Annotated in this window: 52 protein-coding genes and 1 riboswitch (2 of these 53 only partly in view); of the genes, 27 read left to right on the plus strand and 25 right to left on the minus strand. The window is 69.6% G+C overall.

Features of this window, described 5'->3' with window-relative positions; all coding sequences use genetic code 11:
- From ABZ412_RS23375 to ABZ412_RS23390, 4 genes are all read right to left on the minus strand, one after another.
- Positions 1-582 carry the 5' end (the start) of a VWA domain-containing protein gene (locus ABZ412_RS23375; protein ID WP_357283490.1) on the minus strand. Its footprint begins 588 nt before the window's first position, so 582 of the gene's 1,170 nt are visible here — the first part of the coding sequence; the start codon lies at positions 580-582; the stop codon falls past the left edge of the window.
- A 142-nt stretch (positions 583-724) separates the two neighbouring features.
- A complete protein-coding gene (locus ABZ412_RS23380; RefSeq protein WP_357283493.1) occupies positions 725-3,079 on the minus strand; it encodes a DUF5682 family protein in 2,355 nt (784 codons plus the stop codon).
- Entirely contained in the window at positions 3,076-4,188 is a 1,113-nt protein-coding gene (locus ABZ412_RS23385) for an AAA family ATPase (protein WP_357283715.1), read from the minus strand. The genes ABZ412_RS23380 and ABZ412_RS23385 overlap by 4 nt, the downstream gene beginning before the upstream one ends.
- Positions 4,189-4,190: 2 nt before the next feature.
- Positions 4,191-7,238, minus strand: a complete 3,048-nt coding sequence (locus ABZ412_RS23390; protein ID WP_357283495.1) for a DUF5691 domain-containing protein — start codon at positions 7,236-7,238, stop codon at positions 4,191-4,193.
- A 187-nt stretch (positions 7,239-7,425) separates the two neighbouring features.
- Between ABZ412_RS23390 and ABZ412_RS23395 the strand changes: the two genes are divergently transcribed.
- A complete protein-coding gene (locus tag ABZ412_RS23395) occupies positions 7,426-7,725 on the plus strand; it encodes a SelT/SelW/SelH family protein (protein WP_357283498.1) in 300 nt (99 codons plus the stop codon).
- Here ABZ412_RS23395 and ABZ412_RS23400 read toward each other — a convergent pair.
- Positions 7,722-7,943, minus strand: coding sequence for a zinc ribbon domain-containing protein (locus ABZ412_RS23400; protein WP_357283501.1), 222 nt, complete (start codon positions 7,941-7,943; stop codon positions 7,722-7,724). The two genes, ABZ412_RS23395 and ABZ412_RS23400, sit on opposite strands and share 4 nt — an antisense overlap.
- 110 nt (positions 7,944-8,053) lie before the next feature.
- On the opposite strand from ABZ412_RS23400, the gene ABZ412_RS23405 reads away from it, so the two are divergent.
- Positions 8,054-9,613 carry a carboxylesterase/lipase family protein gene (locus tag ABZ412_RS23405; RefSeq protein WP_357283503.1) on the plus strand — a complete coding sequence of 520 codons (1,560 nt, stop codon included), beginning with the start codon at positions 8,054-8,056 and terminating at the stop codon, positions 9,611-9,613.
- A 28-nt stretch (positions 9,614-9,641) separates the two neighbouring features.
- Here the strand turns inward: ABZ412_RS23405 and ABZ412_RS23410 are convergent, their stop codons facing one another.
- The 3 genes from ABZ412_RS23410 to ABZ412_RS23420 form a co-directional block, all read right to left on the minus strand.
- Positions 9,642-10,937, minus strand: a complete 1,296-nt coding sequence (locus ABZ412_RS23410; protein WP_357283717.1) for a cytochrome P450 — start codon at positions 10,935-10,937, stop codon at positions 9,642-9,644.
- A gap of 383 nt (positions 10,938-11,320) precedes the next feature.
- On the minus strand, positions 11,321-12,037 hold the full coding sequence (locus ABZ412_RS23415; RefSeq protein ID WP_357283506.1) for a TIGR03089 family protein: 717 nt from the start codon (positions 12,035-12,037) through the stop codon (positions 11,321-11,323).
- Positions 12,025-13,485 carry an LCP family protein gene (locus ABZ412_RS23420; protein WP_357283509.1) on the minus strand — a complete coding sequence of 487 codons (1,461 nt, stop codon included), beginning with the start codon at positions 13,483-13,485 and terminating at the stop codon, positions 12,025-12,027. The genes ABZ412_RS23415 and ABZ412_RS23420 overlap by 13 nt, the downstream gene beginning before the upstream one ends.
- 276 nt (positions 13,486-13,761) lie before the next feature.
- Between ABZ412_RS23420 and rfbD the strand changes: the two genes are divergently transcribed.
- From rfbD to ABZ412_RS23435, 3 genes are read left to right on the plus strand one after another with little or no spacing between them, the layout of a single operon-like run.
- Positions 13,762-14,676, plus strand: a complete 915-nt coding sequence (gene rfbD, locus ABZ412_RS23425; RefSeq protein ID WP_357283720.1) for a dTDP-4-dehydrorhamnose reductase — start codon at positions 13,762-13,764, stop codon at positions 14,674-14,676.
- Positions 14,673-15,593 (plus strand): glycosyltransferase family 2 protein, encoded by a 921-nt coding sequence (locus ABZ412_RS23430; protein ID WP_357283512.1) that lies wholly within the window; start codon positions 14,673-14,675, stop codon positions 15,591-15,593. The genes rfbD and ABZ412_RS23430 overlap by 4 nt, the downstream gene beginning before the upstream one ends.
- 60 nt (positions 15,594-15,653) lie before the next feature.
- Positions 15,654-16,745, plus strand: a complete 1,092-nt coding sequence (locus tag ABZ412_RS23435) for an NDP-sugar synthase (RefSeq protein ID WP_213559707.1) — start codon at positions 15,654-15,656, stop codon at positions 16,743-16,745.
- Between the two features lie 76 nt (positions 16,746-16,821).
- Here the strand turns inward: ABZ412_RS23435 and ABZ412_RS23440 are convergent, their stop codons facing one another.
- Entirely contained in the window at positions 16,822-17,040 is a 219-nt protein-coding gene (locus ABZ412_RS23440; RefSeq protein ID WP_357283514.1) for a DUF4287 domain-containing protein, read from the minus strand.
- A gap of 160 nt (positions 17,041-17,200) precedes the next feature.
- Between ABZ412_RS23440 and ABZ412_RS23445 the strand changes: the two genes are divergently transcribed.
- From ABZ412_RS23445 to ABZ412_RS23455, 3 genes are read left to right on the plus strand one after another with little or no spacing between them, the layout of a single operon-like run.
- A complete protein-coding gene (locus tag ABZ412_RS23445; RefSeq protein WP_357283517.1) occupies positions 17,201-17,788 on the plus strand; it encodes a TetR/AcrR family transcriptional regulator in 588 nt (195 codons plus the stop codon).
- Between the two features lie 38 nt (positions 17,789-17,826).
- Positions 17,827-19,308: an NAD(P)/FAD-dependent oxidoreductase gene (locus ABZ412_RS23450; RefSeq protein WP_357283520.1), complete on the plus strand. Its 1,482-nt coding sequence runs from the start codon at positions 17,827-17,829 to the stop codon at positions 19,306-19,308.
- 16 nt (positions 19,309-19,324) lie between these two features.
- Complete coding sequence (locus tag ABZ412_RS23455) at positions 19,325-19,726, plus strand: hypothetical protein (protein ID WP_357283522.1); 402 nt, start codon at positions 19,325-19,327, stop codon at positions 19,724-19,726.
- On the opposite strand, the gene ABZ412_RS23460 is transcribed toward ABZ412_RS23455, so the two are convergent.
- The 5 genes from ABZ412_RS23460 to ABZ412_RS23480 all read right to left on the minus strand — a co-directional run bounded on the left by ABZ412_RS23460 (position 19,727) and on the right by ABZ412_RS23480 (position 25,101).
- A complete protein-coding gene (locus ABZ412_RS23460; protein WP_357283525.1) occupies positions 19,727-20,653 on the minus strand; it encodes a cation diffusion facilitator family transporter in 927 nt (308 codons plus the stop codon).
- Between the two features lie 72 nt (positions 20,654-20,725).
- Entirely contained in the window at positions 20,726-21,949 is a 1,224-nt protein-coding gene (manA, locus tag ABZ412_RS23465; protein ID WP_357283528.1) for a mannose-6-phosphate isomerase, class I, read from the minus strand.
- A complete protein-coding gene (locus ABZ412_RS23470) occupies positions 21,949-23,130 on the minus strand; it encodes a tobH protein (RefSeq protein ID WP_357283531.1) in 1,182 nt (393 codons plus the stop codon). The genes manA and ABZ412_RS23470 overlap by 1 nt, the downstream gene beginning before the upstream one ends.
- A gap of 73 nt (positions 23,131-23,203) precedes the next feature.
- On the minus strand, positions 23,204-24,580 hold the full coding sequence (locus ABZ412_RS23475; RefSeq protein ID WP_357283533.1) for a phosphomannomutase/phosphoglucomutase: 1,377 nt from the start codon (positions 24,578-24,580) through the stop codon (positions 23,204-23,206).
- 122 nt (positions 24,581-24,702) lie between these two features.
- On the minus strand, positions 24,703-25,101 hold the full coding sequence (locus tag ABZ412_RS23480; RefSeq protein WP_357283535.1) for a DUF3499 domain-containing protein: 399 nt from the start codon (positions 25,099-25,101) through the stop codon (positions 24,703-24,705).
- Positions 25,102-25,330: 229 nt separating this feature from the next.
- On the opposite strand from ABZ412_RS23480, the gene ABZ412_RS23485 reads away from it, so the two are divergent.
- Positions 25,331-25,810 carry a metallopeptidase family protein gene (locus ABZ412_RS23485; protein WP_357087107.1) on the plus strand — a complete coding sequence of 160 codons (480 nt, stop codon included), beginning with the start codon at positions 25,331-25,333 and terminating at the stop codon, positions 25,808-25,810.
- 152 nt (positions 25,811-25,962) lie between these two features.
- On the opposite strand, the gene ABZ412_RS23490 is transcribed toward ABZ412_RS23485, so the two are convergent.
- Positions 25,963-26,223: a WhiB family transcriptional regulator gene (locus tag ABZ412_RS23490; protein ID WP_213560898.1), complete on the minus strand. Its 261-nt coding sequence runs from the start codon at positions 26,221-26,223 to the stop codon at positions 25,963-25,965.
- 595 nt (positions 26,224-26,818) lie between these two features.
- Here ABZ412_RS23490 and cofD point away from each other — a divergent pair.
- The 4 genes from cofD (at position 26,819) to ABZ412_RS23510 (ending at position 30,390) form a co-directional block, all read left to right on the plus strand.
- Positions 26,819-27,778, plus strand: coding sequence for a 2-phospho-L-lactate transferase (cofD, locus tag ABZ412_RS23495; RefSeq protein WP_357283722.1), 960 nt, complete (start codon positions 26,819-26,821; stop codon positions 27,776-27,778).
- The gene (locus ABZ412_RS23500; protein WP_357283538.1) at positions 27,775-29,139 is read left to right on the plus strand and encodes a coenzyme F420-0:L-glutamate ligase; all 1,365 of its coding nucleotides are present in this window, start codon (positions 27,775-27,777) and stop codon (positions 29,137-29,139) included. Before cofD ends, ABZ412_RS23500 begins: the two co-directional genes overlap by 4 nt.
- Complete coding sequence (locus ABZ412_RS23505; protein ID WP_357283541.1) at positions 29,136-29,654, plus strand: NUDIX domain-containing protein; 519 nt, start codon at positions 29,136-29,138, stop codon at positions 29,652-29,654. Before ABZ412_RS23500 ends, ABZ412_RS23505 begins: the two co-directional genes overlap by 4 nt.
- 51 nt (positions 29,655-29,705) lie before the next feature.
- Positions 29,706-29,868: riboswitch (FMN riboswitch) on the plus strand.
- 75 nt (positions 29,869-29,943) lie between these two features.
- Positions 29,944-30,390, plus strand: a complete 447-nt coding sequence (locus ABZ412_RS23510) for a 6,7-dimethyl-8-ribityllumazine synthase (RefSeq protein ID WP_357283543.1) — start codon at positions 29,944-29,946, stop codon at positions 30,388-30,390.
- 127 nt (positions 30,391-30,517) lie between these two features.
- Here the strand turns inward: ABZ412_RS23510 and ABZ412_RS23515 are convergent, their stop codons facing one another.
- Positions 30,518-31,861 (minus strand): cation:dicarboxylase symporter family transporter, encoded by a 1,344-nt coding sequence (locus tag ABZ412_RS23515; RefSeq protein WP_357283546.1) that lies wholly within the window; start codon positions 31,859-31,861, stop codon positions 30,518-30,520.
- 77 nt (positions 31,862-31,938) lie between these two features.
- On the opposite strand from ABZ412_RS23515, the gene ABZ412_RS23520 reads away from it, so the two are divergent.
- From ABZ412_RS23520 to ahcY, 4 genes are all read left to right on the plus strand, one after another.
- Entirely contained in the window at positions 31,939-33,489 is a 1,551-nt protein-coding gene (locus ABZ412_RS23520) for an ATP-binding protein (RefSeq protein WP_357283549.1), read from the plus strand.
- Positions 33,486-34,199, plus strand: a complete 714-nt coding sequence (locus tag ABZ412_RS23525) for a response regulator (RefSeq protein ID WP_357283552.1) — start codon at positions 33,486-33,488, stop codon at positions 34,197-34,199. Before ABZ412_RS23520 ends, ABZ412_RS23525 begins: the two co-directional genes overlap by 4 nt.
- A 211-nt stretch (positions 34,200-34,410) precedes the next feature.
- Complete coding sequence (locus ABZ412_RS23530; protein WP_357283554.1) at positions 34,411-35,568, plus strand: alkane 1-monooxygenase; 1,158 nt, start codon at positions 34,411-34,413, stop codon at positions 35,566-35,568.
- Between the two features lie 33 nt (positions 35,569-35,601).
- Entirely contained in the window at positions 35,602-37,077 is a 1,476-nt protein-coding gene (gene ahcY / locus ABZ412_RS23535; protein ID WP_357283557.1) for an adenosylhomocysteinase, read from the plus strand.
- 76 nt (positions 37,078-37,153) lie between these two features.
- Here the strand turns inward: ahcY and ABZ412_RS23540 are convergent, their stop codons facing one another.
- The 3 genes from ABZ412_RS23540 to ABZ412_RS23550 all read right to left on the minus strand — a co-directional run bounded on the left by ABZ412_RS23540 (position 37,154) and on the right by ABZ412_RS23550 (position 38,647).
- Positions 37,154-37,666, minus strand: a complete 513-nt coding sequence (locus ABZ412_RS23540) for a hypothetical protein (protein WP_357283560.1) — start codon at positions 37,664-37,666, stop codon at positions 37,154-37,156.
- A 53-nt stretch (positions 37,667-37,719) separates the two neighbouring features.
- Positions 37,720-38,214, minus strand: coding sequence for a hypothetical protein (locus tag ABZ412_RS23545; RefSeq protein ID WP_357283562.1), 495 nt, complete (start codon positions 38,212-38,214; stop codon positions 37,720-37,722).
- A gap of 157 nt (positions 38,215-38,371) precedes the next feature.
- Positions 38,372-38,647 carry a hypothetical protein gene (locus ABZ412_RS23550; RefSeq protein WP_357283565.1) on the minus strand — a complete coding sequence of 92 codons (276 nt, stop codon included), beginning with the start codon at positions 38,645-38,647 and terminating at the stop codon, positions 38,372-38,374.
- Between the two features lie 165 nt (positions 38,648-38,812).
- Here ABZ412_RS23550 and ABZ412_RS23555 point away from each other — a divergent pair, with 165 nt between their 5' ends.
- From ABZ412_RS23555 to ABZ412_RS23595, 9 genes are all read left to right on the plus strand, one after another.
- The gene (locus tag ABZ412_RS23555) at positions 38,813-39,460 is read left to right on the plus strand and encodes a dTMP kinase (RefSeq protein WP_357283567.1); all 648 of its coding nucleotides are present in this window, start codon (positions 38,813-38,815) and stop codon (positions 39,458-39,460) included.
- A 78-nt stretch (positions 39,461-39,538) separates the two neighbouring features.
- Positions 39,539-40,216, plus strand: coding sequence for an MtrAB system response regulator MtrA (gene mtrA / locus ABZ412_RS23560; protein WP_033090495.1), 678 nt, complete (start codon positions 39,539-39,541; stop codon positions 40,214-40,216).
- Positions 40,217-40,260: 44 nt separating this feature from the next.
- On the plus strand, positions 40,261-42,294 hold the full coding sequence (mtrB, locus tag ABZ412_RS23565) for an MtrAB system histidine kinase MtrB (RefSeq protein ID WP_357283724.1): 2,034 nt from the start codon (positions 40,261-40,263) through the stop codon (positions 42,292-42,294).
- Positions 42,291-44,090 carry an MtrAB system accessory lipoprotein LpqB gene (lpqB, locus tag ABZ412_RS23570; RefSeq protein ID WP_357283570.1) on the plus strand — a complete coding sequence of 600 codons (1,800 nt, stop codon included), beginning with the start codon at positions 42,291-42,293 and terminating at the stop codon, positions 44,088-44,090. The genes mtrB and lpqB overlap by 4 nt, the downstream gene beginning before the upstream one ends.
- A gap of 16 nt (positions 44,091-44,106) precedes the next feature.
- Positions 44,107-44,751 carry a ComF family protein gene (locus ABZ412_RS23575; RefSeq protein WP_357283571.1) on the plus strand — a complete coding sequence of 215 codons (645 nt, stop codon included), beginning with the start codon at positions 44,107-44,109 and terminating at the stop codon, positions 44,749-44,751.
- Between the two features lie 233 nt (positions 44,752-44,984).
- The gene (raiA, locus tag ABZ412_RS23580; RefSeq protein ID WP_357087356.1) at positions 44,985-45,650 is read left to right on the plus strand and encodes a ribosome-associated translation inhibitor RaiA; all 666 of its coding nucleotides are present in this window, start codon (positions 44,985-44,987) and stop codon (positions 45,648-45,650) included.
- 112 nt (positions 45,651-45,762) lie between these two features.
- Positions 45,763-47,055 (plus strand): acetyl-CoA C-acyltransferase, encoded by a 1,293-nt coding sequence (locus ABZ412_RS23585; RefSeq protein WP_357283574.1) that lies wholly within the window; start codon positions 45,763-45,765, stop codon positions 47,053-47,055.
- A gap of 174 nt (positions 47,056-47,229) precedes the next feature.
- Positions 47,230-47,655 carry a hypothetical protein gene (locus ABZ412_RS23590; protein ID WP_357283577.1) on the plus strand — a complete coding sequence of 142 codons (426 nt, stop codon included), beginning with the start codon at positions 47,230-47,232 and terminating at the stop codon, positions 47,653-47,655.
- A gap of 65 nt (positions 47,656-47,720) precedes the next feature.
- Positions 47,721-48,089, plus strand: a complete 369-nt coding sequence (locus ABZ412_RS23595) for a hypothetical protein (protein WP_357283579.1) — start codon at positions 47,721-47,723, stop codon at positions 48,087-48,089.
- A gap of 62 nt (positions 48,090-48,151) precedes the next feature.
- Here ABZ412_RS23595 and bluB read toward each other — a convergent pair whose 3' ends face one another.
- The 6 genes from bluB to ABZ412_RS23625 all read right to left on the minus strand — a co-directional run bounded on the left by bluB (position 48,152) and on the right by ABZ412_RS23625 (position 55,244).
- Positions 48,152-48,784, minus strand: a complete 633-nt coding sequence (gene bluB, locus ABZ412_RS23600; protein WP_357283582.1) for a 5,6-dimethylbenzimidazole synthase — start codon at positions 48,782-48,784, stop codon at positions 48,152-48,154.
- Positions 48,785-48,925: 141 nt separating this feature from the next.
- The gene (locus ABZ412_RS23605) at positions 48,926-50,176 is read right to left on the minus strand and encodes an acyl-CoA desaturase (protein ID WP_357283585.1); all 1,251 of its coding nucleotides are present in this window, start codon (positions 50,174-50,176) and stop codon (positions 48,926-48,928) included.
- Between the two features lie 94 nt (positions 50,177-50,270).
- The gene (locus ABZ412_RS23610; protein ID WP_357283588.1) at positions 50,271-51,746 is read right to left on the minus strand and encodes a fatty acid desaturase; all 1,476 of its coding nucleotides are present in this window, start codon (positions 51,744-51,746) and stop codon (positions 50,271-50,273) included.
- A 179-nt stretch (positions 51,747-51,925) separates the two neighbouring features.
- On the minus strand, positions 51,926-53,089 hold the full coding sequence (locus tag ABZ412_RS23615) for a ferredoxin reductase (RefSeq protein WP_357283590.1): 1,164 nt from the start codon (positions 53,087-53,089) through the stop codon (positions 51,926-51,928).
- A 159-nt stretch (positions 53,090-53,248) separates the two neighbouring features.
- Positions 53,249-53,770: a hypothetical protein gene (locus tag ABZ412_RS23620; RefSeq protein WP_357283726.1), complete on the minus strand. Its 522-nt coding sequence runs from the start codon at positions 53,768-53,770 to the stop codon at positions 53,249-53,251.
- Between the two features lie 52 nt (positions 53,771-53,822).
- Entirely contained in the window at positions 53,823-55,244 is a 1,422-nt protein-coding gene (locus ABZ412_RS23625; protein ID WP_357283592.1) for a wax ester/triacylglycerol synthase family O-acyltransferase, read from the minus strand.
- A 458-nt stretch (positions 55,245-55,702) separates the two neighbouring features.
- Between ABZ412_RS23625 and secA the strand changes: the two genes are divergently transcribed.
- Positions 55,703-56,841: the 5' end (the start) of a preprotein translocase subunit SecA gene (gene secA, locus ABZ412_RS23630; RefSeq protein ID WP_357283595.1), read on the plus strand. 1,687 nt of this gene lie beyond the right edge of the window; 1,139 of the gene's 2,826 nt are visible here — the first part of the coding sequence; its start codon is at positions 55,703-55,705; its stop codon lies beyond the right edge, outside the window.

A 56,841-nucleotide genomic window follows, 5' to 3' on the forward strand; every position in this document is an offset into this window, starting at 1 on the left:
CACGGTTCGGTGATCGGGCAGATAGTTCGCCAGGTTCTTGCGAATCGTGCGGTCCCAGTCGATGTCCCGCAGTTTGGGGCGCGACACCCGGGCCGCCCGGTTCAGCGCGCCGCCCACGGCGGCCACGGTCTGCGCCGCGATCCGCCGCTCGATCTCCTTGACCACCTTCTCCACCACCATGCGCGCGGTGGCCTTGGTGGTCTCCGGCATCACCCGGTTCAGGCTCAGCAGCGTTCCGACCAGGTGCACATCCGGTTCGACCGCTTCCAGAAGCTCGGGCTCCAGCAGCAATTCGGTGAGGTTGAGCCGATCCACGGCGTCCCGTTGCATCACCTCCACCACGGTCGAGGGGAAATAGCGGCGAATATCGCCCAGCCACCGCGACACCTGCGGCGCGGACCCGCCGAGCCCGCCCGAGCGCCGTCCGCTTCCGCCCTGCCCGGAGTCGTAGAGCGACCCCAGCGCGCGGTCCATCGCCTGATCGTCGGTGCTGCGCAGGCCGCCGCACCCGAGCCCGGCCTCCCCGGGGCTGCCGAGTACCAGGCGCCACCGCCGCAGCTGCGCTTCGTCGATCTCTTTCATGCCATTCCCCACGATGAGTAAGACTGGTAACTGCTTGTGCCCCAAGCGGAGTCGTGCTCCGTGTGGGGTCGGCTCAGGCGCCCGGCCCGCGGCTGCGGCCGGAGGCTCCGCAGCCTGCTCCGGCCACCGCCGCGCGGGCTCATCAGGCCACTCCGAGGATCTCGGCCGCCGCCCGCATGGCCAGCGTTCCGCGGGGCGCGTCGTACTCGGTGCCGCCGGTGGCCGTAATCGTCGGCGCGCCGTGGCGGACGGCCTGGCCGATCGCCTGCCGCTCCCCGGCCTCGAACGCGCCGAAGGTCCGGCGCAGCAGGGGCAGGGTGGCCACGAACTGGTCCTCGTCGAGTCCACCCAGCCAGCCGTCGATGAGCGACAACAGGTTTCGGTCGTGCACCAGCAGCAGGCCGCGGCCGCCGAGGAAACCGTCGATCCAGGCCGCCTTGTCCGGCGCGGTGCGGCCGACCGACAGCGCCGCGGATAGTCGGCGGCCGGACTCCTCGCCGCCGATGCGCTCGGCGTCGCAGAGCAGCCGCACGGCGCGGCCGACGATGCCGCCGTTGACGTCGTCGCGATCGGCCAGCGTCTCGAGGGTGGACAGCCAAGTCCCCGAAGCCCATTCGTCGTCGCGGTTCGACAGCGCCAGGTGCACCGCGTCGATCCGGCTGCGCAGCGCGGCGGCCGCGTCGGAGTCGAGTCCGGTCACCGCGCCCGGCAGGCCGGCGCAACTGCGGACCAGCAGGCTGTCCGCCACCCGGGTCAACGCCGCGCCGTCGGTGCCGCGCACGTCGCCGTAGCGGGCGATGCGCAGCAGGCCGGGCAGCGCCGACATCAGGTGGGTGACATCGTGATCCAGGGCCGCAACGGTTTCCAGCCGGGCGATCAGTCCGTCGGTGGCCCCGCCGAGATCGGCCAGCAAGGCCTCCTCCAGCGCGGACGCCACCTTCCCGACCGTGGCGTCCGGATCCCGGGCGGCGTCGAGGATCTTCGCCTCCGCGGCCGACCGCAGGGTGGTGCCCCAGCGTGACGCCTCCACGATCGCGATCGCCAGTTCCGGCCGCCAGCGCAGGGTCCAGGTCTCGCGGAAGGTGCCCGCGTTGCGGACCTGGCTGTCGGTCAGCCGGCCCCACCCGATGCCCAGCAGCCGGAGCCGGTGCAGCAGACGCGATCTCGCGAGCCCGCCGTCGGTGCGCAGATCCAGGTCGACGGTGCGCTCCAGGGCCTGCTGCTTGAGCCGCAGCGTCTTGATCTGGGCCCGCAGGTCCGCCTCCAGCGGCACCGTCGGCGTGCCCTCGGGCACCGTCCCCAGCGCCTCGCCCACCACCAGTTCGGTGCTGACCAGCCGCAACAGGGTCTCGTCGCCGTCGCACAGCACCGACCGGGTGGCCTCGGTGACCTCCGACAGTCCGGCCAGCGGCCGCTCCCGCAGGGTCGCGAGAGTCTCGGCCAGCCGGATGGATTCGATGATGTGCGCGCTCGACACCGGCAGATCGTGGGCGCGCAGGGTGCCCGCTACCTTGGTGAGCCAGCGGGCGATCGGCTGGTCGGTCTCGGTGAACAGGTGGTGGTACCACCCCGGGGAGGTGATGCCCGCGCCGTAGCCGGACGAGCTCGCCAGCCGCGAATGCGTCCACGGCACCCAGGTCAGCATGGCCTTGCCCTTGGGCAGGCCCTTGAGCAGCCGGGCATCGGCCGCGGCCGGGCCCAGCTTGCCCTCCAGCGCGGGCGCGTGCCACGCGCCGCACACCACGACCAGCCGTTTCGCCCCGTCCTTCAAGGCTTTTCGCATGATCTGCCGCATGTGCGCCTCACGCCGCAGCGTATGCGCGTCCACCGTGATCCGCGCCGTGGCGGCCGAGAACGGCTCCTCCTCCGTTGTCCCGGACCCCTCGGCCGGGACGACGGAATCGGATTCCTCCGAGATCTCCGCACGATCCTCCGCGTGCTCGCGCAGGGCGCCCATGGCCTCGTTGACCGCCGGGAAGATATCGGCGTCCGAGGCGGATTCGACGATGGCGTCCCACCAACGTTCGGCGTCGTCGTATCCGGCGGCCGAGGCCAGGATGCCGAGCGGGTCGGTCCGATCGCCCGGCTCGTCCTCCACGGCCAGGCAGATCGAGGCCGGAAGATCGCAGAAGCCCGCGGACACACCGTGTTCTGCCGCGTACCGCAGCGCCACCCACTCCGGGGAGAAGGTCGCGAAGGGCCAGAACGCGGCCTTGGCGGGACTGTCGGGCTGATAGGCGAGCAGGGCCACCGGCGGTGACATGCCCTCGGCCGCAACGTATCCGACCAGCGGATCGGCGTCCGATGGGCCCTCGATGAGGATGGCGTCGGGACGGAACCGCGCCAGCGCCAGCGCCAGCGAGCGCGCCGACCCGGGGCCGTGATGGCGGATGCCGAACACCCGCGTCTCCGCCGGGCCCGTGGCCTCGGTGGAGGCCGCGGTCTCGCTCGGCAGGGCGGTGTCGGCGGTGTCGGCCGGGATCGTGGCGGCCGTCATACGTGCACCTCGCGGCAGGCGCGGTAGAAGTCCGCCCAGTCCGGGCGCTGCCGCACAACGGCTTCCAGGTACTCGGTCCACACCACCTGGTCGGCCACCGGATCCTTGATGACCGCGCCCAGCACCGCGCCCGCGATATCGGCGGGCCGCAGCACACCATCGCCGAAGTGCGCCGCCAGCGCGATGCCATTGGTGATCACCGAGATCGCCTCGGCCGTGGACAGCGTGCCGGTCGGCGACTTGAGCTTGGTGCGGCCGTCCTCGGTCATGCCCGAGCGCAGTTCGCGGAACACCCGCACCACGCGGCGGATCTCCTCGGCGGCCGCGGGCACGGCGGGCAGTTCCAGTGCGACACCGAGCTGTTCGACGCGGCGGGTGACGATGGAGACCTCCTCGTCCTCCCCGGCCGGCAGCGGCAGCACCACGGTGTTGAACCGGCGGCGCAGCGCGGAGGACAGCTCGTTGACGCCGCGGTCGCGGTCGTTGGCGGTGGCGATCACATTGAAGCCCTTGGCCGCCTGTACCTCCGTGCCCAGCTCCGGCACCGGCAGCGTCTTCTCCGACAGCACCGTGATCAGCGCGTCCTGCACATCCGACGGGATGCGGGTGAGCTCCTCGAGCCGGGCGATGGAGCCCGCGCGCATGGCGGTCATGATCGGCGAGGGCACCAGCGCCGCCTCGCTCGGACCTTCGGCCAGCAGCCGGGCGTAGTTCCAGCCGTAGCGGATGGCCTCCTCCGCGGTACCGGAGGTGCCCTGCACCAGCAGCGTCGAATGTCCGGCGATGGCGGCCGAGAGATGTTCCGACACCCAGGTTTTCGCGGTGCCGGGGACGCCGATCAGCAGCAGCGCGCGGTCGGTGGCCAGGGTGGCGACCGCGACCTCCATGATCCGGCGCGGGCCCACGTACTTGGGCGTGATCACGGTGCCGTCGGACAGCGTGCCACCCAGCAGATAGGTGACCACCGCCCACGGCGACAGGTTCCAGGAGGGCGGACGCGGGCGGTCGTCGGCCGCGGCCAGGGCCTTCAGCTCGTCGGCGAAGGCCTGTTCGGCGTGCGGGCGCAGCAGGGCGTCCGGTTCCTGAGCGATGGTGACTTCCTGAGCAATGGTCACTGCAACTCCTCGAGCATCGTCTTGCGTTCAATGAGGTCTTGGGCGAGCTGGTCGAAATGCTGCTCCCAGTACGGATCCGCGCAGCGGCGGGCCAGACCGGACACCATCCCGGCCAGCCCCACCGGGAAATGGGCGGACGCCGCGCGGAACAGCGTCCGATACGAGCCGGGTGCCAGGCCGGGCGCACCTGGCCGGTCGGCGCACAGCTGAGCGCGTTCGGTGAGCAGCCGCAGCACGTGCTCGGCCATGGGGCCGGGCCACTGCCGGGGCATGGCATGCAACAGTGCTTCGATCTCGGCGAGCGAGCTGGAATCCAGCCCGCGCAGGTACCGCACCTGATCGGCTTCGGGCTGGAGCGCGAACAGGGCGCGCAGCCTGCCGGAATCCGCGTCGCGGGCGGCCGGGCCGGAGATCGCCCCGAACAGGGCCCACGCCCACGCCGGATCACCCTGTGCCAGTGCGGCATCGGTCCAGCCGGCCAGCAGGGGTCCGCGCACACCGTCGGCCATGGACACCCGGACCGCCTCCTCGGGCGACCCGAGGAGGCGTTCCCAGTGCCGCAACGGCGTGGCGGCCACCACCCGGTGCAGCCATTCGGCGGCCAGATCGAGTGCCCCGTCGGCCCGGTAGGCGGTGTAGCCGAAGGAATCCCCGACTCCGTCGCGGCGGGCCGCGGCGTCGAGCACGCCGGGTCCGGTGGTGACCAGCCGCGGCGCGACCGGGTGCGCTCCGAAACTCAGCCAGGCCGCCGCCCGCTGTGACATCCGTTGCGCGAACGCCGAATCCGGCAGTCGTCCCAGCAGATCCGCGGCCAGCCGCCGCACCTCCGCGCGCCGATCGTCGAGCGCGGCTTCGAGCAGCGGCTCGTCGGCGAGTGAGAGCCCATCGGCGAGCACCGCGAGCAGATCGGCCTTGCCCGGCCCGGACTCGGTACCCCACGATCCGGCCAAGGCGGCGCTCGCGGCCGCCGGGTCGCGCTGCCGCAACTGGGTCAGCCAGCTGCGCCGTTCAGTCGCCCGGCCGTGAGACCACACGCTCTCGTCCTCGGCGGCCGCCCGCACCAGCGACTTCCAGCCCGGGTGCTGCCCGGCCAGCCACCGGCCTCGCGCCCCGGCCAGCCGCAACAGCGACTCCCGATGCGGCGCGAGCGCTTTGGCGCGATCGAGCAGGACGCTCACCAAGCCGTCCGGCGCGCGGAAATCCCGCGGCGCGGCCAGGGCGAACCACTCCTCGAGGAACGGCGAGTTGTCCGACAGCATGTCGATCAGCCGCGCCCCCGCCGCGGCGGGCAGCAACCGCCGCTCGTCATCGGACGCGGCGCCCCCGCGCTCGCCGGAACCGGCGGTGACGCCGCCGCGAGCAAAACAGTCCTGCAGCGCAATGGATTCCAGCAGCACGACCGCCGGATCCCCGCTCAGCGCGGTCGCCGCCGGGCTGACGGGCGCGGCCAACCCCGACAGGTCCGCCTGTCGTCGTGCCGTGCCGACCAGAGCCGCCGACACCAGCTCGGCGCTGCCGGCGTCCTCGATCCCGCCGCGGACCGGGTTCGGAGTCCCCGGTGCCACACCGACATCCATCATCACACCGTCGGCGAGCGCCGCGACGGGGACCACGCCGTCCACGGTCCACTCGGCCAGCAGCGTGACCGCGTGCCCGCCGGACAGGCCGAGCAGCCGCCACGGCTCACCCTCGGCCGTCGACACCGGCAGCGCGTCGCCCCCGGATTCCACGATTTCCCAACCCTTTTCGCCGCGAACCGGCACGACATCGACCAGCAGTACCGGCCACGATCGCAGGAACGGATCGGCTCCCAGCGCCCGCGCCTGCTCGTCCAGCGCGGCCGCGATACTGCCGGGCCGCCGGTCCGGCTCCGCGCCCGTGGGCGTGGCTGCGATCGAGTCGCTGCTCCCGCCGGCGATCGCCGGATCGAATGCAGCACGGGAATCTACTGCCACCGAGTCGGATTCGAGCGGATCGCCGGTGGATCCGGTTGCCGCTCCTACGTGATCACCGCGGTTCTTCGCGCCGGCGAATCCCGGCTGCGGGATCGTGGTGAAGGGCTCGGGGATGTCCTCGTGGCGGTCGCCCCAGACCGCGCGCAGCGGAGCGGCCGCGGGGTAGAAGTGCAGGTTCGCGTCCACCTGGAAGCCCGGGGCCGGGGTGTCGTTGGGGAACGCGGGGCTGCCGTGGTGGTAGTCCAGGATCAGGGCCCAGCGGCCCGAGGCCCGTCCACGCAGCCAGACCCGGCGGGTGTAGAGGCCGTCCTCGGCGGTGGTGCGGACGCCCAGGACCTGCCAGCGGTCGCGGATCGCGGGTTCGGTGCGGACCGATTCGGCCGGAGTCTGGTAGCCGATGTGGGTGCGCACGCTGGCGCGCAGGCCGGGGGAGAGCTCGTCGAGGCGGGTGTGCGCGGCCGCCAGCAGGTGCAGCCGGGCGTATTCGCGCAACAGTAGCCGGGGCCAGTCGGAATGGCTTGTGGCGAGCGGTAATTGGCGCAGCGTGGCGGCCACGCCGGGGGCCTGCGCGTCGACCATGCGCGCCGCCACGGTCTCGAAGGCGCGCATCGAACGGTCGGACTGGGCCAGGCCGGTGCGGACCTGGTCGGTGAGCCAGGTGTCCAGGTCGGCCAGGCCCGCGGTGACCCGGGCGCGGCGCTGATCGGCGGTGGCCCCGGAGGCCGCCGCGGGCTTGGCCTCGGGCGCGGCCTTCTTGGCGGCGCGGGCGGCCCGGCCGCCCAGCCAGTCGGCCGCGAAGTCGCCCACGGCGTCCGCGGCGGGAACCTCGCCGGCGCTCCACGACAGCAGCAGCGACAGCGCGTGCTTGCACGGGAACTTGCGGCTCGGGCACGTGCACTTGTAGGCGGGTCCGGCCAGGTCGACGATGGTTTGGTACGGGCGGCTGCCGCTGCCCTTGCACAGCCCCCACAGCGCCGTGTCGTGAATCCCGGTGCCGCTCCACTTGCCGCGCAATTTGCGGGCGGCGGTCAGCGACGCGGCGTCCGGTGCGAGCGAGCCGATGTGATCGGCGGTCCAAGCGGTGGTCATCCATCCCCCTTCCTCGGTTGACATATTTCTATCCGAGGGCACCGACAGATCCGGGCGTCACGCCGTGGCCGGGCCGGCTGCGGAAGTCGTTCCGCCGCCACCGATTCGGACGATGCGGGCGGTGCGTACCGCGGGCAGCGGACGGGTGCGGGCGGCGCTGTCGGTGGAGCGGGATAGGGTCGCGGACATGCCTCGCGTAGCGATCGAATACTGCACACAGTGCCGCTGGCTGCTCCGCGCGAGCTGGATGGCCCAGGAGTTGCTGACCACTTTCGCCACCGACCTGTCGGAGGTCGCCCTGGTCCCGGGCGAGGGCGGCGTCTTTCGCATCACCGTCGACGGCGAGCAGATCTGGGAACGCAAGGCCGACGGCGGTTTTCCCGATATCGCCCTGCTGAAACAACGCGTCCGCGACCGTGTGGCCCCGGATCGCGCACTGGGCCACACGGACAAGAAGACGGACGAGAACGCCGGACCGGCGAGCTAGCAGCAGCCTCCGCCACCGCAGCAGCCGCCGCCCGCCGGCGGGGCGGGCATGGACACCGGGGCGGCGCCGCCCCGGCTCACGGTTCCGAAGGTGGTCAGCAGCTTGACGGTGTCGTCGTGGCCGCCGGGGCAGGTCGCGGGGGCGGACGCCTCGGCCATCGGACGGGTCAGCTCGAAGGTGTCGCCGCAGCTGCGGCATCGATACGCATAGCTCGGCACCCGGCCAGCGTAGACCACGCCGCCGAGCTCGTGCGGCGCGCTGACGATGATCGCCCGGCGACCCGCGAACCACCAGTACCCTCGATTTACGGAGTACGAGGAGGTGTCGTATGAACACTCGGATCTTCGACGAGCGGACCGAACGCGATGACGTGCCGGTGGCACGGACGGTGTACGGCGACGTGTCGGGCGCCGTGATCGGGTCGGCCGCGGTCTGGCGGGGCATCCCCTATGCCGACAGCACGGCCGGTCCCCACCGCTTCCGCCTGCCGCAACCCCCGCGACCCTGGACCGGCGTCCGCGAATGCGTGCGCTACGGCGACGTCGCCCCGCAGACCCCCGGCTTCGTGCCCGTCGACGCCAACCTGCGCATGGGCGAGAACTGCCTCTGGCTCAATGTCTGGGCCCCGGCCGCCGCCGTCGACGAACCCCGCCCGGTCATGGTGTGGCTGCACGGCGGCGCGTACTGCCTGGGAACCGCCGCCCAGGCCATCTACGACGGCCGCCGCCTCGCCGAGGCCGGTCAGGTGATCGTGGTCGGCGTCAACTATCGGGTCGGCGCCCTGGGCTTCCTGGACCTGTCCTCGCTGGGGAAGGAGTTCGTCCCGAATCTGGGCCTGCACGACCAGGTCGCGGCCCTGGCCTGGGTGCGCGACAATATCGCGGCCTTCGGCGGGGACCCCGGCAATGTCACCATCTTCGGCGAATCCTCCGGCGCGGGCTGCGTCACCGCGCTGCTCACCTCGCCGCTGTCGGCGGGCCTGTTCCATCGGGCCATCGCCCAATCACCGCCCGCCACAGCGGTTTTCGGTCCGGAGCGGGCCGCCGTGGTGGCCAAGCGCTATCTGGAGCTGCTGGAGCTGCCGCCCGATCGCGCGACCGAACTGCTCACCATGCCGCTCGAACGCATGGTGACCGCGGCGGGAACCCTCTTCGACGAGGTGCCCGCGCGGGAACCGGGCCGCCTGGCCGCCGCGCCCGTGGTGGACGGCGATGTGCTGCCCGGCTACCCGAGCGAGCGCTTCCAGCAGGGGCGGTCGCATCGGGTGCCACTGCTCATCGGCACCAACAAGGACGAATCCTCGCTGTTCCGGCTGCTGCGCTCGCCGATCATGCCGGTCACCCCGGACGCGGTGAACTCCATGCTGCGTTCGGTCGCCGCCGAGCATCCGGGCCTGTCACCCGAACGCGTCGCCGAGTTCGCGGCCGCCTACGCCGCGGGCACGTCGCGCGGCGCGATGATCATGTCGACCGACGCCGCGTTCCGGATGCCCGCGCAGTGGGTGGCCGACGCGCACTCCACGCACTCGCCGACCTGGATGTACCGGTTCGACCACGCCACGCCGATGCTCAAGGCGGCCCGGGTCGGCGCGGGCCACGCCACCGAATTGCCGTATGTGTTCGGCAATTTCGGCTCCTTCGACTACGACCCGACCTTCTGGCTCGGCGGACGCAAAGCGGCGCAGGAGGTTTCGGGCCGGGTGATGCGCCGCTGGCTGGCCTTCGCCGGATACGGCGTGCCCGCCGCCATCGACGGATCCAAGCACTGGCCGCCCTACCACGCCGCCACCCGGACCACGCTCGTCATCGACGGCGTGGACCGGGTCATCGACGATCCCGACCGCGACCGCAACTACGTGTGGGGCGACGACGTCGTCGGCTTCTATTGAGCCGCAACCGATCCCGATTCGCGGTGGGCTACACCGTGGCGGTGGCCCGGCGGCCCAGGTGCGCCGGCATGTGCGCGTACCCGTGCAGCGTGTAGAGCGGGCGGCGTTCGGGCGCACCCGCCAGCGCCAGATCCGGGAACGCGTCGAACAGGGCCCGCAGCGCGTGCACGCCCTCCATCCGGGCCAGGCTCGCGCCCAGACAGGTGTGGATGCCGCTGGAGAAGGTCAGGTGCTCGCGGGCGTTCGCGCGGGTGATGTCGAACCGATTGGGGTCGGTGAACTTCTGGGGATCGCGGTTCGCGCCCGCCAGCGACATCACCAGGACGCTGCCCGCCGCCAGCCGCTGATCGCCGACCTCGGCGTCGGCCAGGGCGATGCGCGCGGTCATGGTGACCGGCGGGTCGAAGCGCAGGATCTCGTCGATAGCCTGCGGCCACAGATCCGGATCCGCGCGCAGCATGGCCAGCTGCTCCGGGTGCGACAGCAGCTGGACCACGCCGTTGCCGATCAGGTTCACTGTGGTCTCGAACCCCGCACCCATGAGCAGGCTCGCGGTCGCCTTCAGCTCGCGCTCGTTCAGTTCCCCGGCCGTCACCAGACTGGACAGGATGTCCTCGCCCGGGGTGGCCCGCAGCTTCGCCAGATGCCCGTTCAGGTACTCGTCCATCACGCCCATCGCCGCGTACGCGTCGCGCCAGGCCCGCCACGAGACGCCGATGTCCAGCAGCGGGCTGGCGGCGTCACCCCAGCTCAGGAACTCGTTGCGGGACGCCTGCGGGAAACCCAGCATCTCGGTGATGATGGCGATCGGCACCTGCTGGGCGAAGGCCGAGATCAGGTCGGCCGAGCCCTGCGGCGGCAGCTCGTCGAGCAGTTCGGCGGTCACCGACTCCACCCGATCACGCAGCCGGCCGATGGCGCGCGGGGTGAACGCCGCCGACACCGACTTGCGGATGCGGGTGTGATCGGGCGGATCGATCATCAGCATGGACGGCGGCTCCACCGGATTCGGCGGCGTCTGCGCCCGCTTCAGGCGATCGCGCAGCCAGGCGGGCATGTCCACGCCGTCCGGGCCGAACGCGCCGAAGCGATTGTCGCGCAGGATGGCGCGGATCAGCTCGTAGTCGGCCGTCGCCCAGGTGTACGGGTTGTGTACCAGACGGCCGCGGGCACGGATGTCCTCGATCAGGGGGTACGGATCGTGGAGCGCGTCCGACGTGGTGATCAGTTTCGCGAATGGAACATCGTGGCGGGCCTGCCAACGCAGACCCCAGCGCGGGGCACCGTGCTCGACCATCCATCGGGCCCAGTATCGGGGACTCATCATCGCGGGACTCCCTCGTCATCGGATGACTCCACGGTACGTAAACGCTTGCCGTGGATAAACATCCCGAGGAGGGAAAGTGTGCTCCTACCGAGGTAGGAGCAACTCTCAGGGGCAAGCCCCTGAAACCCCATGTCGCCCGACGGCAGCAGCCTCTGGAACCCCATACCGCCCGACGACGGCGGGCTCTGGAACCCCATGTCACCCGACGACGGCAGGCTCTGGAACCCCAAGTCGCCCGACGACGGCGGGCTCTGGAACCCTAAGTCGCCCGACGACGGCGGGCTCTGGAATCCCAAGTCGCCCGACGACGGCAGGCTCTGGAGCCCCAAGTCGCCCGACGGCATGCAGCCCCTGGAACCCCATCGCCCGGCGGCAGATCGTCAGCGGCGCTGGGCGGTGACGCGCTCGGAGGCGACGCGGCGCTCGTGGGCGGTGGGGTCGGGGTTGGTGACCTGGACCAGTGAGGCGCCGGCGGCCAGTACCGCGACGAAGCCGTCGATCAGTTCGGCGGGGGTGTCCCAGGATGTGGTGGACAGGACCCGGTCCTCGGCGGTGAAGCCCTGGCGGGCAGCCGATTTGCGGGCCTCGTCGAGGACGGCGGAGACCGAGGTGCCATCCAGGGCACAGCCGATGCCGTGCGGGCGGAACTGGTCGCCGTGGACGCGGACCGAGGTGGCGTAGTCGGTGACGCCGATCGGCAGGTCGCGCACCGGCATGCCCATCGGGTCCAGCGAGAGCGCGGCCACCTCGGCGATACCCTCGGCCTCGTCGATGCGGTCGGCGGTCACCAGCGCCAGTTCGGCGTCCGGATCGGCGTGCAGCACCACCTCGACGCCGGCCCACCAGCAGCCCAGCAGCACCGCGGCGGTCTGCCAGTGCGCCGGCAGCAGGACCGCCACGCGGGCGCCTGAGGTGAGCCCGAATTCGTCGCGAATCATATTGGCGGTCTTGGCCGCCCAGTTGGCCAGCGTGAGCGCGGACAGTTCGATGCGCGCGCCGGTGGCGTCGTCGTAATAGGTGATGCGCGGCCCGGCGGGGTCGCGGGCGAGGATGGGGTCGAGTACCGCTTCGGTGAGGGTCTCGTTCAGTTCACGCATTTCGGTCCGTTCGTGCCGGCGTCGATAGGTGGGGCTGGGGGCACAGGCGTCGCGGTCGCGGTTCCGGAGAAATCGAACGTGACGCTGCCCTTCGCCGAACCCGGACCAGAGTAGTCACCCGCCAGCACCACGCGGACCGAGCCCTCGGGCAGTCCCGGCTCCGCCATCACCGGCAGCCCGCCCAGCGCCTGCGCCACCGCGCGCGCCTTGGGGTCGCCGCCCGAGGCGGCCAGCACCCGGCTGCTCTGCACCGGCCCGCCGATCCAGTTGTCCACCGTGCCGGTGCGGAAACCCTTGGCCGCCAGCGCCTGTGCGGCCTGCCCGGCCAGGCCGCCGGCGCCGGAGGCGTTGTAGACGTCGGCGACGACAGTGGACGGCTCGATGCCGCCGTCGCCCTTGGTGTCCTCGTCGTCGTCGCCGACCGCGGCGGTCACGTACTTGTGCACGGCTGTCGGATCCACCCGCACCACGGATTCGCCGTTGTCGGTCCAGCCATTGAGGTCCTTGACCGGAATGGTCTCGAACTTCACCTCGCCGCCCGCCAGGTCCTGCAGCTGGTGCAGGAAGCTGAGCACGTCCCAGTCGTCGTCGAGCACCACGGTGCGGCCGACCGCGTCGCTGAGCTCCTTCAACCGGCCGGGGCTGGCGAGCACCTTGGCGCTGAGCACCTGGTGCACCAGTTGCGCCATGTACACCTGCTGGCGCACGATCCGATCGATATCGCCGCGCGGCAGGTCGTGGCGCTGGCGCACGAAACTCAAAGCCTCTGCGCCGTCGAGCTTCTGCTTGCCGGCCGGGAAGTCCGCGCCCGAGAGCGGTTCGTCCACTGCGTTGTTCAGGCACACGTCGACCCCGCCGACCGCGTCGGTGAGCAGCACGAAGCCCAGCAGCCCGACCTCGGCGTAGTGGTCGACGGTGATGCCGGTGAGCCCGGCCACCGACTTGACCAGCGCCTGCCGCCCGGCCTCGGTGGAGCGCTTCTCCGCCTCGGCGGGGGAGACGCCCTGATCGATCAGCTTCTGCTGCAGGGTCGACTTGGTGATGCCGTACGCGGAGTTGATCTTTCCCTTGCCCAGGCCCGGGATGTCCACGTAGGAGTCGCGCGGGATGGAGACGGCCACGGCGGACCGCCCGTTGTTGGGCACCCGAATCAGGATGATGGTGTCGGTATTGAGTCCGCCCTCGCCGTCGTCGCCGGCGTGCAGCATGGCCAATTCGTGCTGGGTGAGCGGATTTCCGTGCGCGTCGGTGCGGGCGTCGATGCCGACCATCAGGATGTCGGTCGCGCCGTCGGACTTGCCGCCGCCCAGCCCCAGATTGCCGATCCGCTCGATGCCCGACACCAGCTGGTCCACGCTGTGCCAGCCGAGTCCGGTCACCGTCAGGGCCAGCACCGCCGCCAGCGCCGCCAGTGCCCGGCCCGGCCCGCCCCGCTGCCGCGGGCGCATCGCTGATGGGCGGGACCCTCGCGGCACGGATGCCCAGGCACTCTCTGGCAACCGACTGTCCTTTCCGAACTCGGCCCACTGGACCCCGGCAAGCGAGGTCGAATCGAATGGGAGACCCCCACCCTGCAGGCTAGTGGCGGTAACCGTTCAGTTGCCGTAGCCCGGACTCCGTGAGTCGCGCGATGTCGCCCGATTACCCCGGTCTGTCCGAATGAATCCACAGGTCGCGACGGGTTCGCGGGGTGGCGGACGTGGCGTGCCACACTGGCAGCCGTGATTGCCGACGACGTGAGCCCGAGCATCGGGCGGCCGCGCCACGAGACCGCCCGGCTGCTGGTGACCGGAGCGCGCGGCCAGCTCGGCCGGGCCCTGACCACCCTCGCTCCCGGGGCGCGCGGCCTGACCCACGCCGATCTCGACATCACCGCCGCCGACGCCGTGCGTGAACTGGTGAAACCCGGTGACGTACTGATCAACTGCGCGGCCTACACCGCCGTCGATCAGGCCGAGTCCGAGCCCGAGGCGGCTTTCGCGGTGAACGCCACCGGGCCGGGCGTGCTGGCCCGGGTGTGCGCCGAACGCGGCGCCCGGCTCATTCACGTCTCCACCGATTACGTGTTTCCCGGCACGGCCTCTCATCCGTACGAACCGGACGATCCGACCGGACCGGCCACGGTCTACGGGCGGACGAAACTCGCTGGCGAGCAAGCGGTTCTGGAGTATTCGCCGGACGCGCGCATCGTGCGGACCGCCTGGGTCTACACCGGCGACACCGGTGATTTCGTGGCGACCATGCGACGGCTGGAGGGCGAGCGCGACACCATCACGGTGGTGGACGACCAGATCGGCTCACCGACCTACGCCCTCGATCTCGCGGCGGGTCTGCTGGAACTGGCGGGGATGCTGGGGACCGGTGTCAATCCCGGGGTACCCCGAATCCTGCACGCCACCAATGCCGGACAAGCCAGTTGGTTCGATTTGGCGCGCGCGGTCTTCACCGGCCTCGGCGCGGACCCTGACCGCGTACGGCCCTGTGGCACCGAGGATTTCCCGAGACCCGCTCCGCGCCCGGCGTATTCGGTCCTTTCGGGCAATTCGTGGGCCGCGGGCGGCCTGTCGCCGCTGCGGGACTGGAAGTCGGCACTGAACGACGCACTGGCCGCCGTCTCCGACTATCCTGGGCCCCCGTGAGCCCCTCGGATTCTGTCGGACAGCCCCCCGCCGCGGCGAAAAAACCGCAGCTGGCAGTCGTCACGGTGACCTACTCGCCCGGCGAGCACCTGGAACACTTCATCAGCACCCTGGCCATCGCGACCGGTGAGAAGCCGCAGGTCATCCTGGCCGACAACGGCTCGGTCGACGGTTCCCCGGAACTGGCCGCCGAGGCCAACGCCCACGTGCGCCTGCTGCGCACCGGCGGCAATATCGGCTACGGCGGCGCGATCAACCGCGCGGTGGCCGAGATCGACCCGGACATCGAGTTCATCGTCATCGCCAACCCGGACGTGCGCTGGGGTACCGACGCCATCGACGAACTGCTGGCCGCCGCCCGCCGCTGGCCGCGCGCCGGTGCGCTGGGTCCGAAGGTGCTCGAGCCGGACGGCAGCACCTACCCGTCCGCGCGCTCGGTGCCGGGCATCGCCGACGGCGCCGGCCACGCCATCCTGGGCAGCGTCTGGCCCAAGAACCCGTGGACACTGCGCTACCGCCAGGACAACGAGGCCATCTCGGAGCGTTCGGTGGGCTGGCTGTCGGGTTCCTGCCTGCTGGTGCGTCGCGCGGCCTTCGATTCCATCGACGGTTTCGACTCCCGCTACTTCATGTACATGGAGGATGTCGACTTCGGCGACCGGATGGGCCGGGCGGGCTGGCACAATGTCTTCGTGCCGTCCGCCGAGGTCACGCACGCCAAGGGCCATGCCGCGGGTCGTCACCCGGAGACCATGCTCCCCGCGCATCACGCCAGCGCGTACCGTTTCCAGGCCGACCGGCATCCGCACTGGTGGCAAGCCCCACTTCGGGTGGCACTGAAAGCTGGACTTGCGGTGCGTTGCAAACTTGCGGTTCGATCCGCACTGCGCGAACGAGATCGAAACGGCTCTGTTTAACATTCGGGGCGGTTAGGATCTGCGGTCGCGTATCACTGACCACCTGACACAGGGGAGAAGATGGCGAACAGCGGTAACACCGCCGGGTCCACGGACGCGGTGATCCTGGTCGGAGGCCAGGGCACCCGCCTGCGTCCGCTGACCTTGTCCGCCCCCAAGCCGATGCTGCCCACGGCCGGACTGCCGTTCCTGCAGCACCTGCTCGCGCGCATCGCCGACGCCGGCATCACCCATGTGGTGCTCGGCACCTCCTACAAGGCGGAGGTGTTCGAAGAGCACTTCGGCGACGGCTCCGACCTCGGCCTCGAGCTCGAATACGTCACCGAGAGCGAGGCCCTGGGCACCGGCGGCGGCATCCGCAACGTGCTGCCCAAGCTGCGCGCCGACACCGTGCTGGTGTTCAACGGCGACGTGCTCGGCGGCACCGACCTGGGCGGGGTGCTCGAGACCCACCACACCTCCGGCGCGGACGTCACCCTGCACCTGGTGCGGGTCAGCGACCCCCGCGCCTTCGGCTGCGTCCCCACCGACGAGAACGGTCGTGTCACCGCGTTCCTGGAGAAGACCCAGGATCCGCCGACCGACCAGATCAACGCGGGCTGCTACGTCTTCCGCCGCGAGTACATCGAGAAGATCCCCGCGGGACGTCCGGTCTCGGTCGAGCGCGAGACCTTCCCGTCCCTGCTCGCCGAGGGCGCGCATATCCAGGGCCACGTCGACGTCTCCTACTGGCGTGACATGGGCACCCCCGAGGACTTCGTGCGCGGCTCGGCCGACCTGGTCCGCGGCATCGCCCCGTCCCCGGCGCTGCCGGGTCAGCGCGGCGAATCCCTGGTCCACCCCGGTGCGGGCGTCGCGCCCGGCGCGCTGCTGATCGGCGGCACGGTCGTCGGCCGCGGGGCCGAGGTCGGCGCGGGCGCGCGCCTGGACGGCGCGATCCTGTTCGACGGGGCGCGGGTGGAAGCCGGTGCCACCGTGGAACGTTCGATCATCGGCTTCGGCGCCCGGATCGGTCCGCGCGCCCTGGTCCGCGACGCCGTCATCGGCGACGGCGCGAATGTCGGCGCGCGCTGTGAACTGCTGCGTGGCGCGCGCATCTGGCCGGGGGTCGACATCCCGGACGGCGGCATCCGCTTCTCCACCGACGTCTGATCCGTCACAACGACATCGGCCGCTCCCATGGATGGGGCGGCCGATGTCGTTGTGACGGAGGTTTCCGCGGGCGCGGTCAGCGCTCCCACTTGCCGGGGTTGAGGTGGAACTGCGCCAGCGCGGTGGCGTGCCCGTGACCCATCTCGTGCTCGGTCTCGAGCCAATTCACCAGGTCCTTCTGACCGGTGATGCCGGTCTCGGCGAGCAGGGTGAACCAGTCGTCCACGGAGCGGCCGTATTTGGCCTCGATGGACGGGAAGTACGAAGCCGGTCCGTGGGGCTTGGTGGTCGCCATGTCAGTCTCCTCTGCGCTGGGTGTCATGGGTGTGGACGGTGCGGCCCAGCGGAATTCATCGTGCCGTGGCGAGGGTCACAGTGGGGAGAAGGCTCGCGGGGTTGGGCCAGTGACTGACCTTTTGCGTCGGTAGATTGTCTAGCAGTGCTAGAGTTCGGCTATGAGCGCCATCCAGACCCGCAAGGAACGCGAACGCATCGAACGGCGGCAGCGCATCATCGACACCGCCCGGGAGATCGCCGAGACCGAGGGCTGGGACGCCGTCACCGTGCGCAAACTCGCGGATCGCATCGAATACAGCCAGCCCGTGCTGTACAGCCACTTCGCCGGGAAGGACGCCATCGTCTCGGCGGTCGCCGAGGCGGGGATGGCCGAATTCGCCGGGGTGGTCCGCGAACTCCGCGAGTCCGCGGACACCCCCGAGCAGGCCCTGCGCGCGGTGGTCCAGGGCTACCTCGACTTCGCCCGCGACAGCGCCGCCCTCTACGACGCCATCTTCCTGCTGCGCACCGACCTGAAATTCGGTCCGGACGCGCCGCAGGCCCTCAAGGACGCGTTCGTCGAACTGCTGCTCACCTTCGCGCCCTTCGCGCCGCCGCACGACCCCGAGACCTTCACCGAAGTCGCCTGGAGCACCATGCACGGCCTGGCCACGCTGGATCGGGGTGGCCGCCTGCGGCCCGACTTTCGGCAGCAGCGCCTGGAAATCCTGGTCGCCCAATGGGTTCGCGGTGACCGGCCCCACTGATCACCCACGGACCTCCCACCCGGGCATACGCTGAAGGCATGGCTGACGCGGTGGTGGTCGGATCCGGTCCCAACGGGCTCGCGGCGGCGGTGATCCTGGCCCGCGCCGGGCTCGACGTCGAGGTGTACGAGGCCGCCGACGGGATCGGCGGGGGGTGCCGCACCGGCGAGGTCACGCTGCCGGGCTTCCACCACGACCTGTGCGCGGGCGCGCATCCGATGGCGGTGGCGTCCCCGTTCTTCCGGGCCTTCGATCTGAAGGCGCACGGGGTCGAACTGCTCACCCCCCAGGTGTCCTACGCGCATCCGCTGGACGGCGGCCGCGCCGGACTGGCCTGGCTCGACCTCGACCACACCGCCGACGGCCTGGGCCGGGACGGCGGAGCGTGGCGGCGGCTGTTCGGTCCGCTGGTGCGGAAGTGGGAGGACCTGGTCGCCCTGCTCATGTCGGATCTGCGGCATCCGCCGATCGACCCGTCCGGCATGCTGCGCCTGGACCCCGGAATCGAACTGCGCGTCCTGCGCCGGATGGTCGAGCAGGCGACGCCGTTGTGGAACATGCGTTTTCGCGAGGATGTGGCGCCCGCGTTGCTCACCGGTGTATCGGCGCACGCCATCCGGCCGCCGCGCGGATTCCCGGGTGCCGGCGTGGCCATGCTGCTGGGCACGCTCGCCCATGTGCGCGGCTGGCCGGTGCCGCGCGGCGGCAGCCAGGCCATCATCGACGCCCTCGCCGAGGATCTGCGCGCGCACGGCGGGCGCATCGTCACCGGCCACCGTGTCGACTCCCTCGACGAATTCGACGAGGTCCGAGCGGTATTGCTGGATGTCGCACCCGCCGAGCTGCAGCGCATCGCGACCCTGCCCGCGCGATACGACTTCGCGCTCAACAGGTTCCGCTACGGCGGCGCGGCCTGCAAGGTGGATTTCGCGCTCTCGGGTCCGGTGCCGTGGCAGGCGCGGGGGTGTGATCGGGCCGGAACTCTGCACCTGGTCGGCACCCGTGCCGAGGCCGTGGCCGCCGAAAAGGCCGTCGCCGCAGGGCGGCACGCGGAGCGGCCCTATGTGCTGGCCATCCAGCCCGGCGTCGTCGACGACACCCGTGCGCCCGCGGGCAAGCACACCCTCTACACCTACGCGCACGTGCCCAACGGCTCGGCCGAGGACCTCACCGAGACCATCACCGCCCAGGTCGAACGCTTCGCGCCCGGCTTCCGCGACCTGATCCTGGCGACCCATGTGCGCACCGCGGTCACCATGCCCGCGCACAATCCGAACTACATCGGCGGCGACATCTCCGCGGGTGCGATGACCCTGCGCCAGACCGTCTTCCGGCCCGCCCCGCGCTGGAATCCGTACGCCACCCCGCTGCCCGGCGTCTACCTGTGCTCCTCGGCCACGCCGCCGGGGCCGGGCGTGCACGGCATGAACGGCTACCATGCCGCCCGCCATGCCCTGCGCAAGGAGTTCGGCATCCCGACCGATCCGCTCGAACTGCTTACCGGCCGCTGGCGCATCTGATTGCTACGCTGCGGCCATGGCCGGTTACTCGGGCGCGCCGCTCCCGCGCAAGCTCGGCATCAAGCCCGGGAGCCGGGTGCTGCTGGCCGGGGCGCCCGCGGGATTCGAGCTGAGGGAGTTGCCCGGCGGGGTGCTGTTGCACCGCCGCGCCGGGATCGGGCCCTATGACGTGATCCTCGGCTTCTGCCCCGACCGCGCCGCCCTGACCCGCCGGTTCTCCGGCTGGCGGGAGCGTCTCGCGATCGACGGCGGTCTGTGGCTGGCCTGGCCCAAGAAGTCGAGCGGCGTCCCCACCGATCTCGGTGAGAACGCCGCTCGCGCTTACGGTCTGGGCCAGGGCCTGGTGGACAACAAGGTCGCCGCCATCGACGGCACCTGGTCGGGTTTGCGGTTCGTGGTCCGCCTCGCCGATCGCTGACTACTGCTGGGCCGGCTGGGCGCGATAGAGATCCGGCTCCAGGTAGATGACCCGGGCGGCCGGGACCTCGGCGCGCACCCGCGCCTCGGCCTCGTCGATGGCCGCGGCGATCTCGGCGATCTCCAGACCGGGCACGATGGCGACCTTGGCGGCCACCAGCATTTCCTCCGGGCCCAGGTACTGGGTGCGCAGGTGGATGACCCTGTCGATGCAGCGGTCGTCGACCAGGGCGGCGCGGATGGCCGCGTCCTCCTCGGGGGTCGCGCCCTCGCCGATGAGCAGGCTCTGCATCTCGACGATCAGGATGACGGCGATGACGCCGAGCAGGATGCCGATCGACAGGGTGCCGACGCCATCCCAGATCGGGTCGCCGGTGATCATGGTCAGGCTGATCGCGGCGAACGCGAGGACCAGGCCGATGAGCGCGCCCGAGTCCTCCAGCAGCACCACCGGCAGTTCCGGATTGCGCGAGTTGCGGATGAACCGCCACCAGCTGGCATTGCCCTTGAGCGGCTTGGATTCCCGCATGGCGGTGATGAAGCTGAACCCCTCGAGCCCGATGGCCAGGCCGAGGATGACGATCGCGACGATCGGGTTGGACAGTTCCTCGGGATGCTCGATCTTGTGGATGCCCTCGTAGATGGCGTACACCGAGCCGAGCGCGAAGATGACCAGCGCGACCACGAACGAATAGAAGTAGCGGTTGCGGCCGTAGCCGAACGGGTGCAGCTCGTCGGCCTCCTGTTCGGCGCGGCGCTGGCCGAGCAGCAACAGGCCCTGGTTGGAGGTGTCGGCCACCGAGTGCACGGCCTCGGCGAGCATGGACGCGGAGCCGGTGATGGCCGCGCCGACGAATTTGGCCGCCGCGATGCCCGCATTCGCGCTGAGCGCCGCCAGGATGGCCTTCTTACCGCCGCCCGCAGACAATGAACCGCCCCTTCCGATGTCCGTTTTGTCGAGAAAACGTGTGTGACCGGGAAGGAGCCTACAGTCCGCTCGTCACTCCTCGCCCACCGCGGCGCAGAACAGCTGAGCGGGACCGTCCACCGCCTGAGCCCGGATTCCGCCGTCCGCCGCCGAGATCCACGCCGCCCGACCGCGCTCCACGATCAGGTCGTGATTGCCCTGGAGAAGCCGCACCCGGCCATGGGTGACCAGCGCGATCACCGGACCGGAACCCACCACCGTCACCGGCTCGGCCTCCGGCTCCAGCTCGAAGCGGCTGAGCGCGAACTCCGGCGCGGGCGTGTGATAGCGGAAGACACTGTCCGACATCTGTTCCGCGCGGACCACCGGCAGGTCGAGCGGCTCGAAGTCGAGCACCCGCAGCAGCTCGGGGACGTCCACGTGCTTGGGGGTGAGCCCGCCGCGCAACACATTGTCGGAGTTGGCCATGATCTCCACGCCCACCCCGCGCAGGTACGCGTGCAGGTTCCCGGCATCGAGGAACAGGCCCTCGCCGGGTTCCAGGGTGATGCGGTTGAGCAGCAGCGCCGCCAGCACCCCGGCATCGCCGGGATAGGCCTCGGCCAGCTCGAGCGCGGTGCGCACCTCGGCCACGAATTCCTTGCCGCCGCTGCCCGCCTCGGACAGGTAGCGCACACAGCCGTCGAGCACCTTGGGCAGCAGCGTGCTCAGGCTCGCCTGCGGCAGCGCGATCCAGGTGGTGAACAGCGTGCGCAGGCCCGCGGAGTCGGGCTGGGCGGCAAGCAGATCGGCGTACTGGCTCAGCTCGGGGACGTCGAGGGCGGCGAGCAACCGCACGGTCTGGCGCGGATCGCGGAACCCGGCCAGCGCCTCGAAGCGGCCCAGCGCCACCACCAGTTCCGGCTTGTGGTTCTCGTCGCGGTAGTTGCGCATGGCCGAGTCGAGGGAAACCCCGGCGTGGTTCTCCCGCGCGAACCCGGCCCGGGCCTGTTCGACGCTGGGATGCGCCTGCAGCGAGAGCGGCTCCTCGGCGGCCAGGATCTTCAGCAGGAACGGCAGCCGTCCGCCGAATTCGCCTGCCACCGGCCCGAGTTCGTGTTGCGGGTCGGCGCTGACCAGCTCCAGCAGGGATTCGCTGTGACCGTTGATCTGGACGCGGGCCGGGTCGGCGGGATGCGCCCCGAACCAGAGTTCGGCTTCCGGATGCGCGGAGGGAACCGGTCGTCCGCACAGCTGTGCGAGCGCGGTGCGCGAACCCCAAGCGTAGGAACGCAGCGCACCAACGAGTTCGTGCACTAGTAATTGCCCCCGTCGTAGCGTCCCGGTCCGGTGGCCGGGCGGGAACCGAGTAGTCGGAGATAGGCGGCCGCCATCTCCAGCCGAAGTGCGAGTACCGCAAGCTTTTCCACCTCGCCACTCGCGGCGGCGGGCACGGGCTGCCCGGGCGCCTCGGCCGGCGGGGCGGCGGCCGCCTCCGTGTCCACGGTGATCAGGTCGGTGTCGACGAGCCCGGCGTCCGAGCCGAACACGGCCAGCCGGCGACGCACGGCGACCTCGTCCGGGCCGGCGCTCACCACGAAGATCCGCACCTGCTCCACCGGCGCGGGCCCGTCGAGCTCCTCGTCGTGGAACAGCGGATCGAAGCCGGGCGCGGCCACGCCCGCGGCCTGCACCAGGCGGCCGTGCGCGGCAATGGCTTCCGAGAGCGAGACGGCCGAGGTGATGTGTCCGGCCGTGGCCAGCAGCACCTCCGACCCGTGTCCGGCGAGCTCGGCGGCCGCGGCGGAATCACCGGCCAGCACGACGCGCTTGCGCTGCATCATGCGGGTGGCCAGCGTCTTGGCCGGGTTGTGGAAGGCCTCGTGCTGCGGGCCGTCGCGCAGCGCCTCCTCGTCGAGCAGGTCTGCGAGAGCGTTCAATTCGGGCACCAGCGGTCCGACCCGATGCGGGTCGATGGTGGTCAGCACGGCCAGGCCCGCGGCCAGATAGCGGAGCATCAGATTGTGGTCGAGCACCCGCACCCGCGGCGCGAGAATGGTGGCGCGTCCGGCGGCCGCGGCCCGGATTGGGCCCTCGTCCGGTGCGGCGACGACCACTTCGGCGCCCCGTCGGAGTGCTCGGTCCACCGCCTCGGCCAGGCGCGGATCACCCGCGTCGTCACCCGCCACCAGCACCACGTCCAGCGGCCCGACCCACGGCGGGATCGAGGTCGCCGGCACCAGCGGCAGACTGGTGTGGTTGCCCAGGGCCGCGATCAGCAGCGCGGCCGCGCGGGCGGCGCGTCCGCTCCCGGAGACCAGGACCAGACTGCGCGGGCGCAGATCGGTCAGCCGGGCGAGCGCATTCTCGGAAAGCGCGGCGGCGGTTGCCCTTACCTGCGCTCCCCCCGATGCGGCGGAGCGCAGCACACCCCCGGCGTCCGCCGCCTCCAGCGAGGCGACGTCATCGAGGTCGATTACCGGTGTCCCAGCGATCATCGGGCGTTGCCACCTCCCCTCATCGGGTCACCAGGCGCTGGTGAATCCAAGCTCTGTGATTCCACTATTCCAGTCAGGCGCGCACGATGCTCAGGATCTCGGTTACGAGTGCGTCTACATCGTCCTGCGATCGCGCCTCGACGTTGAGCCGCAGCAGCGGTTCGGTATTCGAGGCGCGCAGGTTGAACCAGGCGCCGTCGGCCAGCTGCACGGTCACGCCGTCCAGCCGATCGACCGAGGTGGCGCGGCCGCCGAAGGCCTCGACCACCGCGGTGGTCCGCTCCTGCGCGTCGGCGACCGTCGAGTTGATCTCGCCGGAGGCCGCGTATGTCGAGTAGGCCGAAGCCAATTCCGACATCGTGCGGTCCTTCTCGCCCAGCGCGGCCAGCACGTGCAGCGCGGCCAGCATGCCGGAGTCGGCGCCCCAGAAGTCGCGGAAGTAGTAGTGCGCGGAGTGTTCGCCGCCGAAGATCGCGCCGGTGGCCGCCATCTGCTGCTTGATGAAGGAGTGGCCCACGCGGGTGCGGACCGGGGTGCCGCCCAGCTCGGTGACGAGCTCCGGCACCGCCTTCGAGGTGATCAGGTTGTGGATGACGGTGGCGCCCGGCTCCTTGGTCAGCTCGCGCTCGGCGACCAGGCCGGTGACCGCGGACGGGGAGACCGGGTCGCCCTTCTCGTCCACCACGAAGCAGCGGTCGGCGTCGCCGTCGAAGGCCAGGCCCAGGTCCGCGCCAGTCTTGCGGACGTAGTCCTGCAGGTCGACCAGGTTCTTCGGATCCAGCGGATTGGCTTCGTGATTGGGGAAGGAGCCGTCCAGTTCGAAGAACAGCGGCTCGATGGTGAACTGCGGCAGCGTGCCCAGCACGGCGGGCACGGTGTAGCCGCCCATGCCGTTGCCCGCGTCCACCGCGATGCGCAGCGGACGCGAACCGCTCAGGTCCACCAGCTTGTGCAGGAAGTCGGCGTAGGCGGTGAGCAGGTCCTCGCGGGACTCGGCGCCGCGCGGGCCGTCGAAGGCCGGGACGCCGGCGATGACTTCCTCGGTGATCGTGGCCAGGCCGGTGTCCTGACCGACCGGCAGCGCCTTGGCGCGGCACAGCTTGATGCCGTTGTACTTGGCCGGGTTGTGGCTGGCGGTGAACATGGCGCCCGGGCAGTCCAGGTGGCCGGAGGCGAAGTACAGCTGGTCGGTGGAGGCGAGGCCGATGTGCACCACGTCCAGGCCCTGGGCGAGCACGCCCTCGGCGAAGGCCGCGGCCAGTTCGGGGGAGGAGTCACGCATGTCGTGACCGATCACGATGCGCTGCGCGCCCTCGGTGCGCATCAGCCGGGCGAAGGAGCCCGCGACATCGCGGACGAAGTCCGCGTCGATCTGCTCGCCGACCACGCCGCGAACGTCGTATGCCTTGATGACTGCTTGAACGGACTCGGCGGACCGGGCGACTGTCATGGGGAACACCCTAGTAGCAGACCCTTGCCGAGGCGGACTTCGCCTGCCCCTACTTGTCGGGTCAAGTGATTCGGTGAGCTGAGGGCGACTTGTCGGGTATGGCCCCGGTGTCGCGCGCTCGATCAGCTGGGCGGGTCGGGTAGGACGCGTAGATGCCCGCGGCGGCCGGTGCGGCCCGTGCGGGTGGGGCGCTGCGGGGCCGGGGCGTAGTCGGCGTAGGCGCGCGGGTCGGGATCCGTTGTGCGACGGCGCAATCCGGCTTCGCGGACGGCTTCGGCCAGGGCGGTCAGATCGTCGTCGTCGGGGGTGGAGCTGGAAAACCCGCCCTCGTGACGGACCAACTCCCATCCCTTTGGCGCGGTGATCCGGGAGGCATGTGTTTCACACAAGTCCCAGGAGTGTGGTTCCGCGACCGTGACCAAGGGACCCACGACCGCCATCGAGTCGGAGTACACATAGGTCAGCGTCGCGACGGCCGGGTTCTTGCAGCCTGGACGGCAGCAACGACGCATGGGGATCACGCCAAGCAGGGTAACCCCCCTGGCGGCCCTCTGGACACAGACACGCTCAATGAAGCCCGTCTCACTAGCGTCAATCGGGCCCACATGGAGGGTTCGCGGCGCGTCTCGTTCTGGACCGAGTGGAGCGGGGGAGCGAAGCGGAGGAGCGGAGGGAGGGAAGAACGAGACCTCCAGCGCCGCGAACCAGCCGGAGCGGAGCGGAGGCAGAAGAAAGAGCTAGATTCAAGGTATGACCCGTTCACGTAAGAGGCGGCCGCCCACCGCGCGGTCGGTCATCCGCCGCGGGCGGGGTGTGCGCGGGCCGATGCTGCCTCCGACGGTTCCGGCCCGGCGCACCCGCGGCCAGGAGTTCGACCGGCTGGTGCTGGAGGCGTTCGCGCCTTTGGAGAGCCGCTGGCACGAGCAGTTGACCAAGCTCGACATCGCGGTGGATGACGTGCCGAAAATCCGTCCGCTGCACCCGGATTCGGTCACCTGGCCGGACGAGGTGGTGGCCGACGGACCAGTGCCGCTGTCCCGTCTGATCCCCGCGGGGGTGGATCGCTACGGCATGGCCACCCGCGCGCGGGTCGTATTGTTCCGCAAGCCTTTGGAGTTGCGGGCCGGTGACCCGGACGACCTGGTCGACCTGCTGCGCGAGGTCCTCGTGCAGCAGATCGCGACCTACCTCGGGGTGGAGCCCGACATCATCGATCCCGAGCCCGAGTAGTAAGCCCCCGAACTACGTTTCGCGACAACGAGTTTCGTGAGGCCGGGGTGACTCGTCGGGTACGCCCGAAGTTGTATCGGCTCCCAACCGCCGGCACGGGTTGCCGGCGGTCGACGGCTGTGAGCCGTCCGCTGAAGGCGCGGAGAGGCGGGTCAGATGATGCCGCGCTTGAGGCGGCGGCGCTCACGCTCGGAGAGGCCGCCCCAGATGCCGAAGCGCTCGTCGTTGGCGAGGGCGTATTCCAGGCACTCGTCGCGGACCTCGCAGCCCAGGCAGATGCGCTTGGCCTCGCGGGTGGAGCCGCCCTTCTCGGGGAAGAACGCCTCCGGATCGGTCTGGGCGCACAGCGCCCGTTCCTGCCATTGTTCGGCTTCGGTCATCATGCGACCGCCGCGCGCGAAAGTGTCGTACATATCCTCGGCACCGGTGACGATCAGGCTCAGCCGCGGTGGTTCGGGCTGGTAGGCAGCTCGCGCCCACTGTCCGCCCCCCGGCCGCGTCGTCATCGGTTCACCCCCCTCGTATCCGTTCCGATCGTCGGCGCAGAAGTCAGGTGCTGCGCCAGTCGTGGAATCGGTTTGCGATACACCGCCCGGAATGCCCGACGGGGCCAGCTCATCGGCCATCGCTCCGCCTCCTCACTGTGTGTTAGCGCAGAATGATTAATCCGTCGGAGCCGATCCCACCGACGGCCCAACACCGCGGCGTAGTCCCGCGGCCATCCCCGAGCTTGCGTCACTCCGGTGCGAACAGTTGTTCGAAAACCCGTCCGCGCCTTGCACTCTCACGCGGACCCGGAATGACATGCCTGTGATTAGACACGCCGGGAGCGGCGATGGTCAAGCTGCCGAAGCGATTCCGTTACCATCTGTGACCCCTTCTGACGACGTTCCCGCAGATCAGGCAGCAAATTCACAGCAAATGAGCTGCGGGCCGCTTTCGGCCCGTCAGCGCATAGGCTGTGCGGATGTGACTCGAGAACAAGCGGACACCGCGCCCGGCACCGGCCTGCGGATCGCGGTCCTGGTCGGCGGAGTCGGCGGCGCCCGGTTCCTGATGGGCGTGCGCGAGCTGCTGCCCGGAGCCGACACCACGGCCATCGTCAATGTCGGCGACGACGTCTGGATGCACGGGCTGCGCATCTGCCCTGACCTGGACACCTGCATGTACACCCTGGGTGGCGGCATCGATCCGGAACGCGGCTGGGGACACGCGAACGAGACCTGGAACGCCAAGGAGGAGCTGGCGAAATACCACGCGCAGCCCGATTGGTTCGGCCTCGGCGACCGCGATATCGCCACCCATCTCATCCGCTCGGAAATGCTGCGTCAGGGCTACCCGCTCTCCGCGGTGACCGAGGCGCTCTGCAATCGGTGGCGGCCCGGGGTGAAGCTGCTTCCGGCGACCGACGACCGCTGTGAAACCCATGTCGTCATCGGCGACCCGGAGAACCCTGGCGAACGCCGCGCGATCCATTTCCAGGAGTGGTGGGTCCGGTACCGGGCGAACGTGGAGACCCATGGATTCGTGACTATTGGGGCAGAAGCTGCGAAACCGGCCCCTGGTGTGACGGAAATCATAGAATCCGCCGATGTGATCCTGCTCGCTCCGTCGAACCCCGTCGTGAGCGTCGGAGCCATCCTCTCGGTGCCCGGCATTCGGGGCGCGATCCGCACCTCGGGCGCGAAGGTGATCGGCCTGTCCCCGGTGATCGGTGGAAAAGCCTTGCGCGGCATGGCCGATGAATGCCTGTCGGTGATCGGCGTGGAGACCTCCGCGGAGGCGGTCGGGAACTACTACGGCGCGCGCTCGGGCACCGGCATCCTCGACGGCTGGCTCGTCCACACCGGCGACACCGCCGACATTCCGGGCGTCGAAGTCCGCAGCGTCCCCCTGCTCATGACCGACCCGGCCACCACCGCCGAGATGGTTCGCGAAGCCCTCGACATCGCGGGAGTCAAACCGTGACAACGGATTCCATCCAGAACCCGGGCGACCACGCGTCCGGCGGCGAACTGCGCATCCTGCCGATTCCGGGCCTGCCCGAATTCCGGCCCGGCGACGACGTCGCCGACGCCATCGCCGCACAGGCGCCTTGGTTGCGGGACGGCGACGTGCTGGTGGTCACCAGCAAGATCGTCGCCAAGGCCGAGGGCCGCGTGGTCACCGTGCCCACCGACCCCGAGGAGCGCGACGCCGCCCGCCGCCGGCTGGTGCTCGAGGAGTCGGTGCGGGTGCTCGCCCGCAAGAACCGCACCCTCATCACCGAGAACAAACTCGGCATCGTGCAGGCCGCCGCCGGCATCGACGGCTCCAATGTGGAGCAGGACGAACTCGTGCTGCTGCCCGAGGATCCCGACGCCAGCGCCAAGGCCCTGCGCGCGGGCCTGGCCGAACGGCTCGGCGTCCAGGTGGCCGTGGTCATCACCGACACCATGGGCCGGGCCTGGCGCAACGGCCAGATCGACGCCGCCATCGGCTCGTCCGGGCTGCGGGTGATGCACGACTACAACGGCGCGGTCGACGGGCAGGGCAACGAACTGCACGTCACCCTGGTCGCGATCGCCGACGAACTGGCCGCCGCCGCGGACCTGGTGAAGGGCAAGCTGGGCGGCGTCCCGGTCGCGGTGGTGCGCGGGCTCGACTACACCGACGACGGCTCCACCGCCGGGGACCTGCTGCGCCGCGGCGAGGAGGACCTGTTCTGGCTCGGCACCGAGGAATCGGTGGACCTGGGCCGCAGACAGGCGCTGTTGCTGCGCCGCTCGGTGCGCCAGTTCGCCGACACGCCGGTCGAACCCGAGATCATCCGGGCCGCCGTCGCCGCCGGTCTCACCGCGCCCGCCCCGCACCACACCCGCCCAGTGCGGTTCGTCTGGGTGCGCAAGCGCGGTCTGCGCGACCAGCTGCTCGAGGCCATGGCCGAGAAGTGGCGGACCGATCTGACCGGTGACGGCCGCTCCCCGGAGAGTGTGGAGAAACGAGTCGCGCGGGGCCGCATCCTGTTCGACGCCCCCGAGGTGATCATCCCGTTCTGCGTGCCCGACGGCGCGCACGACTATCCGGACGAGACCCGCCGGGCCGCGGAGAAGACCATGTTCACCGTGGCGGTCGGCGCGGCCGTGCAGGGTCTGCTGGTGTCGCTGGCCGTGCGCGGGGTGGGCAGCTGCTGGATCGGTTCCACCATCTTCGCGCCCGACGTCACCCGGGAGGTGCTGGGTCTGCCCGCGGACTGGAGCCCGCTCGGCGCCATCGCCGTCGGCTACCCCCTCGACGAGCTCGCCCCGCGCGAGGTCGGCGGGCCCGGCATCGGCCTGGTCGAACTGTGAGCGCGGAGTCGCTGCACAAGTCCGCCACCGAACTGCTCGAGACCTGGTCTCCGGCAACGGGTCCCGAGCAGTCCCTGCGCGAGGCCATGCTGGCCTTCCTCGGTTCCGCGCCGCGCGGCTGCCTGCGCGAGCATGCGGCCGGGCACATCACCGCCTCGGCCATCGTGCTCTCCCATGACGAGCGGGAGGTGCTGCTCACCCTGCACCCCCGCGTGGGCCGGTGGATCCAGCTCGGCGGTCACTGCGAGGAATCCGACGATTCGGTCGCCGCGGCCGCCTTCCGCGAGGCGACCGAGGAATCCGGCATCGAGGGCCTGACCCTCGAGCCCGGCCTCTACGGCGCCCAGGCCCACCCCATCACCTGCTCCCTCGGCGTCCCCACCCGGCACCTGGACCTGCTCTTCAAGATCAAGGCCCCGGAAGGCGCTGTGCCGGTACGCAGTTCGGAATCCACCGACCTGCGCTGGTGGCCGGTCGACGCCCTGCCCGCCGACGCGGACGTGCTGTTGCGCTGACCGGACACGGGGGTTCCGGATGGCGGAACCCCCGTGTTACTGTCCGGTCGTACACGTTCTCAGGGCGGGGCGGAATTCCCCACCGGCGGAAATGGCGATCCGGACCGATCCGGGACGCATGAGCCCGCGAGCGCCACACCCCCGGGTGTGGGTCCAGCAGATTCCGGTGTGATCCCGGAGCCGACGGTCACAGTCCGGATGGAAGAGAACGCGGCACCGGCTCGTCCGCTCGCGCGGCCGGCCCTGTTCGCGTCTATGCCCTGGGTGACAGCGAACAGGAGGAATCCCCATGTCACCCATGCCGAATCGCATCGCCCTCGTCGCCGCCCGCTGGCACAGCGACATCGTCGACAAGGCCGTCGAATCCTGCCGCGCGGAGCTGCTCGAACGCGGCTACACCGAGATCGACGTGATCGAGGTGCCCGGCGCGTTCGAGATCCCGTTGCAGGCCAAGCGTTTGGCCACCAGCGGCGCGTACGCCGCGGTCGCCGGGGTCGCGCTGGTGGTGGACGGCGGCATCTACCGCCACGACTTCGTCGCGCCGACCGTGGTCGACGCCCTCATGCGGGTGCAGCTCGACACCGACGTGCCGGTGTTCTCGGCCGTGCTCACCCCGCACCACTTCCACGAGCACGCCGAACATCTGGAGTACTTCGCCCGGCACTTCGTGAAGAAGGGCGCGGAGCTGGCCAATGCCATCGCCGCCACACTGGCGCTGGGCGCGGTCCACGCCTGAGTAAGCGTTCGCGCACCCTGCCCGCGCGAGCCGGAGGCGGCTCGTCGCGCGGACAGGGTGCGCGGTTCCGACGACGCGCAGCAGGGGAGAACGCGCCGGCGGTCCGGTTTCGGCCCAGGGGTTGGGGTCAGGCCGGAACCAGGTCCTTGTCGTGCGGGCCGGGATGGTCGTCGTCGACCATGGCCCGCTCGTCGAACGGGATCTCGCGGTCCAGCACCGCGCGGACGCGGGCCGGGTCGATGGTGTCGGTCCAGGTGCCGACCAGCAGGGTGGCGACGGCATTGCCCGAGAAGTTGGTCAGCGCACGGGCTTCCGACATGAACCGGTCGATGCCCACGATCAGGCCGACCCCGTCCAGCAGCTCCGGGCGATGGCTCTGCAGACCGCCCGCCAGTGTGGCCAGGCCCGCGCCGGTGACACCGGCCGCGCCCTTGGACGCCACGATCATGAACAGCAGCAACCCGAGCTGCTCGTGCCAGGCCAGCGGCTTGCCCATGGCGTCGGCCACGAACAGCGTCGCCATGGTCAGGTAGATGGCGGTGCCGTCCAGATTGAACGAATACCCCGTCGGCACAACCACGCCCACCGTGGTGCGATCCACCCCGACATGCTCCATCTTGGCGATCAGCCTCGGCAGCGCCGACTCCGAGGACGAGGTCGCGAAGATCAGCAGGTACTCGCGCGCCAGGTAGCGGACCAGCTTGAAGATCGAGGTCCCCGCCACCAGGCGCAGCAGCAGGCCGAGCACGCCGAAGATGAACACGACACAGGTCAGGTAGAAGGCCACCATCAGCAGCGCCAGCTGCTTCACCGCGTCCAATCCGGTGCGCGCCACCACATTCGCCATCGCGCCGAACGCGCCGATCGGGGCCAGCCACAGGATCATCGTCAGAATCCGGAAGACCAGTTTCTGGATCGAGGCCACCCCGCGCAGGATCGGTTCACCCGCCGCGCCCATGGCCTGGATGGCGAAGCCCGCCAGCAGCGCCACGAACAGCGCCTGCAGTACCTTCCCCGAGGTCAGCGACGACAGCAGCGTCGTCGGCACGATGTCCTCGAAGAACTGCCAGGTGCCGCCCGCCGCCTTGGCGTCGGTGGCGTACTTGGTGACCTCCTTCGCGTGCGCGGCCACGTTCAGGCCCGACCCGGGATGCAGCAGATTGCCGACCAGCAGGCCGATGCCCAGCGCCACCGTGGACATGACCAGGAAATAGCCGATGGCCAGACCGCCCACCCGGCCGACCTTGGCGGCCGCCCGCACCGAGCCGATGCCCAGCACGATGGTGCAGAAGATGACCGGCGTGATCATCATCTTGATCAGGTTCACGAAGATGGTGCCCAGCTCACCGACGCTCTTGCCGAAGCCCGGCGCCAGCTTGCCGACCACGATGCCGGCGATGACGGCCACGATGACGGCCAGGTACAGCCAGTGGGTACGGTCTCGGGCCGGTGGTGTTGCACTGTCGCTCATAACGTGAGAATCATGTTCCACCGAGTGACGCCGGTCACTGTTTCGTAAATTATGTTCATGACGTTCGCGGAGGAATCGTGAAGGGCCGAAGACCCCGCCGCACCCTGGCCGGGCAGGTGTTCGTCGTCCAGGTGCTGGTGCTCGCGGCGGTGATCGCCGCCGCCGCGCTGCTGACCTTCCTGCAGACCCGCCGGGTGCAGGACGACGCCACCCGCGCCGAGGTGCGCGACACCGCGGTCGCCGTCGCGCAGTCGCCCTCCACGCTGGCCGGGGTGCGCGGCCCCGACCCGACCGCCGCGCTGCAACCGGTGACCGAGGCCATCCGCAAGGCCACCGGCATGGACTTCATCGTGGTGATGGCCCCCGACCGCACCCGCTACACCCACACCGAGACCGACCGGATCGGAAAACCGTTCAGCGGCAATATCGATCGGGCGCTCGCGGGGGAAACCTTCACCGAGACGTTCACCGGCACCCTCGGCCCCTCCATCCGCGCGGTCACCCCGGTCCGCGACGCCGACGGCCGCATCGTCGCGCTGGTGTCGGCGGGCGTCACCCGCACCCACATCGGCGAGCAGGTGGCCGCCCAGTTGCCGCTCATCCTGGCGGTGGCCGCGGGCGGGCTGGCGCTGGCCACGATCAGCTCACTGTTGCTGCGGCGCCGGCTGTTACGGCAGACCCACGGGCTCGGCACGGCCGAACTGCGGATGATGTACGAGCACCACGACGCGGTGCTGCACTCCATCCACGAGGGGCTGCTGGTGTTCGGCAAGTCCGACGCCGACGCCGAGGTGGTCAACGATCAGGCGCGCCTGTTGCTCGGCCTGCCCGACGGGCCGATCACGCGCGCGGACCTGCCGGTGTCGTTGCAACGCTTGGGGACCGGCGTGGTGCGCGACGAGATGCACGTGACCCCCGAGCGGGTACTGGTGGTGAATCAGGACGTGGTCGAACACGCCGGACGCCGCATCGGCACCGTGGTGACACTGCGCGACCACACCGAATTGCGGGACGTGCTCGGCGAATTGGACTCGGTGCGCGGCTTCGCCGAATCGCTGCGCGCCCAGGCGCACGAGGCCGCCAACCGGCTGCACACCGTGGTCACCATGGTCGAGCTGGGGCGGCACCGGGAGGCGGTGAGCTTCGCGACCGCGGAACTCGAACTGTCCCAAGCCCTCATCGACCGGCTCACCGGGGCGGTCGCCGAACCCGCGGTGGTGGCGTTGCTGCTGGGCAAGGTGGAGCAGGCCGCCGAGTACGGCGTCGAACTGACCGTCACCGGCGACACCATGCTCGACACCACCGAGCCGCTCACTCCGCACGAGATGGTCACGTTGCTGGGCAATCTCATCGACAACGCCCTCGACGAGGTGGGTCACGACGAGGACGCCTGGCTGGAGGTGACGGTGCGCCGCGACGACACCGAGCTGTACATCCGGGTCGCCGACAGCGGCCCCGGCATGTCCGAGGAACTGTTCACCCGCGCCACCGAGCGCGGCTACTCCACCAAGACCGACCACCACGGGCTCGGGCTGGCGCTGGTGCGGCGGCTGGTGGCCCGGCACGCCGGTGAGTTGCGGGCCCGGCGCGAGCCGGAATCCGCTGTGATCGTGAGGTTTCCGCGATGAGAATCGACCGGGAGGCGCCGGTCCGGGTGCTGATCGTCGAGGACGAGCCGAAAATCGCTGCGGCACACCGCTCTTACCTGGAAAGGGTGGACGGTTTCGACGTGGTGGCGGTGGCGCACACCGGACGCGAGGCCCTCTCGATCGCGAAAAGGTCACAATCTTCCGGCGTCCCGATCGATCTGGTGCTGATGGACATCGGTTTGCCGGACATGAGCGGGCTCGCGGTGGCGGCCGCGCTCGCGGTGCTGCGCCCACGCCCCGATGTCATCGCCGTCACCTCCGCCCGGGATCTGGCCATGGTGCGCGCCGCCGTCGCGCACGGCGTGGTGCTGTATCTGTTGAAGCCCTTCACCTTCGCCGCCTTCCGGGAGAAGCTGGAACGCTACCGCGAGTACCGCGCCGCCCTGCCCGCCGGCGAGACCGCGGTGTCACAGCACGACATCGACCGCGCCTTCGGCGTACTGCGCACACCCGAACAGCGACCCACGTCCCCGAAAGGCATTGCGCCGCAGACGATGGACGAGGTGGCGCGCGCGGTGCGGGGCGCGCCCGAGGGCCTGTCCGCGGGCGAAGCGGGCCGCGCGGTGGGGGTTTCGCGGGTGACCGCGTGGCGATACCTGGAACGTATGGCCGAAGACGGCGTGGTGGAACGGCGAACCGACTACGGTCGGACGGGACGGCCGCAGGTTCGGTACGTGTGGTTGCGCTGAGTGCGGGGGATTGCACACCGAGCGCGGTTCGCCGCTGATTTGCGCGTACGGGGAAGTGACGGGAACCACAGGGTCGGTTGCACCGGAACCGACTGCTCATGATGTAACAGTGGCCACCTTTCGGTCCGCACACGTGCTGTAACAGCCACTAGGTTTCAAGATATGTAGCTGCGAAGTTCTGACGAAGTTGAGTAGCGGAGAAAACGTGCGAATGTTCGGCAAACGGTTGGGTTCGCCGGATCCCAAACGCCACCTGTGGGTGCTGGGGCTCATCGCCCCCATGTCGGCGTTGCTGCCCTCCCAGCTGGTGTTGCATACCAAGCTGACGGTGTTCTGGTGGATCGGACCGATCATCATCCTGATCGTGATTCCGGTGCTGGACTGGGTCGTCGGGGAGGACGGCACCAATCCGCGCGACGAGGACTACGAACTGCTCAGCAACGACCGGTTCTACCGGTGGTGCACCTACCTGTTCCTGCCGATCCAGGTGATCGGCCTGGTCATCGCCGCCTGTATGTGGGCGGGCACCGACCTGTCCGTGGTCGACAAGATCGGGCTGGCCACCACGCTGGGGCTCGTCAGCGGTATCGGCATCAACGCGGCGCACGAGCTCGGCCACCGGGTCGAGAGCCTCGAGCGCTGGCTGTCGAAGATGGCGCTGGCGCAGTCGGCCTACGGGCATTTCTTCGTCGAGCACAACAAGGGCCACCATGCCCGCGTCGCCACCCCCGAGGATCCCGCCAGCGCCCGCATGGGTGAATCGCTGTGGGAGTTCCTGCCCCGCAGCGTGATCGGCGGCTTCCGTTCGGCAATCAAGCTCGAGGGCGAGCGGCTGGCGCGCAGGGGGCACCGCTGGTTCAGTGTCCACAACCACATCCTGCAGGCATGGAGCATGACCGTGGTGCTGTTCGGCGGGCTGATGGCGATCTACAGTCCGGCCATCCTGCCGTACCTGCTGTTGCAGGCCGTGATCGGCGCGGGCCTGCTCGAAACCGTCAACTACGTCGAGCACTACGGGCTGCTGCGCGGTCGTCGCCCGAACGGCAACTGGGCCCGCTGCGCCCCGAGCGACAGCTGGAACAGCGACCGCCTGGTCACCAATATCTTCATGTTCCACCTGCAGCGGCACAGCGACCATCACGCCAACCCCGGCCGCCGCTACCAGACGCTGCGCAGTTCCGAGGAAGCCCCGCAGCTGCCCGCGGGCTATGCCACCATGATCTTGCTGGCCCTGTTCCCGCCGGTGTGGCGCATCGTGATGGACCCGCGCCTGCTCGCGCACTACTCGGGGGACGTCAGCCGGGCCAATATCCAACCCCGCAAGCGCGAGCGCATCCTCGCCGCGTACGACGTACCGGCGGCCGCGTAGGGTTTGGGAGAAGCAGCCGACCAGGAGAGGCAGATGACGACCTCAGTGTCCAGCACGATGACCCCTGATGTTCGCAACGGGATCGACTACAAGGTGGCGGATCTGTCACTGGCCGAGTTCGGCCGCAAGGAGATTCGCCTTGCCGAGCACGAGATGCCGGGCCTGATGGCGCTGCGTCGCGAGTACCACGACGTCCAGCCGCTGAAGGGCGCGCGCATCTCCGGCTCCCTGCACATGACCGTGCAGACCGCCGTGCTGATCGAGACCCTGGTCGCGCTGGGCGCGCAGGTGCGGTGGGCGTCGTGCAACATCTTCTCCACCCAGGACCACGCGGCCGCCGCGGTCGTGGTCGGCCCGCACGGCACCGTCGACGAGCCCAAGGGCACCCCGGTCTTCGCCTGGAAGGGCGAGACCCTGGAGGAGTACTGGTGGGCCGCAGAGCAGATGCTGACCTGGCCGGGCGAGCCGGCCAACATGATCCTCGACGACGGCGGTGACGCCACCATGCTGGTGCTGCGCGGCGCCCAGTTCGAGAAGGCCGGTGTCGTGCCGCCCGAGGACGAGACCCACTCCGAGGAGTACAAGGTCTTCCTGAACCTGCTGCGCGCGAGCCTCGAGGCGGACGGCGGCAAGTGGGGCGCCATCGCCGAGTCGGTCAAGGGCGTCACCGAGGAGACCACCACCGGCGTGCTGCGGCTGTACCAGTTCGCCGCCGCGGGCGAGCTGGTGTTCCCGGCCATCAACGTCAACGACTCGGTCACCAAGTCCAAGTTCGACAACAAGTACGGCACCCGCCACTCGCTGATCGACGGCATCAACCGCGGCACCGATGTGCTCATCGGCGGCAAGAAGGTGCTGATCTGCGGTTACGGCGACGTCGGCAAGGGCTGCGCGGAGTCGATGGCCGGCCAGGGCGCCCGCGTGCAGGTCACCGAGATCGACCCGATCAACGCGCTGCAGGCGCTGATGGACGGCTTCGACGTGGTCACCGTCGAGCAGGCCATCGCCGACGCCGACATCGTGATCACCTCGACCGGCAACAAGGACATCATCACCCTCGATCACATGAAGGCGATGAAGGGCCAGGCCATCCTGGGCAATATCGGCCACTTCGACAACGAGATCGACATGGCCGCCTTGGAGCGCTCGGGCGCGCAGCGGTTGAACATCAAGCCGCAGGTCGACCTGTGGACGTTCCCCGAGACCGGCCGCGCGATCATCGTGCTGTCCGAGGGCCGCCTGCTCAACCTGGGCAACGCCACCGGCCACCCCTCGTTCGTGATGTCGAACTCCTTCTCCAACCAGGTCATCGCGCAGATCGAACTGTGGACCAAGCCGGAGGAGTACGACAACGAGGTCTACCGCCTCCCCAAGCACCTCGACGAGAAGGTCGCCAAGATCCACGTCGAGGCCCTGGGCGGCACCCTGACCAAGCTCACCAAGGACCAGGCCGAGTACATCGGCGTGGACGTGGAGGGCCCGTACAAGCCGGAGCACTACCGCTACTGAGCGGAATCCTGCTGTAGTACCTGAAAATTCGGCCGGTCACCCACGGGTGACCGGCCGAATCTCGTTGGCGGGCGGACTAGTTGGTGTCTCCCACCTTGGGGTAGCAGCCGTGTCGCGCCGGATCCCAGCTTCCGCCGCAGATCCAGGGGCCCAGCAGGTCGCCCAGGGCGGAGGAGCCCGAACTCGACGACCCGGACGATCCCGAATCGGTGGCCGCCGCCACCGGGTCCGCCGCGGTGTCGACCATGAGGGAACTCGGGTGGAACACGGGGTACTCGCAACGGGAGTCGTGGGTGCTGTCGCCTGGGATCCAGGTGCCGTTCTGCCCCTTGCAGGCCCACTGAGCGCTCCCGCTCACCAGCGCAGACCCGGTGGCCAACTTGTCGAGGACCGTACCGAGGATCGCATTGCCCAGATCGAGCCCCGCGGAGCCGGTCGGGGACCCGCCGGCGATCGGGGCCGGATTCGTGGACGCCGCCACGGGGTCGAGGGTGAGCGGGGCCGCGGTGGCGGCGCCGGTGGCGAGGGCGGCGGAGGCCACAGCGGTCGCCAGGACTGTCGAGACGCGGTGCGCCAGGGCTGATTTCATGGTTTTCTCCGGATCGGAACTTGGTGGCCGGCCGAATCTCATTGCCGTGTGGACTAATCCAGCCACGGGGGGACGTCGGTGCATCCGTACTGCGAGCTCCAGTACCGGCCGTTGCCCGTGAGTTGGCACACGAGCGCTTTGGGAAGCAGGTCCGCGGAACCGCTCGAGCCCGAGCCGGTGGTCGTCGCCACCAGCTCGGCGGTGGACGGGGCGGTATCGACGGTGCGGGCGGTCGGGTGGAATCCGCCCCCGACCTTGCAGCCGGGAGTGGTGGGATCCCAGGTGCCGCCCTCCAGTTTGCACAGGATCTGACCGGTCCAGTTGGCCACGGCGGAGCCAGAGGTGAACGCGGTGGAGGCGTTGCTGCTGCCGGTGCTGAGGACGCTCTCGGCGGTGTCGAGCGCCGCGGAGCCCGTCGGGACGGGTACCGGAAGGCCGATCGGGTCGAGGGTGACGGTCTCGGCGGTGGCTGCGCCGGTGGCGAGGGCGGCGGTGGCGAGGGCGGTGGCCAGGATTGTCGAGACGCGGTGTGTCAGGGCGGATTTCATCGACCGGGCTCCTTGAGGGTTCAACGTCGGCAAATTCTAAAAGGAATGAGTTTCAGAAATATGCCGTGAATTCTGGGGGCATCGGGCGGGTGAACGGGGGTGGAAACAACTGTGCCGCCGACCCGTCGGGGGTGGCGGCACAGTCGACCGGTGAGTGCTAGCGAATGCAGATGTCGAAGCCGGGGACCCAGGTGCCGCCGGTGATGGTGCAGAGGCCGGCGCTGAGGAGTTGGCTGACGCTGGAGCCGGTGCCGAGGACATTGCTCGAGCCGCCGGAGGAGGAGAGGGAAGAGGCCGAGCCGGAGTCGGCGACCTGGGCGGCCGTGTCCGGGGTGGCGGGGTCGAGGGTGAGGGGGGCCGCGTTCGCGGTGCCGCCCAGGGAAAGGGCGGCGGTGGAGATGGCGACGGCGGCCAGGGTGAGGCGTGTCTTCATCAGGGGGTGCGCTCCTTGCAGGGGGAGTGGTGGCTAGAACCTACAAGGGTTGAATCGTGAACGTTTCGGATTCGCTCTTATTGTTCCGGTGATCGCGGATAGGGCTTTCGGGACAAACCGGGAACCTGCCGTTATGTGGCGGCGGAGGTTGGGTAGTCTCGCCGCATGGGTGCACTGGTTCCGGTGGAAGGGCTCGACGGCGCGGGCAAGCGCACGCTCACCGAGGCCGTCGTCGCGGACCTGCGCGCCCGCGGGCTGCGCGTCGCGACGCTGGCCTTCCCGCGGTACGGGGTCTCGGTGCACGCCGACCTGGCGGCCGAGGCGCTGCGCGGCGGCCATGGGGATACCGCCCAGTCTGTGAACGCCATGGCGCTGCTGTTCGCCCTCGATCGCGCCGACGCGCGCGACGAGCTCTCGAAACTGCTGGCGGACAACGACATCGTGCTACTGGACCGTTACGTCGCCTCCAATGCCGCCTACTCCGCCGCGCGGATGGAACAGGACGCGCACGGTGAAATCGTGGACTGGATCGCCGCATTGGAGTTCGAACGATTCGGGCTTCCCGCCCCGGATATCCAGATTCTCCTGGATGTTCCGGTCGACGTGGCCGAGGAGCGCGCCCGCCTGCGCGGCGAGGCCGACGCCGCGCGTGCGTTGGACGCGTACGAGAAAGACGGTGGACTGCAGCGTCGCACCGGTAGGGTCTACCGTGAGCTGGCCGAAATCAGCTGGCGTGGACCGTGGTGGGTGCATCGAACCGGAGACGATCCGGCAACACTCGCCGCGCGCCTCGCGGAAATTGTTGCTGGATAGGGTTGGATGTCCGCCGACAGGTCACGAGTGTTGGCGTGGCGGCCGAATCAGAGCCGGAGAGGTGACAAACTAGACGTTATGAAGCCGAAGATTCTGGTCGTCGACGACGATATGGCTCTCGCGGAGATGCTCACGATCGTCTTGCGCGGTGAGGGTTTCGACCCCCACGTCGTCGGAGACGGCACGCAGGCGCTGACCGCGGTCCGGGAGCTGCGCCCGGACCTCGTGTTGCTGGATCTCATGCTGCCCGGCATGAACGGCATCGACGTATGCCGGGTGTTGCGAGCCGACTCGGGTGTGCCCATCGTGATGCTGACGGCGAAGACCGACACGGTCGACGTCGTCCTGGGTTTGGAAAGCGGCGCCGACGACTACATCGTCAAGCCGTTCAAGCCGAAGGAACTCGTGGCCCGGGTGCGGGCGCGCTTGCGTCGCACCGAGGAGGAGCCGCAGGAACTGCTGTCGATCGCCGACATCGTCATCGATGTGCCCGCGCACAAGGTGACTCGCGGCGGCGCGCAGATCTCGCTGACTCCCCTGGAGTTCGATCTGCTGGTGGCGCTGGCCCGCAAGCCGCGCCAGGTGTTCACCCGCGAGGTGTTGTTGGAACAGGTCTGGGGATACCGGCACGCCGCCGACACCCGCCTGGTCAACGTGCACGTGCAGCGGTTGCGCGCCAAGGTGGAGAAGGACCCCGAGAACCCTGAGATCGTGTTGACCGTTCGAGGTGTGGGCTACAAGGCCGGACCGCCGTGATCGATGGCTCCAGAAACCGCGTGCAGCGGTGGCTGGCGGTAGTGATGGCCTGGTTCCGCAATCTAGGCGAGCAACTGGGCCATGTGTGGCGGCGTTCGCTGCAGTTGCGGGTCGTCGTGTCCACCCTCACCCTGTCGCTGATCGGCATCACGATTCTGGGCGTCGTGCTCACGAGTCAGATCACCGACCGGCTGTTGGACGCGAAGATCAACGCGGCCGTCGAGGAAATGGGTCGCGCCCGCAACACCGTTCAGAATCAACTGACCGGTGTGCACGACTCGGGCACCCAGCAGAGTCGACTCGACGATGCCCGCCGCGCGCTGTTCTCCAGCGCCGGCGGGACTCAGACCGGCGGCGCCGCAGGCAGTTACGAGGCCGCTCTGGCGATGACAGGAGACAGCGGACAGGAGCTCACCTCCGGCTCGATCCAGGAGATCCCCACCGAGCTGCGGCAATTCGTCAAGCAGCGGCAGGTCTCCTACCAGTTCTCCACGGTCTCCAGCCCGGACGGGTACAAGGGTTCGGCACTGATCATCGGCAGTCCGTCGGCCGATATCGACTCGCTGGAGATCTATCTGATCTTCCCGCTCACCAATGAGCAACGCAGCCTGTCGCTCATGCGCGGCACCATGCTCATCGGCGGCATCGTGCTGCTGGTCCTGCTGGCCGCCATCACGGCGCTGGTGACCCGGCAGGTGGTGCTGCCCATCCGATCCGCGGCCCGCATCGCGAGCCGATTCGCGGACGGGCGCCTCAAGGAGCGCATGCTGGTGCGCGGTGAGGATGACATGGCCAGGCTGGCCATGTCGTTCAACGAGATGGCCGAGAGTCTGTCCAACCAGATCACCCAGCTCGAGGAGTTCGGAAATCTGCAGCGCCGCTTCACCTCCGACGTCAGCCACGAACTGCGCACGCCGTTGACCACGGTGCGCATGGCCGCCGACCTGATCCATGGGTCCAGCGACGACCTGGACCCCGCGCTGGCGCGCTCCGCCGAACTGCTGGTCAACGAACTCGACCGCTTCGAGGGCCTGCTCAACGACCTGCTCGAGATCAGCCGCCACGACGCGGGCGTGGCCGAGCTGCAGGTGGAATCGCTCGACGTGCGCATGTGCGCGCGGGCCGCGGTCTCCACGGTGCGGCACCTGGCCCGCGAATCCGGCGTGGAACTCGTGGTCGACATGCCCGAGGAACCCCTTGTCGCCGAGGTGGATCCGCGCCGCGTCGAACGGGTGCTGCGCAACCTGCTCGCCAATGCCATAGACCACAGCGAGGGCAAACCGGTCCTCATGCGCATGCGCGGCGACGTGGACGCCAATGCCGTCGCCATCGTGGTGCGCGACCAGGGCGTGGGCCTGCGCCCGGGCGAGGAGAAGCTGGTGTTCAACCGCTTCTGGCGCTCGGACCCCTCCCGCATGCGCCGCTCCGGCGGCACCGGCCTGGGCCTGTCCATCAGCGTCGAGGACGCCAACCTGCACGAGGGCAAGCTCGAGGCGTGGGGCGAGATCGGCGTGGGGGCGAGCTTCCGGCTCACCCTGCCGCTGGTCCGCGGCCGCAAACTGGGCACGAGCCCACTCTCGCTGGAGCCGCCCAAGATTCGCGGCGCGGTCTCACCTGAACAACTGGCCCTGGATATCGCGGGCCCCGACGCCCCGGCGGGCTCGGACACCGCGACCGGCGAAGCCGCCGCGGGCCCCGATTCGGTCCCGGCGGGCCTGCTCGGCCTGGCCGCGCTCGAATCCGTGCCCACCGCAATCGAACCGGGCACCGACGGCCTCGACGCGGACGCGGTGGAATCCGCCGCCGCGGAAACCGGCGACGGCGAACCGGGATTCGACGCCATCGCCCCGGAATTCCCGGCCGCCACCGGCATCGACGACGCGACCGCCGACCACGGCGACGTGACCGCCGCCGACCTGGCCGACGCCGCCGACATGGCTGCCCGCGAGGGCTTCGAGCCCGAGCCCCCCGACAACGACACCGCCGGAACACCTCCCGGCACCGCCGAGGGAACCGGTTCCGGGCGTGACGCTTCCGGGGGCTCTGTACCGGCCGAGCCGGGTGACGACCAATCATGAGGCGGCCGGCGAGGGCCCTGTTCCGGGCCCTGGCGGCCCTCGGCTGCCTGATCGCGGTGAGCTCCTGTGCGAGCCTGCCGGATTCCTCGGCGCCGCAGGCGCTGGGCAGCCTCGACCACCAGCCCACCAGCGCCGCGCTCAACCCGCCGGTCGCCGGGCGCGAGCCCGAACAGCTGCTGCTGGACTACCTGCAGGCCACCGCGGACCCGGCGAACCGGCATCAGCTGGCGCGCCAATTCCTCTCGCCCGCGGCCAATGTGCAGTGGGACGACGGGGCCGGCATCACCATCGTGGACTCCCAGCCGAACACCTTGCGCGAGTCCCGTACGGGTGATTCGGCCACCTATGTGATCCGGGCGCGCAAGATCGGCGAGCTGGCCGCGGACGGCTCCTACCGGGCCGCCGACGGCACGCTGGAGACCAAGATCGATCTGGAGAAGATCGGCGGCGAGTGGCGGATCAAGGACGTGCCCTCGGGCGTCATCGTCGAGCAGGCCGCGTTCGCCAAGTTCTACCACCGGTATTCGCTGTTCTTCCCGAATCTGACCGGGGCCGGGATGGTGCCGGACCTGCGCTGGATCTCCGCCCGCAAGGACCAGCTGGCGCAGCGGCTGCTCAGCATGCTCAGCGAGGGACCGCAGTCGGCGCTGGCCCCGGCCGTGCACAACCCGATGGGCGCGCCCGTCTCACAGCGCGGCCCGGTCACCAAGGCCAATGGCGATCCCGACAGCGTCGGGGTCGCTGGCGGCGGGATGGCCGTCGACTTCTCCGGCGCGGCCGCGCTCGACCCGGCCAACCGGGACCTGCTCGCCACCCAGGTGGTGCTCACCTTGTCCGGGGCCGACGTGCTGGGCCCGTACCTGATCAACGCCGACGGCAAACCGCTCGTCGAGAAGTACGCGGCGGGCTGGCAGCGCGCCGATGTGGAGGCCCGCAGTCCGGATGTGATCGCCCGCAACCGGACCGGTCTGCACGCGGTCCGTGACGGTTCGCTGGTGGCGGTCAACGGCAGCGGCATCACGCCCGCCCCCGGCTTCTTCGGCAGCACCCACGCGCTGCAGTCGGTGGGGCTCTCACCGGACGGGACGCTGGTCGCCGCGGTGGCCCGCTCCGGCCGTCCGGACCCCGAACCCGAGCGCACCCTGATCATCGGAACCTATGACGGGCAGGGCTTTCCGGTCGCCACCGGCGGCACCTTCACCCGGCCCACCTGGCCCGCCGACGGCAGTTCGGCCTGGTCGGTGGTGGACGGGGACCGGGTGATCCGGGCCGTGCACGATCGCGGCACCGGCAATGTGTCGGTGCAGGACGTCGACATCGCCGCCCTGATGGCGGCGGCGATCAACTCGACCTCGCCACGCACCCCCATCACCGAACTGCGCATCTCCCCGTCCGGGGCGCGGGCGGCGATCATCGCCAACGGCAAGGTGTACGTGGCGGTGGTGGTCCCGCAGCCGAACGGGAAGTTCGCGCTGTCCGCGCCGCTGCCGCTGGCCATCGGACTGTCCACGCCCGCGGTGTCCCTCGACTGGCTCACCGACGAGCGGGTCATCGTGGCCCGCGACGGCACGGTGGACCCGGTGGCCGGGGTGCTGGTGGACGGTTCCGAGTACCGGGCCCAGTCCTCCCAGAACCTCACCCCGCCGGTGCGGGTGGTGAGCGCCTCCCCGGATCAGGAGTACGTGGCCGACTCGCGCGCGGTGCTGGAACTGACCCGCAATCCCGAAGGGCGCGAGGACTACTGGCGCGAAGTTCCGGGTCTGGGGGCCAACGCGGTTCCGGTGCTGCCCGGCTAGGCGCACACTGGGGGACATGGGGGAACTGCTGGATCTGATCCTGCCGCGCACCTGCGGCGGGTGCGGGCGAGCCGGAACCTGGTGGTGCGCGGAGTGCGCCGCCGCGCTGTCCGGCCCGCCCATCCGGATCCGGCCGCGCGCCGATCCAGGGGTGCCGTGCTGGGCGCTGGCTGCCTACGCGGGTCCGCCGCGACGGGCGGTGCTGGGCGTCAAGGAGCAGGGCCGGCGCGAGCTGGCGCGGCCGCTGGGAACCGGATTGGCCAGGGGGCTGGATCATTTGCGGGACGCCTCCCGGCCCCTGGCGCTGGTGCCCGCGCCCAGTCGGGCGGCCGCGGCCCGGCGGCGCGGCGGGGATCCGGTGGTGCGTGCCGCGAGCGTCGCGGCGGGTTGGCTACCGGGTTGCCGCCTGGTACGCGTGTTGCGCATGGGTCCCGGTGTGCGGGATTCGGTCGGCCTCGGGCACCGCGATCGCCAGCACAATCTGCACGGGCGGATCATGGTAGCCACCACCCGGCCCCCGAGTGCGCTGATTCCGGCAAATGCCGAGGTAGTGGTCATCGATGACGTGTTGACCACCGGTGTCACGGTGACCGAATCGGTCCGCGTGCTCACCGCCGCGCGGGTCGCCGTGCGTGCCGTGCTGGTTACCTGCGCTGCTTGATTCTCCGAAATTTGCGTGAACACTGGCGGACAGGTCGCTGGCGCACTAGGTTGGCGATCAGACACCCGAACCGCAAGTTTGGAGGTGGCGCCTCGGACATATGTGCCGATGCGAGTTCCATCGGTCGGCACACGTTTCAATCCCGCCGCACGAGCGGCTTGTGCGGCCAGATCCGGGAGGTACGCGTGACGACTTCTTCACGACTCTCAGCGAAGAACGCAAGCACTTCGGTGCTGCTCGATGACGAACTCATCGACGAATCAGCCAGTCGGGCCACCACGGCGGACGTCGTGGTCAAGGGCAGGACCCTGGGGGAGGGCGGAGTGCCCGACCATTTCCGAATTCATGTGGCGGACAAGCTGTCTCGGCTCGAGCGCTTCGACCCCACCATTTACCTCTTCGACGTGGAGCTCACCCACGAACGTAACCGTCGTCAACGCAAGAACTGCCAGCGGATAGAGATCACCGCCCGGGGCAAGGGTCCGATCGTGCGGTCCGAGGCCTGCGCGGACAGCTTCTACGCCGCCCTCGAGGGTGCCGTCGAGAAGCTCGAGAGCCGATTGCGCCGGCTCAAGGATCGCCGCCGCGTGCATCACGGGGACAAGACGCCGATCTCGGTCGCGGAGGCGACCGCGGGTCTGGTCGACGAATCGCTGTTCTCCGACAACGGATCCGAGGCTCACGACCATTCGGCTGCGATGGAAGGCGAATCCGCCGGTCCCGGCCATGTCGTGCGCACCAAGCAGCACCCCGCGATACCCATGACGGTCGATGACGCGCTGTACCAGATGGAGCTCGTCGGCCACGATTTCTTCCTGTTCCAGGACAAGGAGACCGACCGACCGTCGGTCGTCTACCGCCGTCACGCCTTCGATTACGGGCTCATCAGGCTCGCGTAGTCGCGGTAAACAGGGACATCCACTTTTCGACCGGGGTCACGGGACAGGCCCCGGTCGCCTGTTGTCCGGGGCAAGTCTTGCTGTTACGGCGCGTATCAGTTAAAACTGTGCCATGGCTACCAAGGGCGCTCGCCGTGCTGTCATCGTCGCCGGGGCGCGGACCCCGTTCGTGCGGGCATTCACCGACTTCACACGCATGGACTCCATCGACCTCGCGGACATCGCCGTGCGCGGCCTGCTGGAACGAACCGGACTGCCCAAGGGTGACGTCCAGGGCATCGTGTGGGGCGGCGTGGTGCTGCCCAGCGCCGCGCCGAACATCGCCCGCGAGATCGCACTCGACCTCGAACTCGACCCGGGCTGCGAGGGCTTCACGGTGACCCGCGCCTGCGCGTCGGGCCTGCAGGCCGTGGTGTCCGCGGCCGCCGCCATCGAGCGCGGCGAACACGACATCATGATCGCCGGCGGCAGCGACTCGACCAGCAATGCCGAGGTCAAGCTGCCGCAGAAGCTGGTGCACGCCGCCGCGCCGCTGGCCTTGGGCAAACCCAAGCCCAAGGACTACCTCACCGCCGCAACGCAATTGGCCCCGTTCTACGACCTGATGCCGCGCCGCCCGCGGATCGCCGAGCGCACCACCGGCGAGGTCATGGGCGAATCCGCCGAGAAAATGGCCCGCATCCACGGCGTCTCGCGCGGCGCGCAGGACTACTTCGCCGCCACCTCGCACCACCGCGCAGCGGCCGCCATCGAATCCGGCCGCTTCGACCGCGAGGTGCTCTCGGTCCGCACCCCCGACGGCACCGCCGTCACCCGCGACGGCCTGGTCCGCCGCGACACCAGCCTCGCCAAACTCGCCAAGCTGGCACCGGTTTTCGCCGAGAACGGCACCGTTACCGCGGGCAACTCCAGCCCCCTCACCGACGGCGCGTCCGCGGTGCTGCTGATGAGCGAGGACAAGGCCCGCGCCCTCGGCTTCACGCCGCTGGCCGCCTTCCGTTCCTGGAGCTTCGTCAGCGTCGACCCGCGCGACCAGGTCCTCATCGGCCCCGCCATCTCCATGCCGCGCGCCCTCGACCAGGCCGGAATGTCGCTGGGCGATATCGATTTCGTCGACATCCACGAGGCCTTCGCCGCCCAGACCCTCTCCGTGGTCTCCGCCCTGGCCAGCGACGAATGGGCCAAGGCCCGCCTCGACCGCGACACCGCCGTCGGCGAGATCGACCCGGCCAAGCTCAATGTCCACGGCGGCTCGGTCTCCCTGGGCCACCCGTTCGGCGCGACCGGCGCGCGCATGGTCACCACCATGGCCAACGAACTCGCCGTGACCGGGAAGTCCACCGCGCTGCTCGGCATCTGCGCCGCGGGCGGCATCGGAGCCTCGGCGGTGCTGGAAGCCGTCTAGCCGACACGTTTCGGTGTCACCTGTCCGGTGGCCGACGCACATGCGCCTTCATGCAGGTGAGACCCCGATCCGCTACGGCGGAACGGGGTTTGCGGCGGGCGGATCGAAAATCGTTGGTGGAGACTCGGCGTCGAATGGGTATCCCTGGGGAAACGAGCTGGGCGGAGGCGGATCATGAACGGCAGGACGATGATCGGCACCGCGGCAGTCCTGCTCGCGGCGGGGACCGCCGGGGCGGGAAGCGCTGCGGCGCTGCCACTTCCGGCGACCGGGTCCGAAGGCGGGCAGCCGGTCTCCGATCTGAAGCTGCGGCCGCACGATGCCGGACGACATGTCGGGGAACGGTATCCCGTCTACGGACTGGTGTATTCGGACGCGGCGGTGTGGACTCTCGGGTTCGTGCACGGTGAGCCGACCCGGTACTACACCATCGACGGGGCGCGTGTGGAGCTCACCGGACCGGTCCGGGAGTCGGTCAGACAGGGTGACGAGTTCACCGGGACCATCACCATCAACGGCAAGAACGACTCGGGGGATCCCGTGGTCACCTTGGACGACGTGTCCGTCATCGGGCATCGGCCCACCGACGCGCTGCGCTGAGCCGGGAGCCGCCGCGCCATTCGGAATGATTGCAGCGTGAAACACATCCGGCACACAATCGAGGTGTGGGTTTCCGGGAGTGGAAACAGGCGGTATCGAACGGCGACAGTGATCGCGCCATCGCCGCGCGGATGGGCACCAACCAGATGCGGGTGGCCCGGCACCTGAGCGGCGACTCGCCGGTCGCGGAAACGGTCATCGCGTTCAGCCGCACCTATGGCGTGAGTCCGATCGAAGGCTTGATCGCGGCCGGGTTCCTCACCCGCGATGACGTCCTGCGCGCCTCCCTGGTGGAGGCGCTGCGCGAGGCGACCGGCGCGGAACTGGCCGCCGAGGTGACCCGGCGAATGGCCGACCCCGAACCGGACGCCGTCGAGGACCGGTCCACAACCACACGACGCGAACGGCTCGGGCACGGATCGCCGGAGGATTAGCGCGGGCCGCCGCGGGTGCGGCGTCGTCCTCGCTACCGCCCCGCAGCACCGAGTCGTCGAGGTCAGTCGTCCGAACGGGGCGTGAACCGCTCCCAGTGGATGGCCGATTCGAGCGGGCGGCGATTACGCCAGCCGAACCGCTCCAGGTCCGGGACCTGCTGGAACTCGTGGACCGGGCCGACGCAGAGCCACGCCACCGGCTTCACGCCGGGCGGCAGGTCGAGCAGGTCGGTCAGGAACGGCTCGTCGTAGAAGCTCACCCAGCCCACCCCCACGCCCTCGGCGGTGGCGGCCAGCCACAGGTTCTGGATGGCCAGGATGGTGGAGTAGATGCCGGTCTCGGGCACCGTGGCCCGGCCGAGCACATGGGTACCGCCGCGGGCCTGATTGTGGGTCACCACGATCCCGGTGCCGCTCTCGACGATGCCCTCGATCTTGATCGGATTGAAGGTCTCGGCGCGGTCGGCGGGCAGCGAGTCGTTGAACTCCTGCCGCTTCTCGGCCACGTGGTCGGCGAACTTGCCGAGCGTGCCCGGATCCCGCAGCACCACGAAGTCCCACGGCATGGAGTTGCCGACGCTGGGCGCGCGATGGGCGGCCTCGAGAATCCGCAGCAGCGTGGCGTCGTCCACCACTTCGCCGGTGAATTCGGCGCGGACGTCACGACGCAACTTGATGGCGTCGTAGACGCTCAAACATTCGAGGGGGCTGATCGGGCCTTCGGAACACACGCGGTCCAGTCAACCAGGCCGGAACCGCGCCGAACCTGGCAGCCCTCCACAGCGACAACGCCTCCCGCCGGCAGTCCGGCGGGAGGCGTTCGCGGTCGTGGGTGACTAGCGCGCCATGGCGGGCTCACGGCGGGCCAGCTTGCGGCGGCCCTCCTGCAGCGCGGTGCGCAGGCCGCGGCGGCGGCCGGTCATCGGGTCCACGGTGGACGCGCCGCCGAACATCTTCTCCGACTTGGTCTCCGGAGCGTCGTCGGTGGAGCGGCGCAGGTACTTGTTGGGCAGCGACAGCTTCATGATGGTGCGCCACGACTTGGCGTACTGCACCGGCAGCGACCCGGCGGTGTACGGCAGGTCGTACTTCTCGCACAGCGCCCGCACCCGCACCGCGATGTCCTTCAGGTGGTTGGACGGGATGTCCGGGTACAGGTGGTGCTCGATCTGGTGCGACAGGTTGCCGGTCATGAAGTGCATGACCGGGCCGCCGGAGATGTTCGCCGAGCCCAGCATCTGGCGCAGGTACCACTCGCCCTGGGTCTCGTTGTCGCAGTCGAACTTGGTGAACTTCTCCGCGCCGTCGGGGAAGTGGCCGCAGAAGATGACCGCGTTGGTCCACACATTGCGGACCACATTGGCGGCCAGGTTCGCGGTCAGCGTGCCCAGGAAGGACGGGCCGGTGAGCAGCGGGAAGATCAGGTAGTCCTTGGCGGCCTGCTTGCCGATCTTCTTCAGAACCGTCTTGCGGTCCTCCTCGAACTGGATGCGCTCGGGCGAACCCGGGGCCCACTTCTTCTTGGCGACCTTGCCCAGCTCCAGGTGCTGGATGGCGACGCCGTACTCGAAGAACATCTGCAGCAGCAGGTTGTAGACCGGCTGGCCCAGGTAGAACGGCGTCCAGCGCTGGTCGCGGGTGACGCGCAGCAGGCCGTAGCCGATGTCGTCGTCCATGCCCAGCACGTTGGTGTACTTGTGGTGCAGGAAGTTGTGGGTGATCTTCCAGTGCTCGGAGGGACCGGCGTTGTCCCATTCCCACTTGGTGGAGTGGATTTCCGGATCGTTCATCCAGTCCCACTGCCCGTGCATCACATTGTGGCCGATCTCCATGTTCTCGATGATCTTGGCGGTGCCCAGCAGGGCGACGCCGGCCAGCCACGCGGGCGGGAAAAGACTAGCGAAAAGCACTGCGCGGCCACTGATTTCGAGGCCGCGCTGGAGACGGATCACATTGCGGATGTAACGGGCATCCTTGTCGCCCAGGGATGACTCGACCTCACGGCGGATCGCGTCCAGCTCCGCCCCGATCGCTTCGACATCCTCCGGGGTGAGGTGCGCGTATTCCTTGACATCCGAGATCGCCATGCTGGTTACAGTACCGTAGGTTACGGTCCCGTAGGTTACGACGATCGAATCTCTAACGTGTCGTATACCGCATTGTTTTCGCGACTGCCGTCTGCTAGCGATTGCGGCGGAGTTTACGCGAGAACCAGCCCTCGCGCTGAGCTTTCTCGGTCAGCAAAGCCTTTTCCGCCAAAGCCTTTTCGCGCAACGCCTCCTTGGCCTCGCGCAGCACCTGCTTCTCGTGCGCGGCCTTCTCCTTGAGCGCCACCTTGGCCTCCTGCAGCGCCGACCGCAGCCCGCGCCGCTCACCCGTCTCCGGGTCCAGGCCCCAGCTCGGCTGATGCTCGGCCAGCCACTCCGACGCGTTGTGCACGGCCAGCCACTCACCGGACTTGTTGTGCTCGGCCAGCCACTCCGAGCCGTTCCACGCCGGCAGCGAGATGCCCGCGAACTTGCGCTCCGAGGACGTCTCCGGGGCGTCGTCGGCGGTCCGCTTGAGCCACTGATCCGGCAGCGCCAGCTTGTGAATCGTGCGGAACGCCAACAGGTACTGCTTGCCCAGCGAGCCCGTGGTGTAGGGCAGGTCGTACTTGTCGCACAGCTCGCGCACCTTCACCGACACCTGCGCGTAGCGGTTGCTCGGCAGGTCCGGGAACAGGTGGTGCTCGATCTGGTAGCTCAGGTTGCCGCTCATGAACGCCATGGCCGGGCCCGCGTCGAAGTTGGCGCTGCCCAGCATCTGCCGCAGGTACCACTCGCCCTGCGTCTCGTTCTCGAACTGCTCCTCGGTGAACTTCTCCGCGCCGTCGGGGAAGTGGCCGCAGAAGATGACCGCGTAGGCCCACAGATTGCGGACCAGGTTCGCGGTCGCGTTCGCCTTCAGCGTCGACTTCCACGCCGGACCGGTCAGCGCCGGATAGATCACGAAGTCCTTGGCGACCTGCTTACCGGCCTTGCGCCAGAACGCCTTGTTCGGCTCGGTGACGATGTGCCGCGGCGGGAAGAACTGGCTCGGCGGAATACCCATCTGCTCCTTGGTGGCCGCCAGATCGTGCAGGGCGATGCCCCACTCGAACAGCGCCGCCAGGAACAGATTCGCGACCGGCTGCACCAGGTTGATCGGCTTCCACTCCTCGTCGCGCGTCATGCGCAGGATGCCGAAGCCCAGATCCTCATCCATGTCGAGGATGTTGGTGTACATGTGGTGCGAGTAGTTGTGCGCGGCCTTCCACTGCGCCGACGTCCCCGTCATATCCCACTCCCACGTGGTGGAGTGGATCTCCGGGTCGTTCATCCAATCCCATTGCCCGTGGCTGACGTTGTGCCCGAGCTCCATGTTCTCGATGATCTTCGCGACCGACAGCAGGGCGGTGCCGGTCAGCCACGCCCAGCGCTTCTTGGATGCGAACAGGGTGGCGCGACCGGCCGCCTCGAGGATCCGCTGCGCGGCGATGGTGCGCTTGATATAGCGCGCGTCACGCTCGCCGAGCGAATGCTCGACATCGCGCCGGATGGTGTCGAGCTCCTGGCCCAGGGTCTCGATATCGGCCGCCGTCAAATGGGCGAACGCCTTGATGTCGGTGATGGCCACCGGCAGGTCCTTCCGTGGTTGATCTGCCTCGCACCGCTGCGCGGATGGGGCGGCCCCGACGGGGGCCGGTCAGGCTCGATTGCTATCGAGGGTAGCCGTTCTCGGGCGGGACCGTCTCACACGGTGCGGTGTGGGTCGGCCCCCCGGACAGTGTCGGTCCGACCTCGAGGGTCGGTCGGTCAGACCTCGAGGGTGCAGTCGCCCGCGGCCGCGGAGATGCAGGTCTGGATCTTGTCCCCGGCGCGGTGTTCCTTGCCGTTGCGCAGGTCCCGCACATGTCCCTCGGTCACGGTCACCACGCAGGTCTGGCAGATGCCCATGCGGCAGCCGAACGGCATCTGCACGCCCGCGCCCTCACCGGCCTGCAGCAGCGTGGTCGCGCCGTCCACCTCGACGGCCCGGCCGGTCTTGGCGAAGGTGACGGTGCCGCCCTCGGCGGTGGCGCTGCGCTCGATCTCGAACCGCTCCACATGCAGCTGGTCCGCGATACCGGCGGCGGCCCAGTGCTTTTCGATCTCGTCCAGCATGGGCAGCGGGCCGCAGGCCCAGGTCTCGCGCTCACGCCAGTCCGGGCACACGGTGTCCAGATCGGCGAGCGCGAACTTGCCGTTCTCGCCGGTGAGGTGCAGGTGGGCGGTGAAACCCGGACGGCGGTCGTGCAATTCGCGCAGCTCGTCGCCGAACATCACATCGTCGGGGGTGCGGGCGGAGTGCACGTGCAGCACATCCGGGACCGCGTCGCGGCGATCCATGGTGCGCAGCATGGCCATCACCGGGGTGATGCCCGAGCCCGCGGTCAGGAACAGCACCTTGCGCGGCGCCGGATCCGGCAGCACGAAACCGCCCTGCGGCGCGGCCAAGCGCACGATGGTGCCCGCCGGGACACCCGAGACGATGTGGGTGGACAGGAAGCCCTCCGGCATCGCCTTCACCGCGATGGAGATCAGCCGGCGGCCCTTGTGGGCGCCGTCGCCGGTCCAATCCGGCGGGCTGGTCAGCGAATACGAGCGCCAGTGCCAGCGGCCCTCCACCAGCACACCGATGCCGATGTACTGGCCCGGGGAGAACTTGAAGTCGAAGCCCCAGCCCGGCTTGATCACCAGGGTGGCCGAGTCCGCGGTCTCCTTGCGGACCTCCACGATGCGGCCGCGCAGCTCGCGCGCCGACCACAGCGGGTTCACCAGGTGCAGGTAGTCGTCGGGCAGCAGGGGAGTGGTGATCCGGGCCGCGGCTCCGCGCAGGGCGTCGAGCGGAGTCCGCCCGGCGTTCCCGCCTTCGGCCACGGGGGCCTCCAGCCATTCGCGCAGTCCTCGCACGGAGAATCCGCCACTCTTCGATGCCATATCCGGAAAGCTTTCTGTCGTCGTGCACGCTGGTCAGCGCATCGTCGCGCACGGTTCGCCCGTGTGATGGGCGACCATCACAACAAGGTTACGGCATCGTAGGTTACGCAGCCGGATGTACCTGTCTCTCGAGACTTCCGGGGAATTCTCGGGTGGCGGTCAGAGCAGGTCGAGCAGGAACGGGAGTTCCTGGGCCGCGTACCAAGCCAGTTGGTGATCTTCGGCGTCGCCCAGGACGAATTCGGCGTCCGCGTCGCCCATGTCGGCGGCGTCGATGACCTCGACGGCCTTGGCCACCTCGGACTCGGCCTCGGCCAGGTCCACATGGATGGACGCGATGCGGTCGTAGGGGATGGCGGCGGAGAGCCGGACCACGGCGTCGTCGAGGTCGGGGCGCAGGGTGGCGCCGGTGACGTCGGCGGCGATGACCGCGCGGCGGAAGATCGGGCCCCGGGGCGCGGCCTCGCCGGCCTCGTCGCCCGCGTCCTCGCCGCCCAGGTCCGCGACGGCCTGCTCCTCGGCGAGCAGCCGCAGCGAGGCGCGCGCGGCTTCGGCCATGGCGACCTCGGCGAGTTCCTCGTCGTCGCCGGAGGCGTAGGCCTCGCGCAGCGCGGGGGTCACCGCGAAGGCGGTGTCGTTGAGGGCGCGGATCTCCCGGTCCTTCACCAGTTCCCGCAGCATCGGCACCGTGGCCGGGACGTAGACCCGTAGCTTCTTCGACACGGCGGACGACTCACTGGACGCAGGCACCGAGCATCTCCTCCATCGACTCGTGCACCGAAGCGGTCAGCACCGCGATATCGGCCATGGCGTCGCGATCGGCGGTGAGTCCGTAGAACACCCGCCCGTCGTAGGACGTGAGCCCGATACTCAGAGCCTGAAAGCGCAGCAACGGCGACACCGGGTACATCTCCAGCATCCGCGCGCCGCCGATGTACATGGCCTGCTGCGGACCCGGCGCGTTGGTGATCACCAGATTGAACGTGTGCTCTGCAAAAGTACTCGCCGACCGCACGCTCATGGCATGCAGGCTCGCCGGGGCGAATCCGGCCATGTGCACCAGCGTGCGCGCCCGCACCCCGCGCTGATGCCGCGAGTGCGCCTCGGTGGCGTGCTTGATGTGCTCGATGCGGATCACCGGATTCGGTTCGCCCACCGGCAGATCCAGCAGCAGCGAGGTGACCTCGCCCGCGGGCTTCAGTTCGCCGTGCGGACCGTCGGCGTACACCGACATGGGGACCACCGCGCGCAGCGCGTCGGCCTCGGTCAGCACCTGCCCGCGGGAGAGCAGCCAATTGCGCAGCGCGCCGGTCACCACCGCGAGGATCACGTCGTTGATGGAGCAGTCGAACCGCTTGCGGATCTTGCGGTAGTCCTCGAGATCGGTGCGCACCACCTCGAAGCGGCGATTGCGGGAGGTGCGGGTGTTCAGGGGGCTGTCGGGCGCGCCGATGGCCGCGGTGCGGACCATGGACACCACCTTCTGCACGGCCTTGCCGGTGGCGTCGACCATGGCGAAGGCCTCGGCCATGTGGTGCCGCGCCACCTCCAGGCCTTCGCGCGGCTGGGTGGCCAGGTGGGCGGCCGCGCCGAGCAGCAGTTCCAGCTCGGCGGGCTCGCGGTGGGCGACCCAGGCGTCGTCGGCGACCTCGCGGGGCGCGGTCGAGGTGTCCAGGATCACATGCCCGATCTCGAGCGCGCTGTCGCCGTCCACCAGGGCCGAATGGGTCTTGGTGAAGATCGCGCAGCGACCCTCCGACAGGCCCTCGACCAGGTACATCTCCCACAGCGGGCGGCTCGGGTCGAGCGGGCGTGAGGCCAGCCGGGCCACCAGGTCCAGCAGCTGTTCGTCGGTGCCCGGCTCGGGCAGCGCCGAACGCCGCACGTGGTAGGTGATGTCGAAGTGGCTGTCGTCCACCCAGATCGGGCGGCCCAGCGCGAACGGGATCTCCCGCACCTTGCGCCGGTACAGCGGCACCAGCGGCAGCCGCGACTCGACCAGCGACACCAGCCGGTCGTAATCCAGCGGCCCGGGCCCGGATCTACCGGTGGGCGCGGGATTGCGCAGAATCGCCAGCGAGCCGATGTGCATGGGGTTGCTGCTGGATTCCAACCGGTAGAACGACGCGTCCTGCGGCGTCAGTCTGGTGATCACGCTGCCCGCTACTCCCTTATCCCTGCCCGCGCCTCGCAGTTTCCCCCTGCCGAGGCGCCGGCTTTCATGCGGATGAACCGCCTGGAGGCAAGCTATCGCAATACGGTCACCTGGGGGAATGTATGGGCCGCACTGCCCGAGATAACGCACCGTCGTCGGTGCCGCCGTTCCGGGCGCGCGGGCGCAGACCGCCGCACGCCGGACCCCCTACATGGTACGTCAGGGGTCTCGAATCAGCCTCGGCCGCAACCCCATTCGCTGGGCGTTCGCCAGGGTCGGGAGCGGCGGTGCGGGCGTCGCGCTTTCACAGCTTCTCCTCAGCGCCCGGGCCGTCCCGTGCGCAGTTCAGCACCTACGATGGGGGCCGGATTACCATGGCTTGTGAATGCGCGCCCGCGCGCAGGCCTCCCGCCATGGTGGGGGCTACCGACAACACCGACCAGAGGACTACAAGACCCGTGCCTGCGCTGAGTTTTTCAAGGTTGCTACGGATTGGTGAAGGTCGCACGGTCAAGCGGCTGGCAAGCCTGGCGGACGAGGTCATCGCCCTCGACGAGGAGTACACGGCGCTCTCCGACGCCGAGCTCCAGGCCAAGACCGCGGAGTTCAAACAGCGCTACGCCGAGGGCGAGACCCTCGATGAACTGCTGCTGGAGGCCTTCGCGACCGCGCGGGAAGCGTCCTGGCGAGTGCTCAACCAGAAGCACTACAAGGTGCAGATCATGGGCGGTTCCGCCCTGCACATCGGCAATGTGGCGGAGATGAAGACCGGTGAGGGCAAGACCCTGACCTGTGTGCTGCCCGCCTACCTCAACGCCATCTCCGGCGAGGGCGTGCACGTCGTCACCGTCAACGACTACCTGGCCAAGCGCGACTCCGAGTGGATGGGCCGCGTGCACCGCTTCCTCGGTCTCGAGGTCGGCGTGATCCTGGGCGGCATGACCCCGGCCGAGCGTCGCGAGGCCTACGCGGCCGACATCACCTACGGCACGAACAACGAGTTCGGCTTCGACTACCTGCGCGACAACATGACCCACACGCTGGACGATCTGGTCCAGCGCGGGCACAACTTCGCCATCGTCGACGAGGTCGACTCCATCCTCATCGACGAGGCCCGCACCCCGCTGATCATCTCGGGCCCGGCCGACGCCTCTTCGAAGTGGTACGCGGAGTTCGCGCGCATCGCCCCGCTGCTGAAGAAGGACCTGCACTACGAGGTCGACATCAAGAAGCGCACCATCGGTGTGCACGAGGCGGGCGTCGAGTTCGTCGAGGACCAGCTGGGCATCGACAACCTCTACGAGGCCGCGAACTCGCCGCTGGTGAGCTACCTGAACAACGCCATCAAGGCCAAGGAGCTCTACACCAAGGACAAGGACTACATCGTCCGCGACGGCGAGGTCATCATCGTCGACGAGTTCACCGGCCGAATCCTGGTGGGCCGCCGCTACAACGAGGGCATGCACCAGGCCATCGAGGCCAAGGAAGGCGTGGAGATCCAGCCGGAGAACCAGACGCTGGCCACCATCACGCTGCAGAACTACTTCCGCCTGTACGACAAGCTGTCGGGCATGACCGGTACCGCCGAGACCGAGGC

Origin of the sequence: Nocardia sp. NPDC005746, assembly GCF_040630785.1 — a bacterium.
Lineage (GTDB): Bacteria > Actinomycetota > Actinomycetes > Mycobacteriales > Mycobacteriaceae > Nocardia.

Coding starts and splice junctions, on each gene's coding strand:
- ABZ412_RS23380 (WP_357283493.1), bottom strand. CDS start 3,079: ATGACGGCCGCCACGATCCCGGCCGACACCGCCGACACCGCCCTGCCG.
- ABZ412_RS23390 (WP_357283495.1), bottom strand. CDS start 7,238: ATGACCACCGCTTGGACCGCCGATCACATCGGCTCGCTCGCACCGGAC.
- ABZ412_RS23395 (WP_357283498.1), top strand. CDS start 7,426: ATGCCTCGCGTAGCGATCGAATACTGCACACAGTGCCGCTGGCTGCTC.
- ABZ412_RS23405 (WP_357283503.1), top strand. CDS start 8,054: ATGAACACTCGGATCTTCGACGAGCGGACCGAACGCGATGACGTGCCG.
- ABZ412_RS23410 (WP_357283717.1), bottom strand. CDS start 10,937: ATGAGTCCCCGATACTGGGCCCGATGGATGGTCGAGCACGGTGCCCCG.
- ABZ412_RS23415 (WP_357283506.1), bottom strand. CDS start 12,037: ATGCGTGAACTGAACGAGACCCTCACCGAAGCGGTACTCGACCCCATC.
- ABZ412_RS23420 (WP_357283509.1), bottom strand. CDS start 13,485: ATGCGCCCGCGGCAGCGGGGCGGGCCGGGCCGGGCACTGGCGGCGCTG.
- ABZ412_RS23435 (WP_213559707.1), top strand. CDS start 15,654: ATGGCGAACAGCGGTAACACCGCCGGGTCCACGGACGCGGTGATCCTG.
- ABZ412_RS23440 (WP_357283514.1), bottom strand. CDS start 17,040: ATGGCGACCACCAAGCCCCACGGACCGGCTTCGTACTTCCCGTCCATC.
- ABZ412_RS23445 (WP_357283517.1), top strand. CDS start 17,201: ATGAGCGCCATCCAGACCCGCAAGGAACGCGAACGCATCGAACGGCGG.
- ABZ412_RS23450 (WP_357283520.1), top strand. CDS start 17,827: ATGGCTGACGCGGTGGTGGTCGGATCCGGTCCCAACGGGCTCGCGGCG.
- ABZ412_RS23455 (WP_357283522.1), top strand. CDS start 19,325: ATGGCCGGTTACTCGGGCGCGCCGCTCCCGCGCAAGCTCGGCATCAAG.
- ABZ412_RS23470 (WP_357283531.1), bottom strand. CDS start 23,130: ATGATCGCTGGGACACCGGTAATCGACCTCGATGACGTCGCCTCGCTG.
- ABZ412_RS23475 (WP_357283533.1), bottom strand. CDS start 24,580: ATGACAGTCGCCCGGTCCGCCGAGTCCGTTCAAGCAGTCATCAAGGCA.
- ABZ412_RS23485 (WP_357087107.1), top strand. CDS start 25,331: ATGACCCGTTCACGTAAGAGGCGGCCGCCCACCGCGCGGTCGGTCATC.
- ABZ412_RS23490 (WP_213560898.1), bottom strand. CDS start 26,223: ATGTACGACACTTTCGCGCGCGGCGGTCGCATGATGACCGAAGCCGAA.
- ABZ412_RS23510 (WP_357283543.1), top strand. CDS start 29,944: ATGTCACCCATGCCGAATCGCATCGCCCTCGTCGCCGCCCGCTGGCAC.
- ABZ412_RS23515 (WP_357283546.1), bottom strand. CDS start 31,861: ATGAGCGACAGTGCAACACCACCGGCCCGAGACCGTACCCACTGGCTG.
- ABZ412_RS23525 (WP_357283552.1), top strand. CDS start 33,486: ATGAGAATCGACCGGGAGGCGCCGGTCCGGGTGCTGATCGTCGAGGAC.
- ABZ412_RS23530 (WP_357283554.1), top strand. CDS start 34,411: ATGTTCGGCAAACGGTTGGGTTCGCCGGATCCCAAACGCCACCTGTGG.
- ahcY (WP_357283557.1), top strand. CDS start 35,602: ATGACGACCTCAGTGTCCAGCACGATGACCCCTGATGTTCGCAACGGG.
- ABZ412_RS23540 (WP_357283560.1), bottom strand. CDS start 37,666: ATGAAATCAGCCCTGGCGCACCGCGTCTCGACAGTCCTGGCGACCGCT.
- ABZ412_RS23545 (WP_357283562.1), bottom strand. CDS start 38,214: ATGAAATCCGCCCTGACACACCGCGTCTCGACAATCCTGGCCACCGCC.
- ABZ412_RS23550 (WP_357283565.1), bottom strand. CDS start 38,647: ATGAAGACACGCCTCACCCTGGCCGCCGTCGCCATCTCCACCGCCGCC.
- ABZ412_RS23555 (WP_357283567.1), top strand. CDS start 38,813: ATGGGTGCACTGGTTCCGGTGGAAGGGCTCGACGGCGCGGGCAAGCGC.
- mtrA (WP_033090495.1), top strand. CDS start 39,539: ATGAAGCCGAAGATTCTGGTCGTCGACGACGATATGGCTCTCGCGGAG.
- mtrB (WP_357283724.1), top strand. CDS start 40,261: ATGGCCTGGTTCCGCAATCTAGGCGAGCAACTGGGCCATGTGTGGCGG.
- lpqB (WP_357283570.1), top strand. CDS start 42,291: ATGAGGCGGCCGGCGAGGGCCCTGTTCCGGGCCCTGGCGGCCCTCGGC.
- ABZ412_RS23575 (WP_357283571.1), top strand. CDS start 44,107: ATGGGGGAACTGCTGGATCTGATCCTGCCGCGCACCTGCGGCGGGTGC.
- ABZ412_RS23585 (WP_357283574.1), top strand. CDS start 45,763: ATGGCTACCAAGGGCGCTCGCCGTGCTGTCATCGTCGCCGGGGCGCGG.
- ABZ412_RS23590 (WP_357283577.1), top strand. CDS start 47,230: ATGAACGGCAGGACGATGATCGGCACCGCGGCAGTCCTGCTCGCGGCG.
- ABZ412_RS23605 (WP_357283585.1), bottom strand. CDS start 50,176: ATGGCGATCTCGGATGTCAAGGAATACGCGCACCTCACCCCGGAGGAT.
- ABZ412_RS23615 (WP_357283590.1), bottom strand. CDS start 53,089: ATGGCATCGAAGAGTGGCGGATTCTCCGTGCGAGGACTGCGCGAATGG.
- ABZ412_RS23620 (WP_357283726.1), bottom strand. CDS start 53,770: ATGCTGCGGGAACTGGTGAAGGACCGGGAGATCCGCGCCCTCAACGAC.